This window comes from Streptomyces sp. NPDC005017 (assembly GCF_042873115.1).
Lineage (GTDB): Bacteria > Actinomycetota > Actinomycetes > Streptomycetales > Streptomycetaceae > Streptomyces.
In genome coordinates, this window is the sequence record NZ_JBIALD010000013.1 from 114,394 (window position 1) to 169,597 (window position 55,204).

The window sequence follows — 55,204 nt, forward strand, 5'->3', positions numbered from 1 at the left end:
CTCCTGCGCGACGTCGCCGAGAACCGCCAGCTCGGAGACGTCACCACCCTCACCGACTCCACCGTCATGGACCTCATCCAGGCCAAACTCCCCGCCGCACCCAGCGAGGACTGAGTCCCGGCTCCGAAGGGGCACCCGGCGCAGCCCGCGCCGGGTGCCCCTTTTGCGTTTAACGTAAGGATCATCGGACAGCCCTTCCGCACCTTGGGTAACCTCGGCACAACAGGTGCGCCGGGAAGTCTGGTCGGCATGCGTTCCGTCATGCCCACCGACCGGAGGTCCTCCACGTGGCCGCGCCCCGCACCACCGCAACCCGCAAGTTCCTCGGCCGGCTGTCCCTTCCCGAGCGGAACTACGTCGCGGACGCGCTGCGCACCGAGACCGTCGGCGGGGTGCTGCTGCTGCTCGCCGCGACAGCCGCCCTGATCTGGGCGAACGTCCCCGCGCTGCACAACAGCTACGAGAGCGTCGCGCACCACCACATCGGCCCCGAGGCCCTCGGCCTGGACCTCTCCGTCGCGCACTGGGCCGCCGACGGACTTCTCGCGATCTTCTTCTTCGTCGCCGGTATCGAGCTCAAGCGCGAGCTCGTCGCCGGAGATCTGCGCGATCCGCGGGCCGCCGCCCTGCCGGTCGTGGCGGCGCTGTGCGGAATGGCGGTGCCCGCGCTGGTCTACGTGCTGACCAACACCGTCGGCGGCGGCTCCCTCGACGGCTGGGCCGTGCCCACGGCCACCGACATCGCCTTCGCGCTCGCGGTGCTCGCGGTCATCGGCACCTCGCTGCCCAGCGCCCTGCGCGCCTTCCTGCTCACGCTCGCGGTGGTCGACGACCTGTTCGCCATCCTGATCATCGCGGTGTTCTTCACCGATCAGATCGACTTCCTCGCGCTCGGCGGCGCGTTCGTCGGCCTCGCCGTCTTCTGGCTGCTGCTGCGGGCGGGCGTGCACGGCTGGTACGTCTACGTGCCGCTCGCCCTGGTCGTCTGGGGGCTGATGTACAACAGCGGCGTCCACGCCACCATCGCCGGTGTCGCCATGGGCCTGATGCTGCGCTGCTCCACCCGCGAGGGCGAGGAGCACTCTCCCGGCGAACGGATCGAGCACCTCGTACGGCCGCTGTCGGCAGGTCTGGCCGTGCCGCTGTTCGCGCTGTTCAGCGCGGGGGTGCCGGTGTCGGCCGAGGCGCTGGCGGACGTGTTCACCACGCCGGAGCCGCTCGGCGTGGTCCTGGGCCTGGTGGTCGGCAAGACGCTCGGCGTCTTCGGCGGGACCTGGCTGACCGCGCGCTTCACGCGGGCGACCCTCAGCGAGGAGCTCCAGTGGGCGGACGTGTTCGCGGTCGCCTCGCTGGCCGGGATCGGGTTCACCGTCTCCCTGCTCATCGGCGAGCTGGCGTTCGAGGAGGACGCGGCCCTGATGAGCGAGATCAAGGCAGCCGTCCTGCTGGGCTCGCTGATCGCGGCGACCCTGGCCACGATCCTGCTGAAGATCCGCAACACCCAGTACCGGCGCCTGTGGGAGGCCGAGGAACGCGACGAGGACCAGGACGGCATCCCGGACATCTACGAGCAGGACGAACCGGACTACCACCTGCGGATGGCCGAGATCCACGAGCACAAGGCGGCCGAGCACCGCAGGCTCGCCGAGGAGAAGGCCGCCGCGCGGCTTGCCGAAGTGGCGGGCGGGGCAGGCGAGGAGAACCCCCGTCCGGCATGATCTGACGGGACGGTACAAAAGACACGGCACATACCCAGACGGAAGAGGGAGACCGCGATGAGCGCACCCGACGGCAGCCCGGTCGGCGCCGAACGCAGCATCGGCCAGTTGTTCGCCTCCGCGACCACCGAGCTGTCGGCGCTCGTACACGACGAGATCGCCCTGGCCAAGGCTCAGCTCAAGCAGGACGTCAAGCGCGGCGCGACGAGCGGCGGCGCCTTCACGGTGGCCGGCGCGGTCCTGGTGTTCTCCCTGCCGATGCTCAACTTCGCCCTCGCCTACGGCATCCGCACGTGGAGCGACTGGAACCTCGCAGTCTGCTTCCTGCTGTCCTTCGCGGCGAACGTGCTGGTCGCAGGCGTCCTCGCGCTGATCGGTGTGGTGTTCGCGAAGAAGGCCTCCAAGAGCAAGGGCCCGCAGAAGGTCGCCGCGTCCATGAAGGAGTCGGCGAGCGTGCTGCAGAACGCCAAGCCGCACCCGCGACCCGAGCTGCCGACGGACGTGGCGCCCAAGGCCATCGAGGCTGTGGCACGCTCGTCGTCATGACGGACCCCGCCACTCCCCCGGTCCCGCTCGCTTCGGTCATCCGGCCGGACGGGCCCTGGACGCACCGCGAGGTCGCCGCCAACGGCGCGCGATTCCACATCGCGGAGGCCGGCGACGGCCCGCTCGTGATGCTGCTGCACGGCTTCCCGCAGTTCTGGTGGGCCTGGCGGCACCAGCTGACCGCGCTGGCCGACGCCGGATTCCGGGCCGTCGCCATGGACCTGCGCGGGGTCGGCGGCAGCGACCGCACCCCGCGCGGCTACGACCCCGCGAACCTCGCGCTCGACGTCACCGGTGTGATCCGCTCCCTCGGCGAGCCCGACGCCGCGCTGGTCGGCCACGACCTGGGCGGCTATCTGGCCTGGACGGCGGCCGTGATGCGACCCAAGCTGATCCGCCGGCTGGCGGTGTCCTCGATGCCCCACCCGCGGCGCTGGCGCTCGGCGATGCTGGCCGACGTCCGGCAGAGCGCCGCGAACTCCTACATCTGGGGCTTCCAGCGGCCCTGGATCCCCGAGCGGCAGCTCGTCGCCGACGACGGCGCGCTGGTCGGGAAGCTGATCCGGGACTGGTCGGGCCCCCGGCCGCCGGAAGACGAGGCCGTGCGGACCTACCAGCGCGCCATGTGCATCCCCTCCACGGCCCACTGCTCCATCGAGCCGTACCGCTGGATGGTGCGCTCGCTGGCCCGGCCGGACGGCTTCCAGTTCAACCGGCGGATGAAGCGGCCCGTACGGGTGCCCACGCTGCACCTGCACGGCTCCCTCGACCCGGTGACCCGCACCCGCAGCGCGGCGGGCTCCGGCCAGTACGTCGAGGCGCCCTACCGCTGGCGGCTGTTCGACGGACTCGGGCACTTCCCTCACGAGGAGGACCCGGTGGCCTTCTCGAGCGAGCTGATCAACTGGCTGAAGGACCCCGAGCCTGACCGCTGATGGCACCGCGTCACCCGAACGGGCGTCCGGGCGGGAACGGTTTCCGGCTCCGTCCGTGACCGTTCCGGTGCGCCCGGTATCCGGAAGCGGAACACCTGTCCTACGAACGGCCAATTGCCCGGCGCATAGGCCAATTGGGGGCCACGGCGGCGGTTATGGACCTTGGGGCGAGGGCAGACGTCGGGGTATGGGCTGGACGCACGACTACAGTGACGCAGCACGCGACCGACGCTCGGGCAACTCCCTGAGCTCCCACCAGCGAGGAGGCCCGCCGCTGCCGGGCTCCGACCTCAGGGTGGGCATTCCACACATCCTGCGCCGCCGGGCCCGCTGGGTCTCGGCGCGCCTGCGCCACCCCCGCGGCTGACACCGGCGGCCGCGGACCGCCGTCCAGAGCCTGTCCGCCACGTTCCCGTCGTCCGCCCGCAAGGGCGGGCCGGCGCCTCGCGCTCACCCGCGCCAGGCCCCGCGCGCCGGGCGGGAATTCACCGGGCAGGCCCAGGGCCCTTCTGACGGATCTCCGTGGGAGAAGGAGCGGCGTTCCGTGCGTGCGATCGGCGTGCGGCGCGGAGGGTCGTGTGGCGGAGCCACCTGTCCCTCCGCGCCGTGTGGCTTGGGGGTACCTCCCACGCCCTTGAGGCAGTGGAGGAGTGCGTGCCGGGCGTCACGACGCCGCGCAGATCCGTCAGAAGGGTTCAAGAACCCTTCTGACGGGCCCTAGAGCGCGCAGCTGTCGCTGTCCACCTGCTGGGTCGCCGTGCGGCCCTTGGTGATGTCCTCCGCGATCTCGTCCGCGGTCAGGGCGTAGCCGGTGTCGGCGTCGTCCAGGGACTTCGCGAAGACCACGCCGTACACCTCGCCCTCCGGGGTGAGCAGCGGGCCGCCGGAGTTGCCCTGGCGGACGGTCGCGTACAGCGAGTAGACGTCACGGCGGACGGTGCCGCGGTGGTAGATGTCCGGTCCGTTGGCCGGGATACGCCCTCGCACGCGCGCGGCGCGTACGTCGTACGCCCCGTTCTCCGGGAAGCCGGCGACGATCGCTCCGTCGTCGCTCTCGGCGTCGGTGGTGGTGAACCGCAGGGCGGGCGCGTTCAGGTCGGGCACGTCCAGGACGGCGATGTCGCGCTTCCAGTCGTACAGGACGACGGTGGCGTCGTAGCGGCGGCCCTCGCCGCCTATCTGGACGGTGGGCTCGTCGACGCCGCCCACGACGTGCGCGTTGGTCATCACGCGGCGGTCGTCGAAGACGAAGCCGGTGCCCTCCAGGACCTTGCCGCAACTCTGGGCGGTGCCCACCACCTTGACGATGGAACGCTTGGCGCGGACGGCGACGGCACTGTTGGCCAGGGCGGGGTCCGGCGGCCGTACGTCGGTGATCGGCTCGTTGGCGAAGGGGCTGAAGACCTGCGGGAAGCCGTTCTGGGCGAGGACCGTGGAGAAGTCGGTGAACCAGGTGTCGGCCTGCGCGGGCAGCACTCTGGACACGCCGAGCAGCACCTTGGAGCTGCGGACCTCCTTGCCGAGTGTCGGCAGGGTGGTGCCGGCGAGGGCGGAGCCGATGAGCCAGGCGACGAGCAGCATGGCCACGACGTTGACCAGGGCGCCGCCGGTGGCGTCCAGCGCGCGGGCCGGGGACCAGGTGATGTACCGCCGCAGCTTGTTCCCCAGGTGGGTGGTCAGGGCCTGGCCGACCGACGCGCAGACGATCACCACGACGACCGCGACGACGGCGGCGGTCGTGCTGACCTCGGCGTTGTCGGTGGCCGCGTCCCAGATGACGGGCAGCGTGTACACGGCGACCAGGCCACCGCCGAGGAAGCCGATCACCGACAGGATGCCGACCACGAAGCCCTGGCGGTAGCCGACGATCGCGAACCACACGGCAGCGACCAGCAACAGGATGTCCAGCACGTTCACTGCTTCGGGCCTCGCCTCGTCATCTTCCGTCCACTCCACTCGGCCCGGGGGCCGGGTCGCCGCACAGCGGCAAACGAACCCAGTGTCCCCTGTGCGCACCGCACGCTGGCCACCCTGTCATGAGCGCCAGTCGAGCGGGACCTGCTTGCCCCGGTCCCAGGGGCGCTCCCAGCCGGAGAAATGCAGCAGGCGGTCGATCACACCGGCCGTGAAACCCCAGACCAGAGCCGATTCGACCAGGAATGCCGGGCCTCTGTGGCCACTGGGGTGGACGGTGGTCGCGCGGTTCTCGGGGTCCGTGAGATCCGCCACGGGGACGGTGAACACCCGTGCGGTCTCGTTCGGGTCGACGACGCCGACCGGGCTCGGTTCGCGCCACCAGCCGAGGACCGGGGTGACGACGAAGCCGCTGACCGGGATGTAGAGCTTGGGCAGGACACCGAAGAGCTGGACCCCGGACGGATCGAGCCCGGTCTCCTCCTCGGCCTCGCGCAGGGCCGCGCGCAGCGGGCCGTCGGCCTGCGGGTCGCCGTCCTCCGGGTCCAGGGCGCCGCCCGGGAAGGAGGGCTGCCCGGCGTGCGAGCGCAGGGAGCCGGCGCGCTCCATCAGCAGCAGCTCGGGGCCCTGCTCGCCCTCGCCGAACAGGATCAGGACGGCGGACTGGCGTCCCGCGCCGTTCTCCGGGGGCAGGAAGCGGCTAAGCTCCAGCGGCTTCACCGTCTCCACGGCGTGCACCACCGGGTCCAGCCAGTCCGGCAGGCCCTCCTTGCTCAGCGTCACCGGTCCGCCCCGCGTATGGCTCGCGCGCGTCATAGCCACCCCCGTTCCACCCGGTCCAACGCCCGGGCCCGCCGTGATCGTTCCCTTGTCGCGCCCGTCATCCGGCACCCAGCGGGGGCGCGGCCCTGCCGCCCGCGTCCAGATACGCCTGCGGGGGGTTCAGGCGCTGGCCGGGCAGGCCCGCCTTCTCGTACTTCAGCAGCTTCTTCGCCTTCTCCGGATCGGTCTCGCCCTCGCCGTACGCCGGGCAGAGCGGCGCGATGGGGCAGGCGCCGCAGGCCGGCTTGCGGGCGTGGCAGATACGGCGGCCGTGCCAGATGACGTGGTGCGACAGATCGGTCCAGTCGCTCCTGGGAAACAGGGCGCCGACGGTCGCCTCGATCTTGTCGGGGTCCGTCTCCTCGGTCCACTGCCAGCGCCGCACCAGCCGCTGGAAGTGCGTGTCCACGGTGATGCCGGGCCGCCCGTAGGCGTTGCCCAGCACCACGAACGCCGTCTTGCGGCCGACCCCGGGCAGCTTGACCAGGTCCTCCAGCCGGCCGGGCACCTCTCCGCCGAACTGCTCCACCAGTCCCCTGGACAGCCCTATGACCGACTTGGTCTTCGCCCGGAAGAACCCGGTCGGGCGCAGGATCTCCTCGACCTCCTCCGGGTTGGCGGCGGCCAGGTCCTCGGGGGTGGGGTACTTCGCGAACAGCGCCGGGGTCGTCTGATTGACCCTCAGGTCGGTCGTCTGGGCCGACAGCACGGTGGCGACCAGGAGTTGGAAGGGGTTGGCGAAGTCCAGCTCGGGGTGGGCGTACGGGAAGACCTCGGCGAGCTCCCGGTTGATACGGCGGGCGCGGCGGACCAGCGCGGTGCGGGACTCGCTCTTCCTCGGCGACGCGGCGGCGGCCGTCCGCGCGGACGCGGTCTTCACCGCGGAGGTGCCCTTCGCGCCGACGGCGGCGGGCTTCTTGACGGCGGTGGCCTTCTTCACGGGGGCGGACTTCTTGGCCGTCGCCTTCTTGGCCGACGTCGCCTTTTCAGCCGCTGTCTTCTTGGCCGCCGCCTTCTTCACTGCTGACGTCTTCGCGGGGGCGGCCTTCTCGGCGGAAGCCGACTTCTTCGCGGGAGCGGTGCTCTTCTCGGGAGTGGTGCTCTCCGCGGCAGCGGCCCGCTTCCGCGTCCCCGTGGCCTTCCTCCCGGCCGTCGCGCTTTTCGTGGCTTCTGCCGCTTTCCTGTCACCGTCAGGGGTCTGTTCGCCCACAGCGGAATCCCGCCGTACAACCATCCGCCCAGCCCCCTCGGCCTGCGCTCTCACCGGCGTTTTGGACACTCGGTCAGCCTACGGCCCGCCACCGACATCCGCCCCGGACCCTGAAGATCGGCGCCCAATTGGACCCCTGCCGCTTACCCCGGGACACCAGTGCGGCATCCTTGTGACAGATCACACTGTTTGGACCGTCCGGCAAAATGGGCACCGTGGTCCCCTGGTACACCGGGGAGCAAGATCCCCTGAGCAGGTCGACAAGGAGAGAACTCGTGGACGACGTTCTGCGGCGCAATCCGCTCTTCGCGGCTCTCGACGACGAGCAGGCCGCGGAGCTTCGCGCCTCCATGAGTGAGGTGACTCTGGCGCGGGGCGACTCCCTGTTCCACGAGGGCGACCCGGGCGACCGGCTCTACGTGGTGACGGAGGGCAAGGTCAAGCTGCACCGCACCTCCCCCGACGGCCGCGAGAACATGCTCGCCGTCGTCGGCCCCGGAGAGCTGATCGGCGAGCTGTCGCTGTTCGACCCGGGCCCGCGCACCGCCACCGCCACCGCGCTGACCGAGGTCAAGCTGCTGGGCCTCGGCCACGGCGACCTCCAGCCCTGGCTGAACGCCCGCCCGGAGGTGGCCGCGGCCCTGCTGCGCGCCGTCGCGCGCCGGCTGCGCAAGACCAACGACGCCATGTCGGACCTGGTCTTCTCCGACGTGCCCGGCCGTGTGGCGCGCGCCCTGCTGGACCTCTCGCGCCGCTTCGGTGTGCAGTCCGAGGAGGGCATCCACGTCGTCCACGACCTCACGCAGGAGGAGCTGGCCCAGCTGGTGGGCGCCTCGCGCGAGACGGTCAACAAGGCGCTCGCCGACTTCGCCCAGCGCGGCTGGCTGCGCCTGGAGGCGCGGGCCGTGATCCTGCTGGACGTCGAGCGTCTCGCCAAGCGCTCCCGGTGAGTTACGCCGGCCTGAACGGCCGGTGACGTTCACCCCCCACGCCGAAAATGCGCTGCCACTGTGCCCCGGTCGGGGGCACAGTGGCCCCATGACCGAGACGGTGCACCGCGCCGCCCGCGCCCCACGGCAGTCGCGGCCCGGCCTGGACGCCCAGGGCTGCATCGAGCGCGAGGGCTCACTGGGGCGGATTCCGCAGCCCTTCCGGCCCGTGGTCGTGGCGGCCCGTGACGGGCTCCTGGACCTCTTCGGCGACCGGCTGCACAGCGGCTACCTCTACGGGTCCGTCCCGCGCGGCACCGCGCGCGTGGGGCGCAGCGACCTGGACCTGCTGGTCGCGCTGCGCGAGGAACCGGCCGACGCCGACCGGGACGCCGTAAGGGCGCTGGACGAGGCGCTCGACAAACGGTTCGAGCAGGTCGACGGGGTCGGCACGCTGCTCCACGGCAGGGCGCGGCTGCTGAGCGACCTCGAGACGTACGACCTGGGCTGGTTCGTGGCGTGTCTGTGCACCCCGCTGCTGGGTGAGGACCTCGCCGAGTACCTCCCGCGCTACCGCCCCGACTCCCGGCTCGCCCGGGAGACCAACGGCGACCTCGCGCTGCTCCTGCCGCGATGGCGGGACCGTGTCGCCGAGGCCCGGACGCCCGAGGCGCGCCGCCGGCTGGTGCGGTACACCTCCCGGCACCTGGTCCGCACCGGCTTCACCCTGGTCATGCCGCGCTGGAACGGCTGGACCAGCGATCTGCACGAGATGGCCGAGGCCTTCGCGGGCCACTACCCGGAGCGCGCCGACCGGCTCCGCGCGGCGGCCGTCCTCGGCTACGAGCCGACCGACGACCCCGCCGTCCTCGCCTCCTACGTCGACGACCTCGGGCCGTGGCTGGAGGCGGAGTACACGCGCGTGCACGGCACGAAGGCGCCCCGGCCCGCGTGAGGCCGTGCCGCGGCCGGTGCGAGGCCGTGAGGGCCGTGAGGGCCGTGAGGGCCGTGAGGGCCGTGAGGGCCGTGAGGGGACGCTAGGGCCTGTCGCCCTGGATCAGGCCGTGTTCCTCCAGGTACTCCATCTGCGCGCGGACCGACAGCTCGGCCGCGGGCCACAGGGAGCGGTCCACGTCGGCGTAGACGTGCCGCACGACCTGTCCGGGCGTGCGGTAGCCGTCCTCGACGGCCGTCTCGACCTGGGCCAGCCGGTGGGCGCGGTGGGCGAGGTAGAACTCCACGGCTCCCTGGGCGTCCTCCAGGACCGGCCCGTGGCCCGGGAGCACGGTGTGCACGCCGTCGTCGACCGTGAGGGACCTCAGACGCCGCAGGGAGTCCAGATAGTCGCCGAGCCGCCCGTCGGGGTGCGCCACGACCGTCGTGCCGCGTCCCAGGATCGTGTCGCCGGTCAGCACCGCGCGGTCGGCCGGCAGATGGAAGCACAGGGAGTCGGCGGTGTGCCCGGGGGTGGGCACGACCCGCAGCTCCAGACCGCCGAGCTCGACGACGTCTCCGGCGGCCAGGCCCTCGTCGCCCAGCCGGAGAGCCGGGTCCAGGGCACGCACGCGCGTGCCGGTCAGCCCGGCGAAACGGGCGGCGCCCTCGGCGTGGTCCGGGTGGCCGTGGGTGAGCAGGGTGAGGGCGACACGCTTGCCCGCCTTCTCGGCGGTGTCGACGACGTTGCGCAGATGGCCCTCGTCCAGCGGGCCCGGGTCGACCACCACGGCCAGGTCGGAGTCCGGCTCGGCGAGGATCCAGGTGTTGGTGCCGTCCAGGGTCATCGCGGAGGCGTTCGGCGCCAGCACGTTCACCGCGCGCGCGGTGGCTCGGCCGGACAGGACCCCGCCGCGGGGCTGGCCGGGCAGGGCGCTCGCGTCGGTCATGATCGGGCTCCACCCATCGGGTTCCGCGGGGCCTGCGCCGGGGTCCCGGCGGTGCCCGTCGGGACGTGCTTGGTGAACTCGTCGTGTCCCGGCCACGTCAGCACGATCTCGCCGCCCTCCAGCCGCGCCTGGGCGAGCACCGGGGCCAGGTCCCGGCCGGGCGCGGCGGCGAGTGCCTCGGCGGCCGTGCCGTACGCGAGGAGCTGGCGCAGCGTGGCGATGGTGGGCGGCATCATCAGCAGCTCGCCCTTGTCGTACCCGGCGGCCGCCTCCTCGGGGCGGATCCACACCGTGCGGTCCGCCTCCGTGGAGACGTCACGGGTGCGCTGCCCGGCGGGCAGGGCCGCGACGAAGAACCAGGTGTCGTAACGGCGCTCCTCGAACTCCGGGGTGATCCAGCGGGTCCAGGCGCCCAGCAGGTCGGAGCGCAGCACCAGGCCGCGACGGTCGAGGAACTCGGCGAAGGACAGCTCACGTGCCACGAGTGCCGCGCGATCGGCCTCCCAGTCCTCTCCCGTGGTGTCGCCGACGACCTCGTCCGCGGCGGGCCCCGCGAGCAGGACCCCGGCCTCCTCGAACATCTCGCGCACGGCGGCGCACACGATCGCCTGGGCGCCGCGCTCGTCCACGCCGAGGCGTTCGGCCCACCACGCGCGCGTGGGGCCCGCCCAGCCGATCTGGTGGTCGTCGTCGCGCGGATCGACGCCCCCGCCCGGGTAGGCGTAGGCGCCCCCGGCGAAGGCCATCGAGGCGCGTCTGCGCAGCATGTGCACGGCTGGACCGCCGGCGCCGTCCTTCAGCAGCATGACGGTCGCGGCGCGCCGGGGCTGCACGGGTGTGAGGGTGCCGTCCGCGTGGGCGCGGATCCGGTCCGGCCACTGAGGGGGGTACCACTGACCGTTCGCCATGGCCGGAGGCTATCCCGTGGCGGGCGGATGTTCGAGAGGGGGTCGATCACCGGCCGCCGGGAGAGGGTGCGCGAGAGGGCTGGTCACCGGGCCTGACTCGCCCGGGAAGCCCCGCCGCCGGGGCCGGACGCCCGGCCCCAGACCGGCCCCGGCCCGGCCCCGGGGAGGAAGCGATCCACCCCGGAGCCACAATCGGACCGAGCCACGACCGGACGCAGCCGCGATCGGACGGCGCCACGATCAGACGGCGCTCACGCGCACATCGACCGGGCACACGGCGCGCACGCCGCTCACGCCTCCGTCAGCTCCACCTGGACCTCTACCTCGACCGGCGCGTCCAGCGGCAGCACCGCGACGCCCACCGCGCTGCGCGCGTGCACGCCCTTGTCGCCGAGGACCTCGCCCAGCAGCTCGCTGGCGCCGTTGAGGACGGCGGGCTGGCCGGTGAAGTCGGAGGCCGAGGCCACGAATCCGACGACCTTCACCACACGCGCGATGCGGTCCAGGTCACCGGCGACGGACTTCACGGCCGCGAGGGCGTTCAGCGCGCAGACGCGGGCCAGGTCCTTGGCCTCCTCCGGGGTGACCTCCGCGCCCACCTTGCCGGTGACCGGGAGCTTGCCCTCCACCATGGGCAGCTGGCCCGCGGTGTACACGTACACGCCGCTCCGCACGGCGGGCTGGTACGCGGCCAGCGGCGGCACGACCTGCGGCAGGGTCAGCCCCAGCTCGGCGAGCTTCGCCTCGACCGCGCTCATGCCGCCTGCCCCGGCTTCGGGCGCTTCAGGTAGGCCACGAGCTGCTCGGGGTTGTTGGGGCCGGGCACGACCTGGACGAGCTCCCAGCCGTCCTCGCCCCAGGTGTCCAGAATCTGCTTCGTGGCATGGACGAGCAGCGGCACGGTTGCGTATTCCCACTTGGTCATGGGGCCGACTGTAGCCGCTGCGACGGGTGGTGCCGCGTCGGGTGACGACCGGTCGGGGCGGCGGCGCCGGGGCGGCTTCGGCAACCGTTTCTCCACAGGCTCGGCGTGTGCTTGTCCACAGCCTTGATTGCCGCGCCGCCGGACTGGTTACGCTCGAAGACGTGAGCAGGCTCCAGGTCGTCAGCGGCAAGGGCGGGACCGGTAAGACGACGGTCGCCGCGGCCCTAGCGCTGGCCCTGGCCACGGAGGGGAAGCGGACGCTCCTCGTCGAGGTCGAGGGTCGGCAAGGCATCGCGCAGCTCTTCGAGACGGAGGCGCTGCCCTACGAGGAACGGAAGATCGCGGTCGCGCCAGGGGGCGGGGAGGTGCACGCCCTCGCCATCGACCCCGAACTGGCCCTTCTGGACTACCTCCAGATGTTCTACAAACTCGGCGGCGCCGGACGCGCCCTGAAGAAGCTCGGCGCGATCGACTTCGCCACCACGATCGCGCCGGGCCTGCGGGACGTCCTGCTGACCGGCAAGGCGTGCGAGGCGGTCCGCCGCAAGGACCGAAGCGGCCGGTTCGTCTACGACTACGTCGTGATGGACGCGCCCCCGACGGGCCGTGTCACCCGCTTCCTGAACGTCAACGACGAGGTCGCCGGCCTGGCCAGGATCGGCCCGATACACAATCAGGCGCAGGCCGTGATGAGGGTGCTGAAGTCGCCGGAGACGGCCGTGCACCTGGTGACGCTGCTGGAGGAGATGCCGGTCCAGGAGACCGCCGACGGCATCGCCGAGCTGCGCTCCGCCCGGCTCCCGGTGGGCCGCGTGATCGTCAACATGGTCCGGCCCGAGGTGCTGGACGCGGCCGGTGTGGATCTCGTACGCAAGCTGCCGCGCACGGCCGTCGCGCGGTCGCTGTCGGCCGCCGGGCTGGGCGGCGCGCGGCGCGGCGGGAACGCCGAGCGGCTGGTGGACCCGCTGCTGGAGCAGGCCGAGGAGTACGCCGAGCGGCACGCCCTGGAGCGGGAGCAGCGCGCGGTCCTCGGAGACCTGGACCTGCCGCTGCACGAACTGCCGCTGCTCGCCGAGGGCATGGACCTGGCGGGTCTGTACGAACTGGCAACCGAACTGCGGAAGCAGGGGATCGCATGACCCCGGAACCCGTCCAGGAGCGCCGTATCGCCCCCGCGCGCGTCCTCGACATCGACCCGCTGCTCGACGACCCGGAGACCCGGATCGTGGTGTGCTGCGGCTCGGGCGGGGTCGGCAAGACGACCACGGCGGCGGCGCTGGGCCTGCGCGCGGCCGAGCGTGGCCGCAGGGTCGTGGTGCTGACCATCGACCCGGCCCGTCGGCTCGCGCAGTCCATGGGCATCGACTCGCTGGACAACACCCCGCGCCGGGTCAAGGGCATCGACGAGGCGGCGGGCGGCGAACTGCACGCCATGATGCTCGACATGAAGCGCACCTTCGACGAGATCGTCGAGGCGCACGCGGACGCCGAGCGGGCGTCCGCGATCCTGAGCAACCCCTTCTACCAGTCGCTCTCGGCGGGCTTCGCGGGCACGCAGGAGTACATGGCGATGGAGAAGCTGGGACAGCTGCGCTCACGCGACGAGTGGGACCTGATCGTCGTCGACACACCGCCCTCGCGGTCCGCGCTGGACTTCCTGGACGCGCCCAAGCGCCTCGGTTCGTTCCTGGACGGCAAGCTGATCCGTGTGCTGCTGGCGCCCGCGAAGGTGGGCGGGCGCGCGGGGATGATGTTCCTGAACGTAGGCATGTCGATGATGACCGGCGCCCTCGGCAAGCTGCTCGGCGGGCAACTGCTCAAGGACGTGCAGACGTTCGTGGCCGCGATGGACTCGATGTTCGGCGGTTTCCGCACCCGCGCGGACGCGACGTACAAGCTGCTCCAGGCGCCCGGGACGGCCTTCCTGGTGGTCGCGGCCCCGGAGCGGGACGCGACGCGGGAGGCCGCGTACTTCGTGGAGCGGCTGGCCGCCGAGGACATGCCGCTCGCGGGTCTGGTGCTGAACCGGGTGCACGGCAGCGGCGCCGCCCGGCTGTCGGCCGAGCGGGCGCTCGCCGCCGCGGAAAATCTTGAGGAGCCCCGCATTGTCGATCAGCCGGACGGGAAGGCTGAGCTTCGTAACTCCCCCGAGAAAGACGGCAGTTCGAACTCCCCCGACCCGAACGCCGCCGCCGGCGCCGACCCCGGCACCGATTCCGGTGCCGAGCACGACCGGTCCGCGGACGAACTGACCGCGGGCCTGCTGAGGCTGCACGCGGACCGCATGCATCTGCTCTCCCGCGAGCAGCGCACACGTGACCGTTTCACCGCGCTCCACCCCGAGGTGGCGGTGGCCGAAGTGGCCGCCCTGCCCGGCGATGTGCACGACCTCGCGGGGCTGCGGGACATCGGGAACCGGCTCGCGGCCCACCGGCCGGAACTGCCCGAGTGACCCGCTGCCTCGGGTGACCACTGCCCGACGCCCCTGGGCCGAGCCGCGCGGGCTCCCGGCGGGGGCTGCTCACGGGCTCCTGGCCAGAGCTGCTTGTCGGCTGCCGGCCGGAGCCGCTCGTCGGCTCGTGACCGGAGCAGCCCGCGGGGCGGTGACCGGAGGCGCCCGGCGGTGGGTGACCGCGGGCGGCTGACGGTCGGTGACCGGACCGGTCCGCCGACCCGGCACGGCGGGTGGTCGAGTCCTGCCCAGGACCTCAGCCCACCGCCGCGTAGTTCTCGTACACCTGGTCGTCGTCGAGGGGTACCAGGCCGACCCCACGCTCGTACTCCGTACGAGCCGTCTCCAGCAGCCGGCGCCAGGAGGTCACGGTGGGCCGCCTGCGCAGCAGCGCGCGACGCTCCCGTTCCGTCATCCCTCCCCACACGCCGAACTCGACGCGGTTGTCGAGCGCGTCGGCCAGACATTCGGTGCGTACCGGGCATCCGGTGCACACCGCCTTGGCCCTGTTCTGCGCTGCTCCCTGAACGAACAGTTCATCCGGATCGGTAGTGCGGCAGGCCGCCTGCGCACTCCAGTCGGTTACCCAGCCCATACCGGCGCCGTCCTCTCCCGAATCGAGGCTCCCCCACGGCGGCAGCGGCATATTCACCGCCGCCAGTTGAGGACGTTACGGAAGGTGGGCACAGCGCAACACCCCCTTCGGGCCCAATCTTGAATGGCCCGAACGGACTATGCGTAAGCGGCAGATCACCCGCGGGAGTGAGCGGGCGACATGCGTGACAATTCCCACAGAACAGGACAGTTCAGTTGAGTCACAACGGGCGCCACGTGACACAGAAGGCGGATTCGGACACGCCCCCGACGGAGAGCCGGGCCCATCCGGAACGATTCGGGGTCGCCGGACGTATTGATACATGGCCGCACTGCTGTGACAGTTGAGAGCAGCTTAGGCCAAGGCATATACGCGTGTCCGGCGAATGAGAACGTAGGCTGCCCCCATGCCAAAGAAGCCCTCAGGCGGTGGCCTGTCGCCCGTGCAGCAGGCGGCCAAGTTCCTCGGTGTCAGTGTGCTGGCCGGCGCAGTCATGGCCGGTATCGCGCTGCCCGCCGTCGGCGCGCTGGGGCTCGCGGCCAAGGGGTCGGTGGAGAGCTTCGACGAGCTCCCGGCCAACCTGAAGACGCCGCCGCTCAGCCAGCGCACCACGATCCTCGACGCCCAGGGCGGCACGATCGCCACGGTGTACTCACGCGACCGCACGGTGGTCGAGCTCAAGGACATCTCGCCGTACATGCAGCAGGCGATCGTCGCGATCGAGGACGCGCGCTTCTACCAGCACGGCGCGGTCGACCTGAAGGGCGTCCTGCGCGCGCTGAACAAGAACGCGCAGAGCGGCGGGGTCGCCGAGGGCGCCTCCACGCTCACCCAGCAGTACGTGAAGAACGTCTTCGTCGAGGAGGCCGGCGACGACCCCACCAAGGTCGCGCAGGCCACCCAGCAGACCCTCGGCCGCAAGATCGCGGAGCTGAAGTACGCGATCCAGGTCGAGGAGGAGCTCGGCAAGAAGAAGATCCTCGAGAACTACCTGAACATCACGTTCTTCGGCCAGCAGGCCTACGGCGTCGAGGCGGCCGCCCAGCGCTACTTCTCCAAGCACGCCAAGAGCCTCAAGGTCCAGGAGGCCGCGCTCCTCGCCGGCATCGTCCAGTCGCCGAGCCGCTTCGACCCGGTCAACGACGAGACCGAGGCCACCAAGCGGCGCAACATCGTGCTCCAGCGCATGGCCGACGTCGGCGACATCTCCCAGGAGGAGGCCGACAAGGCCAAGGAGACCCCGCTCGGCCTCAAGGTCAAGCAGCCCAAAAACGGCTGCATCACCGCCGTGAAGGGCGCGGGCTTCTTCTGCGACTACGTGCGCAACGTGTTCCTGACCGACCCGGTCTTCGGCAAGACCAAGGAGGACCGGGCCAAGATCTGGAACCAGGGCGGTCTGACCATCCGGACGACGATGGACCCGCAGGCCCAGGACTCGGTCCAGCAGTCGGTCAAGGACCACGTCCGCAAGAACGACGAGGTGGCGACCGCGGCGAGCATCGTCGAGCCCGGCACCGGCAAGATCCTCGCCATGGGCCAGTCGCGGCCGTACGGCTTCGGCAAGAACGAGACGCAGATCAACCTCTCCGTCGACCAGTCCATGGGCGGCGGACTCGGCTTCCAGCCCGGTTCGACGTTCAAGCCGATCGTGGCCGCGGCCGCCATAGAGGGCGGCATGCCGGCGACGAAGATGTACCGCTCGCCGTACGAGATGGAGTACCCGAGCCCGGTACAGGCCTGCGACGGCAAGATCTGGGACGAGAAGGGCGTCAAGCTCACCAACGAGAACGAGGCCGAGGTCGGCCCGTACTCGATGAAGGAGGCGACGGCGAAGTCCGTCAACACCTACTACGTCGAGATGATCAGCGAGATCGGCATCTGCCCGGTGACCGAGATGTCGGCCAAGATGGGCGTCGCGCGTGCCGACGGCAACGAGATGCACCAGAACCCCTCGATCGCCCTCGGCAGCGAGGAGATGTCCCCACTGACCATGGCGAACGGCTACGCCACCTTCGCCTCGCGCGGCATGTACTGCACGCCGGTCGCCATCGAGGCGATCAGCCGGCGCACCGGCGGCCAGACGAAGTCCCTGGAGGTCCCGAAGTCGACCTGCTCGCGGGCGATGTCCGAGACCACGGCCGACACCATCAACACGCTGCTGCGCGGCGTGGTCGAGGACGGTACGGGTACGCAGGCCGGTCTCGGCAGCCGCCCGAGCGCCGGTAAGACCGGTACCACCGACGAGCGCTTCGCCGCCTGGTTCGTGGGCTACACCCCGAACATGGCCGGTGCCGTCTGGGTCGGCGACCCGGCGCACGAGCGCAAGATGGAGGGCATCAGCATCGGCGGCGTGTGGCACGACAAGGTCTTCGGTGGCCAGGTGCCCGGTCCGATCTGGCGCGACATGATGACCGGCGCCCTGGCGAACAAGGAGGTGCTCGACTTCAACCTGGTCGACATCCCGGACCCGCCGAAGCCGGAGGACAAGGACAAGGACAGGGACAGGGACAAGGGCCGCGACGACGGGGGCAACGGCGACGACGGTCTCATCGGCGGCCTGCTCGGCGGCGGCAACGGAAACGGCGGGGGCAACGTCGAGCCTGACCCCACGTTCTCCATCCCGGAGGGCTTCATCCAGGGTCCGGGCAACGGTCCCGGGGGACGTGACTGACCGCCCTGCCGGCAGCTATGGGTGATGCCCTGCGCACGCGAACTCCGTGCGCAGGGCCGCGGGTTGGAACGGCACCGGCATGATCCCGCTACCTTTGCGGCAGGTCCTCGCCCCGCCCCACGCCCTGGTACTGGGGGCCGGGCGGGAAGGGGCTGGGGCCCCCGGACATGACACAGCCGCCTCTCGGGCCTCGGCGGCCCGGGGCGGCTGGTCGGCGTACGACGCGCGCGTGGGTACGGGGGCACTCAGCCCGCGAGCAGCTTCTTCACCGTGGCGGCGACACGGCCGCCCTCGGCCAGACCGGCCACCTTCGGGTTCACGATCTTCATGACCGCGCCCATGGCCCGGGGCCCCTCGGCACCCGCGCCCGTGGCCTCCGCCACGGCCGCGGCGACGATCTGCTCCAGCTCGTCGTCGGAGAGCTGCTTGGGCAGGTACGCGGCGAGGATCTCGCCCTCCGCCTTCTCCCGCTCGGCCTGCTCGGCGCGGCCGCCCTGCGCGAAGGCGTCCGCGGCCTCCCGGCGCTTCTTCGCCTCGCGCGTGATCACCTTCTGCACCTCGTCGTCGGAGAGCTCGCGCTTCTCCTTGCCCGCGACCTCCTCCTTGGTGATCGCGGTGAGCGTGAGCCGGAGCGTCGAGGAGCGCAGCTCGTCGCGCTCCCTGATCGCGGCGTTGAGGTCTTCCTGAAGCTTCGACTTGAGCGTGGTCATGGCTTGATTGTCGCAGGTACCGGGGGACGGCCGCCCGTGCATTTCCCAGGAGACGGCGGCACGGGACGACGTACGGGGGCAGCGGCCCGGCTCCGCGTGCGGGACGGGCGTGAGGGACGGCCGTACGGAACGGACCGGCGGGTCTGACACGATGTCCGTATGCGCGCGCGATACGGAGTACCCCTCGGCATCACGGCGGTAGCGGCCGCCGGTCTTCTCTACTCGGCGGGTTTCGAGGCCCGCTCGTTCCGGCTCCGGCGGGTCACCGTCCCCGTACTGCCGCGGGGCATGCGCCCGATGCGCGTGCTGCACGTCTCCGACATCCACATGGTCGGCGGGCAGCGCAAGAAGCAGCGCTGGCTGCGCTCGCTGGCGGGTCTGCGCCCCGACTTCGTGATCAACACGGGCGACAACCTCTCCGACCCGGAGGCCGTGCCCGAGGTGCTGGACGCGCTGGGGCCGCTGATGGACTTCCCGGGGGCGTACGTCTTCGGCTCGAACGACTACTACGGGCCGACGCTGCGCAACCCCGCCCGGTACCTCTTCGAGAAGGCGCAGGGCAGGCACGGCCTCAACGGCAACCCGCCCGCCGTCGGCGTGGTCCACAACCCGTGGGAGAACCTGCGGGACGGCTTCGACGCCGCGGGCTGGCTGAACCTGACGAACACACGGGGCCTGCTCAAGGCGGACGGCGCGACGATCGAGCTGACCGGCGTGGACGACCCGCACATCAAGCGGGACCGGTACGCGGAGGTGGCCGGGGGGCCTTCGGGCACGGCGGACTTCTCGATGGGTGTCGTCCACGCGCCGTATCTGCGCAGCCTGGACGCGTTCACGGCGGACGGCTACCCGCTGATCCTGGCCGGCCACACCCACGGCGGCCAGGTCTGCCTGCCCTTCTACGGCGCCTTCGTCACCAACTGCGACCTGGACACGGACCGCGTCAAGGGCCTGTCCACGCACACGTCACAGGGCCGTACGGCGCATCTGCACGTGTCGGCGGGCTGCGGGGCGAGCCGCTACACGCCGGTGCGCTTCGCGTGCCCGCCGGAGGCGACGCTCCTGACGCTGGTGCCGCGGGAGGCGTGACGGGGGCGAGGTGACGGGTGGCCGGGGCGGACGGGCCCGGCCGCGCGGGTCAGGCGGGGGCGGCGAAACGGCTGCCCGCGCGGGTCAGACTGGGGCGGCGAAACGGCTGCCCCAGCCACTCCAGTCACCCCACGGTCCTCTCCCGCCACTCCCACCGCTCCCGTCTCGGGGGTAACCCACACAGCCGACCCACATCGCCCGTTATGCCGGTTATACCTAGCTTGAGGGTATGACCGCCCCGATACCCAGGGACATCCCGGACCTCCCCGCGATCCCGGGAATGCCCGCGCTGCTGCCCTCGCACGTACCCGCCGCGGCCGTGGTGGCGCCGGCGCGCAGGCCGCTGACGGCCGCCTTCCGCCTGCTGACCGCACTGCTGGCGGCCGCGGGCGTGACCATCGAGATGCTCCTGGGCAGCCCGCTGCGCGTCCTGAGCTTCTTCACCACCCAGGCGAGCATCCTGCTGGCCCTGGTCCTCGTCGCCTCGGCCCGCCGCGCCTGGAGCGCCCGACGTCCACTGCCGGGAGGCCTCACCGGGGCCGTACTGCTCTACGTCGTGATCACCGGCCTGGTGTACCACCTGCTGCTGGCGAACGCGGCGAGCCCGTTCGCGATGACGGGGACGACGGCCACCCCGACGGGCTGGCACGCGGTCTCCAACCACCTCCTGCACACGGTGGTCCCCGCCGCGGCCGTCCTGGACTGGCTGCTGCTCACTCCCCCGGGCCGCCTGCATCTGCGCCAGGCCGCGACCTGGCTCGTCTACCCGCTCGCCTATCTGGCCTTCTCCCTGACCCGCGGCGAACTCCTGCTCCCCGACACCCCGGGCGGCCGCTACCTCTACCCCTTCCTCGACGTGGACGCCCACGGCTACAAGTCCGTCCTCGGCAACGCCCTCCTCCTGGGCCTCGCCATCTACGCCCTGGCGGTGCTCCTGGTGGCCCTCGACCACACCCGCCCGAACCCGATCCGCCACCGTGCCAAAACCGGATTTCGTCTCCAGCCACCAGTGGGCTAAAGTAAACGTCGTCGCCGCGAGAGCAGCGACGATCGGGGTGTAGCGCAGCTTGGCAGCGCGCTTCGTTCGGGACGAAGAGGTCGTGGGTTCAAATCCCGCCACCCCGACAGGGAAGTACCAGGTCAGGGGCCTGATCCACTTAGTGGATCAGGCCCCTGAGCGGTTTCTGGAGATCGTTTGGGAGAAATCTGGGAGAAGATCTTGGTCGGCTTCTCCCAGGGGGTGACCGCTGGGCGGGTGTGCGGTTCGGCACGCGAGGACACCCGGACCTGCGCGTTCGCGAATCCAGCTCCGCACACGGCCAAGAACGACATGTCCGCCCACCTCAACCGCCGTTAGGATCACGGCACATGGCAGCCCCTCACTCAGCGCGTCCCCACGATCACGCCCGCGCCCTCGCTCGGCGAGTGCGAGCGCTGCGGGAGGCCCGCGGGTGGTCGCGGGAGCGGCTCGCCAAGGAGGCGGGGATCGCCGTCCGGACGCTGGCGCGGCTGGAGGGTGAGGGAGCGATCCAGTCAGGTTTCCTCACGGTTGGAGCGGTCGCCGAGGCGCTGGAAGTCTCCCTCGACGATCTTTTCCGGGCGACCAAGACCGCACCTGGGCTCTGGTCCGCAGGGTATGAGGGACGGGACATCGAGTCGTTCGTCGCCTCACTCCGCGACAGCCGGATCGATGTCGTGGCGGACGTACGGCTCACGCCGATCAGCCGTAAGAAGGGCTTCAGCAAGACGCGGCTCGGGGAGGCGCTGGCCGAGGCCGGCACCGAGTACACGCACCTGCGTGGCCTGGGCAATCCCAAGGACAACCGGGAGCCCTTCTGGGAAGGCCGCCTGGAGGTGGGCAGGGCGCGCTTCCGGAGCCTGCTCCGGTCCGAGGAGGCGCAGTCGGACCTCGACCGCCTCGCCGAGCACGCCCGGCAGTCGCGGGTCGCGGTGTTGTGCTTCGAGAAAGACGAGGCCCGCTGCCACCGGCAGGTCGTCCTGGAGACGGTCCGCAAGCGGGCCGCTGTACCCGTGATTCCCCTGGCCTGACTTCGTCCCTCCCTCCTGCACGCGCCCTTGCCAGAGGCGCATGCCTCTCCTCCAATCGGGATTGGGGAGATCAGTGGAGGGGGCGGCTATGCGATCGGGGAAACGTCAGCGCGCGAGAATCATGATCACGGTCAAGACGTATCCGGAGCTGTCCAACAAGTACCGCGAGATCAGCTGTGTGGCGGGCATACGCCTGGATGAGGGTGCGCCTCGGCACGTACGGCTGTTTCCCGTGCCCTTCCGGCTCTTACGGGAGGAGGACCAGTTCCGGAAGTACTCGATCATCGAGGTCGACGTGGAGCCACACGGCACACGTGACAAGCGGCCTGAAAGCCTGCGACCAGACCTCGACACTCTCCAGATCGTGGGCGACCGGTGGACCGGGCATCGCTGAGGGCCCGTCGCTGCTGCTCGCCGGGCCTGCCGGCACCGGCAAGACCCACCAGGCGTACGGCGCCGTCCGCGCCCTCCTGAGCCGAGGCGTCCGCCTGCGCTGGGAGGCGACCACCACCGCCGACCTGTACGCCCGCCTGCGCCCCCGCCAAGGCCACGACGCCGAACGCGACCTGCAGACCCTGGCCCGCTGCCCGCTGCTCCTCCTCGACGACCTCGGCGCGGCCAAAAGCAGCGAGTGGACGGAGGAGCTCACCTACCGGCTGATCAACCACCGGTACGAGCACATGCTCCCGACCCTCATCACCACCAACCTCCCCACCGCCGAACTCCGCGCCGCGCTCGGCGACCGGGTCGCCTCTCGCCTAGCCGAGATGACCGAGCGCGTCATCCTCACCGGTCCCGACCGACGCCGCGCCGCGCCCGCCGCCTGACCAGCCCGCGCGCTTCCCGCCCATCGACCGCAAGCTGCCTGCGGCCATCGCTCGCCAGCGCCCGGCCACCCGTCGGTCCCCGGCGTGATGACGCGCAGGGATCGCTCCATCTGGCCGGTCAGGCGCGGTCCCCAGCAACGGTCCCCACCGACAGCTCATCGGCCGGGGACCGAGGAGACCTCACCAGGGGACCGGCCTCCGGCCGGGGACCGTCCCCAGGCGAACGGCCCGAGCCCAGCCACCGGGACCGAGGAAGGCATCAAACGGTGACCGCGAGGACTGGCCCGAGGACCGCGAGACCCCGGTCCACGGTCCCCGGGACCGACGCTGCCGCAGGGGACGCGGCGGGACCATCCCACGAAACTGCTGGTCAGGGCGCTATGGGACCGGTCCCCTCCACGGTCCCCGACGGCGGAGACCAGCACACAGAATCCGATCCGGGGACCGCTCACGTCGGGACCGGCATCCCTCGGTCCCCGACGGCGGGGGCCACGGTCCCGCGGACACCAGCCACAGCGGGGACCGACCCCGCACGGTCCCCGCGAAGGGGAAGCCGCAGCCGACAGGCTCGAAGCCGGTCCCGAGGCGGATCAGCCGGGCCGGCCTGGCAGGTCCTTGAACGGCTGCGCAACCAGGCTGGCACCGCTACGACGACAAGGAAGAAGAGCCCATGAAGACCCCGCCTATAGACCCTGCCCCCACCCCAGATGAGCCGACTGCCAACTCGACCTCAGGGGGAGCAAGTTATCGGCGAAGACACTCTTCCCCGTCGGGGAAGGCGCCCTCGCCCCAGCCCGCCCCTGGGATGGCGGGAACGGACCAGCACCGGGGGGCGCAGGTCCACGAGACAGCATCCCGGAACGGATCCCAGCCGGACAGACTCCCGCCGCGCCGCGAGCGCCACGCCGCCAAGAACCGTCCGCGTAAGCGCTCGCCCAAGCCACCCGCTCACAAGCGCGTTCATGTGTGCAGCGTCCGCCTCAACGACGACGAGAAGACCCGGCTCACCGCCGCCGCGACCGCAGTCCGCACCACCTTGCCCGCCTTCCTCGCCCGCAGCGGCCTCGCTGCCGCCGATGACCTCGACTGCACCGCCGCCGCAGTCGCCGGACGACGGGAGCTGATCACAGAACTCTTCGCCGCCCGTCGGCACCTCGGCCACGTCGGCAACAACCTCAACCAGGTCGCCCGCACTCTCAATTCAGGCGGACAGCCACCCGAACTCGAGGCGGCCCTCCGCGCCACCGCACGTGCCGTCCAGCGCGTCCAACACGCCACCGACCAGCTCCTCGCCCACAACTAGGACCCACACCTCACGCGCCGGCCGTCAGGGCCGATAGATCATTTCGATCAGGCCGGCGGCGATCAAAGCCCATGCCCCGATGCCCAGCAGCCACAAAGAGTCGGTGAGGGCACCGGTGACGACCAGTGGCACGGCGGCCAGCAGCAGGGCGTACTCGATGCGCCGCACGTCTCGGTCGCGAGAGGGGTCAGGGGCCTTCATCCGGCCACCCGCCTGCCCGATCCGGGCAGGCGAAGTGAGCGCGGACGCGTGCCGCTCAGAGGGCGCATGGCGCCAAGCTTAGACACGGCTCAACCAAGGCATGGCCGCGACCAGTCCCCTGTTCAGGTCACGGCTCTGCAGGGTTGTAGCTCACGTCCTGCGCCTTCTCCCGCTACTTCGGGTCACGGGCGAACAGCGACTTGGACCAGAAGTAGCCGAGCATCGCCAGGCCCAGGCACCAGACCACGGCGAGCCAGCCGTTGTGGCCGATCTCGGTGCCCAGCAGCAGTCCGCGCAGGGTCTCGATGGCCGGGGTGAAGGGCTGGTATTCGGCGACCGGCCGGAACCAGCCCGGCATCGCGTCGACGGGCACGAAGGCGCTGGACAGGAGCGGCAGGATCATCAACGGCAGGGCGTTGTTGCTGGCCGCCTCGGGATTCGGGCTGGACAGGCCCATGCCGACCGCGATCCAGGTGAGCGCCAGGGAGACGAGCGTCAGCAGCCCGATCGCCAGCAGCCACTCCACGGCTGTGGCATCCGTGGCCCGGAAGCCGATCGCCACCGCGACCGCCCCGACGAGCAGCACGCTCATCATGCACTGCAGCACACTGCCCACGACGTGCCCGATGAGCACCGACCCGCGGTGGATCGCCAGCGTACGGAAGCGAGCGATGATGCCCTCCGTCATATCCATGGCGACGGACACGGCGCTGCCGATCGTGGTGCCGCCGATGGTCAGCAGCAGGACGCCCGGGACGAGATAGGCGACGTACTCGGAGCGGTCCGCGCCACCACCCCCGATACCGGCGCTCATCACGTCGCCGAAGATGTAGACGAAGAGCAGCAGAAGTATGACCGGCGAGAACAGCAGGTTCAGCGTCATCGACGGGTAGCGGCGGGCGTGCAGGAGGTTGCGCCGCAGCATCGTGGCCGAGTCGCGCACGGCGAGGGTGAGGGTACTCATCGGGTGGTCCCCTTGGGCTGGCGGGGCACGCCGTCTGTGCCGGTCAGGGCGAAGAACACGTCGTCCAGGTCTGGTGTGTGCACGGACAGTTCTTCGGCCTCGATGCCGGCCGCGTCGAGCCAGTCGATTAGGGAGCGCAGTTCGCGCTGGCTGCCGTCGCTGGGGATCTGAAGCGTGAGTGCCGTGTCGTCGCGCTGAGTCTCGCGGAGGGCGGACGCGGCGTTCTCGTATGCCACTGGATCGGTGAAGCGGAGGCGGACGTGACCTCCGGGGATCAGTCGTTTCAGCTCCTCCGCGGTGCCTTCGGCGGCGATCCTGCCGTCGTTCAGTACCGCGATGCGGTCGGCGAGTTCGTCGGCCTCCTCCAGGTACTGGGTGGTGAGGAAGACGGTGACGCCGTCGTCGACCAGCTCGCGGATGATCTGCCACATGTTGTGCCGGGAGCGCGGGTCGAGGCCGGTGGTCGGCTCGTCGAGGAAGATGATCCGCGGGCTGCCGACGAGGGTCATGGCAATGTCCAGGCGGCGCTTCATGCCGCCGGAGTAGGTGGAGGCGGGCTTCTTCGCCGCCTTTACCAGGTCGAAGCGCTCCAGCAGTTCGGCGGCGGTGCGGCGGCCCTCGCGCTTGGACAGGTGGTGCAGGTCCGCCATGAGGAGCATGTTCTCCTCGCCGGTGATCAGCCCGTCCACCGCCGAGAACTGGCCGGTGACGCCGATCGCGGCGCGTACCGCCTGCGCCTCGGTGGCGAGGTCGTGGCCCGCGACCTGGGCCTGCCCGCCGTCGGCCGTGATGAGCGTGGAGAGGATCTTCACTGCGGTCGTCTTGCCTGCGCCGTTGGGGCCGAGCAGCGCGAACACGGAACCGGCTGGAATGCGTAGATCGATACCGTTGAGGACGGTCTTGTCGCCGTACGACTTGCGCAGACCGATGGCGGAGATGGCGGCGGGCGACTGCGGGCCAGCCCCCCGCCTGGATGTGGGCATGACAGATGAAGGCATGGAGCCCTCCGTTCCGAAGGCTGATGCGGGTGGGGGAATGGAACCGTTCAGGCCCGGGCGCGGCGGACGTCGATGTTGCCGTACTTGGTGCGAGCGTGGATCTTGACGGTGTCCTCGGTCTCCTGCGGGGCGTCGGACTCGGTGAGCGTGTTGCGCACCTGGCCAGAGCCGGAGTTGACGTCGAGCCAGGCGGCCGTTCCTTCGCGGACGCCGACCTCGATGGCGCCGTAGTTCGTCTCCAGCCGGACGGTGCCGCGGGCCACCTCGGCCACGCGCACGGTGCCGTGGGCGGTGGTGGCGGTGACGGAGTCCTCGGCGCGGTCGATGCTGATGTCGCCGTGGGCGCCGCTCACCCGCGTCTCGCCGGTCACGGCGCCGACGGTGGTGGTGCCGTGGGAGTTCTTCAGGACGGCGGGGCCGTCGACGAGGCCGACGCGCAGGCTGCCGGAGCTGGTGGTGATCTCGGCCCCGCCCTCGACCCGGTCCACGGTGATCGAGCCGTGCGAGGCGGTCAGGTTCAGCGGCCCGGTCGTGTCGAGGCGGGCGTCGCCGGAGGAGGTCTTCACGCGGACCTCGCCGAGCCGGCCCTCGCCGAGCACCTGGGTCCAGGCGCCGGTCATGTCGATGCGCGAGCCCGCGGGCAGTTCGACCGTCACGTCGACGACGCCGGTGCGACCGAGTCCGAACAGGTTGGGCTTCGGCGTCATGACGGTCAGGACCCCGCCCGCGTACGTGACGTCGGTCTGGTCGGCCGTCCGCACGTCCAGGTCCTTCTTCGGGTTGCGGGGCCGCACCTCGACCACGGTGTCGAGGCGGTCGCTCGCGGCGAACTGGATGGAACCGGCCTCCACGCGGGCGGTGACCGAGATCGGTGCAGGGGTGTCGAAAGAAGGCATGGCTGTCCCGTCCTCTTGGGTCTACAGGGCGTCCCCGCTGGTGGGACGTGAAGTCGTGTGGGTGAAGTGGTGCGGGTGCGGCTAGCGCACCCACCCCGTGAAGCTCTGGCCGACGCTCTGGCTCTTCTCCGTCGTACGGGGGCGAGGGCCGCCCTCGACCGCAGCCGACACCGCGCGTACCAGCCACGCGTTGACCGACAGGCCCTCGCGGCTCGCAGCCTCCTCGGCGCGGGCCTTGAGGTGGGCCGGAAGACGCAGGTTGACCCGGGCAGTGCCGCCCTCGTCACCCTCGGCCGGGGCCCTGAGCGGTTCGACGGGCGCGGCCGGCTCCGCGGGGGCGGCACCGTAGGTGGGCGGCGGCGTCACCACGAAGTCGGGGTCCAGCCCGCGCAGCCGTACGTCGACCGAGCCGGGGGCGAGCTCACGGGTGATCTCGTCCATCGCGGCGGAGAGCACGTTGAGCATGGTCAGCCGGGTCGCCGACTCCAGGGGAGCGGTGAGCCGCTCGGCCAGCTCGCGTGCTTCTTCGCCGCCGGTTTCAGCGGCCACCGCGAGTTCGCGGCGGAGAGTTTCGACATACGGCGTGAGGTCCATGGCGCCATAATGGCACCACAATGGCGCCACATGCAAGCCCAGATGGGACCTCGCGGGTCGCCGAGCGCGCGAGATGCCACCTGACCTGGGAAAACGTGACACAAACGGCCTGAGTCGCCATGACGCCATGTACGGCCTGGCGAACCGACATGGCGCCACTTGGCGCTAAGTGGCGCCGCGTGGTGCCACGCACGCAACGCTGAACCCCGGACGCCCCCGAGCGCCCCTCCTCAAGACGTGGCCGCCGCCGGCACGTCCGGTTGCTGCGGCCGTCGTTCCGGCGCCGTCCGGACGGCGAGCACCATGGTGAGGCCGCCGCCGGGTGTGTCCTCGGCGTGCAGGCTGCCGCCGATGGCCTGGGCAAAGCCGCGGGCGACCGCGAGGCCGAGGCCGACGCCGTTGCCGCGCGGGACGTCGCCGTAGCGCTGGAAGGGTTCGAAGATGAGGGACTTGGCCTCGTCCGGGACGCCCGGACCGCGGTCCACGACCCGGACCTCCACGCGGTCGGCTATGGCGCTCGCCGAGACCAGGACCCGCTCCCCCGGCGGGCTGTACTTCACGGCGTTCTCGACGATGTTGGCGACGGAGCGTTCCAGCAGGCCGCGGTCGACGTCCACCATGGGCAGGGTCTCGGGGACGTCCAGCTCGACGCTGTCCTCGGGTACGCCGCCCAGTGCCATCGGGATGACCTCGTCCAGGTCGGTCTCGCGGATGAGGGGGTTGAGGGTGCCGGTCTGGAGGCGGGACATGTCGAGCAGGTTGCCGACGAGGTGATCGAGGCGGTCGGCGCCGTCCTCGATCGCTTCCAGGAGTTCCGCCTGATCCTCCTGCGACCACTCCACGTCATCCGAGCGCAGGGAGGTGACCGCCGCCTTGATGCCGGCGAGCGGGGTGCGCAGGTCGTGGCTGACGGCGGCGAGCAGGGCGGTACGGATGCGGTTGCCCTCGGCGAGTTCCTTGGCCTTGTCGGCCTCCTGCTGGAGGCGCTGTCGGTCCACGACGACGGCCGCCTGAGCGGCGAAGGCGGCCAGCACACGGCGGTCCTCGGCCGGCAGTACCCGCCCGGACAGGGCAAGGGCCATGTGGACGCCGACTGGGACGTCGACGTCCGCCTCGTCGGGCACGACGCAGGGCCGTGGGCCGACGCTGCCGACGCAGGTCCAGGGTGCGAGATCGCTCTCGCGTTCCAGCAGCGCCACCGACTCCATGCCGAAGGTCTCACGAACCCGCTCCAGGAGGGCGTCGAGGCTGGTCTCGCCGCGCAGGACGTTGCCGGCGAGGAAGGAGAGGATCTCCGACTCGGCGCGCAGCCGGGCCGCCTGGTGGGTGCGGCGGGCGGCGAGGTCCACCACGGACGCGACGGACACGGCGACGCCGAAGAACACCGCGATGGCCACGATGTTCTTCGGGTCGGCGATGGTCCAGGTGTGGACCGGTGGGGTGAAGTACCAGTTCAGGAGGGCGGATCCGACCACCGCGGAGGCCAGCGCCGGCCAGAGCCCGCCCAGCAGGGCCGCGGCGACCGTCAGGGTCAGGAACAGCAGCATGTCGTTGGCGAGCCCCACGTCGGGGAGGGCGGTGCTCAGGAGCCACGTCAGCAGCAATGGTCCGCCTACGCCGGTCAGCCAGCCCCACATGAGCCTGGTCCGACCGAGCCGCGCGCCCCTGGGGGCGACAGGTAGCCCGCGCCCCTTGCCCACCTCGTCGTGGGTGATGAGGTGGACGTCCAGGTCGGGGCCGGACTCGCGAGCCACCGTGGCGCCGACGCCGGGTCCGAAGACGTACTGCCAGCCCTTGCGGCGGGAGACGCCGAGGACGATCTGGGTGGCGTTGACGCCGCGCGCGAAGTCCAGCAGGGCAGCGGGTATGTCATCGCCGACGACGTGGTGGAAGGTGCCGCCCAGGTCCTCCACCAGGGTGCGCTGGTCGGCCAGTTCCTTCGGTGAGGCCGAGGTCAGGCCGTCGCTGCGGGATATGTAGACCGCCAGGACCTCACCTCCGGCGCCTTTCTCCGCCAGGCGCGCGGCGCGCCGGATGAGGGTGCGCCCTTCCGGGCCGCCGGTCAGGCCGACCACGATCCGCTCGCGCGAGCCCCAGATCTTGGACACACGGTGTTCGCTGCGGTACTCGTTCAAGTACGCGTCGACCCGGTCGGCCACCCACAGCAGCGCCAGCTCCCGCAGGGCGGTCAGATTGCCGGGGCGGAAGTAGTTGGACAGGGCCGCGTCGACCTTGTCGGGCTTGTAGATGTTGCCGTGGGCCATCCGCCGGCGCAGCGCCTGCGGTGACATGTCCACCAGCTCGATCTGGTCGGCACGCCGTACGACCTCGTCGGGGACGGTCTCACGTTGGCGTACGCCGGTGATCGACTCCACGACGTCCCCCAGCGACTCCAGATGCTGGATGTTGACGGTCGAGACCACGTCGATGCCGGCGGCGAGCAGTTCCTCGACGTCCTGCCAGCGCTTGGCGTTGCGGGAGCCGGGGATGTTCGTGTGCGCGAGCTCGTCGACGAGTGCCACCCGCGGGCGGCGGGCGAGGACCGTGTCGACGTCCATCTCGGTGAAGGTGCTGTCCCGGTAGGCCAGCTCCTTGCGCGGGATCTGCTCCAGGCCGTGCAGCATCACCTCGGTGCGCGGCCGGCCGTGATGCTCGACGAAGGCGACCACGCAGTCGGTGCCCCGCTCGACCCGTCGGTGGGCCTCGGAGAGCATGGCGTAGGTCTTGCCGACGCCGGGCGCCGCGCCGAGATAGATCCGAAGCTTGCCGCGTGCCATGTTCATTCCTCGAAGCGGTAGCCCATGCCGGGCTCGGTGATGAGATACCGGGGGTGGGACGGGTCTGCTTCCAGTTTGCGTCGCAGCTGGGCCATGTAGACGCGCAGGTAGTTGCTCTTGCTGGTCTGGGTGACGCCCCAGACCTCCTGGAGCAGGTGCTTCTGGGTGATCAGCCGTCCGGGGTTGGTGACCAGGATCTCCAGCAGATGCCACTCGGTCGGCGTGAGGCGGACATCCCGCCCGTGCCGTACGACCCTCTTCGCGACGAGGTCGATGGTGAACTCGTCCGTCTCCACCTCTGTTGTCTCAGGGCCCAGGGGCGCCGCCTCTGTGCGGCGGACCGCCGCCCGCAGCCGCGCGAGGAGCTCGTCCATGCTGAACGGCTTGGTGACGTAGTCGTCCGCCCCCGCGTCGAGGGCGGCGACCTTCTCGTCGGACGCCTGCCGCGCGGACAGCACCAGGATGGGCACGCGGGTCCAGCCGCGCAGGGCGCGGATGACGTCCACGCCGTCCATGTCGGGCAGGCCGAGGTCCAGCAGCACCACGTCGGGCTGACGGGCCGCCGCCAGGCGCAGCGCGGTGGTGCCGTCGGGCGCGGCGTCCACGCCGTACTGGCGCGCCTGAAGGTTGATCACGAGGGCCCGTACGAGTTGCGGGTCGTCCTCGACGACGAGCACCCGGGTCATGGCTGTGTGCCTCTCAAGTCGTACGCCGGGGCCCGATTCGCCGGGTACGGCCGGCCGGGCGACGGCATCACGGCGGGAGCCGACCGGCCCAGGGTTGTTTTGCGGCCGTCGGCTCCCGTGCATGTCATGTACTCCCATCACTGCTTCGCTGCGAGATCCCTGAGCGCGAGATTGAGCTCCAGGACGTTGACGTGCGGCTCGCCCATGAAGCCGAGCGTGCGGCCATCGGTGTGATTGTCGACCAGTTCGCGCACCTCGGCGACGGACAGACCGTTGGCCTCGGCGACCCGGCCGACCTGGATGTCCGCGTACTCCGGGGAGATGTGCGGGTCGATGGCGGAGGCCGAACCGGTGACCGCGTCGGCGGGGACCTTCGACTCCGGTACGCCGTTGAAGGCCGCGACTTGCTTCTTGACCGCCTTGACGTTCTTGACGAGCGTCGGGTCGCTGGCGCCGAGCTGGCTGGAGCCGGTCGCGAGCGGGTCGTAGCCGCTGTTGGACGGCCGTCCCTGGAAAAACTTCGGGTCGGGCTCGTCGGTGCCGGGCAGGTTCCAGCTCTGGCCGATCAGCTTGGAGCCGATCTCCTTGCCGTCGGCCTTGACGATCGAGCCGTTGGCCTTGTCGTGGAAGGCGGCCTGGCCGATGCCCGTCACCACGAGCGGGTAGACGATCCCGGTCACGACGGTGAGGACGAGCAGCATGCGCAGGGCGGCCCACGTCACGCGGCCCATGTTCACAAAGGAGGAGTTGTTCATGTCCTTCACCCGATCCCGGGGATGAGCGAGATGAGCAGGTCGATGAGCTTGATGCCGATGAACGGGGCGATCAGGCCGCCGAGACCGTAGATCCCGAGATTGCGCCGGAGCATCTTGTCCGCGCTCACGGGCCGGTACTGCACGCCCTTCAGCGCGAGCGGCACCAGCGCGATGATGATCAGCGCGTTGAAGACGACGGCGGAGAGGATCGCGGAGTCCGGCGAGGACAGGTGCATGATGTTGAGCTTGTCCAGGCCCGGATACACGGCCGCGAACAGCGCCGGGATGATCGCGAAGTACTTCGCCACGTCGTTGGCGATGGAGAACGTCGTCAGAGCGCCGCGCGTGATCAGGAGCTGCTTGCCGATCTCGACGATCTCGATGAGCTTGGTCGGGTTGGAGTCGAGGTCGACCATGTTGCCGGCCTCCTTGGCGGCCGACGTACCGGTGTTCATCGCCACACCGACGTCCGCCTGAGCCAGCGCGGGCGCGTCGTTCGTGCCGTCACCGGTCATCGCGACCAGCTTGCCGCCGGCCTGCTCCCGCTTGATCAGCGCCATCTTGTCCTCGGGAGTTGCCTCCGCGAGGAAGTCGTCGACACCGGCCTCCTCGGCGATCGCCTTGGCGGTGAGCGGGTTGTCGCCCGTGATCATGATCGTCTTGATGCCCATGCGGCGCAGTTCCTCGAACCGCTCGCGCATGCCGTCCTTGACGACGTCCTTGAGGTGGACGACACCGAGCACCCGAGCCCCGGCGGAGTCCTGGACGGCGACCAGCAGCGGGGTGCCGCCCGCCTCGGAGATGCGGTTCGCGATGCCGTCCGCGTCCTCGGCGACCGTGCCGCCCTGCTCCTCGACCCAGGCGATGACCGAGGCGGTGGCGCCCTTGCGGATCTTCCTGCCGTCCACGTCGACGCCGGACATGCGGGTCTGGGCGGTGAACTCGATCCACTCGGCGCCGACCAGCTCGCCCTGGTGGCGTTCGCGCAGTCCGTACTTCTCCTTCGCCAGTACGACGACGGAGCGGCCCTCGGGGGTCTCGTCGGACAGGGAGGAGAGCTGGGCGGCGTCGGCGACTTCGGCCTCCGTGGTGCCGCGCACCGGTACGAACTCGGCGGCCTGGCGGTTGCCGAGGGTGATGGTGCCGGTCTTGTCGAGCAGCAGCGTGGAGACGTCACCGGCGGCCTCGACCGCCCGCCCGGACATCGCCAGCACGTTGCGCTGCACCAGGCGGTCCATGCCCGCGATGCCGATCGCGGAGAGCAGGGCGCCGATGGTGGTCGGGATGAGGCAGACCAGCAGCGCGACCAGGACGACCATGCCGAGGTCGGAACCGGCGTAGTCGGCGAACGGCGGCAGGGTGGCCACCGCCAGCAGGAAGACGATGGTCAGCGAGGCCAGCAGGATGTTCAGCGCGATCTCGTTCGGCGTCTTCTGCCGGGCCGCGCCCTCCACCAGGTTGATCATCCGGTCGATGAAGGTCTCGCCGGGCTTCGTCGTGATCCTGACGACGATGCGGTCGGACAGGACCTTCGTGCCGCCGGTGACGGCCGAGCGGTCGCCTCCGGACTCCCGGATGACCGGCGCGGACTCGCCGGTGATCGCCGACTCGTCGACGGAGGCGACGCCCTCGACGACGTCACCGTCGCCGGGGATGACGTCACCGGCCTCGCAGACGACCAGGTCGCCGACCTTCAGCTCGGTGCCGGGGACCCGCTCCTCACGGTCGCCCATGAGACGACGCGCGACGGTGTCGGTCTTGGCCTTGCGCAGGGTGTCGGCCTGGGCCTTGCCCCGGCCCTCCGCCACCGCCTCCGCCAGGTTGGCGAAGATCACGGTCAGCCAGAGCCAGGCGCTGATCGTCCAGCCGAACCAGTCGCCCGGGTCCGTGAAGGAGAAGACCGTCGTCAGCACGGAGCCGACGAGGACCACGAACATCACGGGCGATTTCACCATCACTCGCGGGTCGAGCTTACGGAAGGCGTCCGGCAGCGACTTCACCAGCTGCTTGGGATCGAACAGCCCGCCGCCGACCCGCCCCTCGGACTTGTGCCCGGTGGGCGCGTCCGGGTGGGGCGCGAGGGTGGGAGTGGACATGGAGTCCTGCTTCTCTACGTCGGTCTTCTGAGTGTTGATGGTCATCACTCCAACCCTTCGGCCAGCGGGCCCAGCGCGAGGGACGGGAAGAACGTCAGGCCGGTGATGATCAGGATCGCGCCCACCAGAAGGCCGGTGAACAGCGGTTTCTCGGTGCGCAGGGTGCCTGCGGTGGCTGGGACCGGAGTCTGCTCGGCGAGCGAGCCTGCGAGCGCCAGCACGAACACCATGGGCAGGAAGCGGCCGAAGAGCATGCACAGGCCGAGCATGGTGTTGTGGTACTCGGTGTTGGCCGCGAAACCTGCGAACGCGGAGCCGTTGTTGTTGGACGCGGACGTGTAGGCGTAGAGCACCTCGGAGAAGCCGTGCGCGCCGATGTTCGTCATCGACGACTGTCCCTTGCCCAGCGCCATGGCGAGCGCGGTGCCGACCAGCACCAGGGCCGGGGTGATGAGGATGTAGCAGGCGGCCAGCTTGATCTCGCGGCTGCCGATCTTCTTGCCCAGGTACTCCGGGGTGCGGCCGACCATCAGGCCGGCGATGAACACCGCGATGATCGCCATGATCAGCATGCCGTAGAGGCCGGAGCCGACGCCGCCGGGTGCGATCTCGCCCAGCATCATGCCGAGCAGCAGCACACCGCCCGACAGGCCGCTGAAGGAGTCGTGGAAGGAGTTGACCGACCCGGTCGAGGTCATCGTCGTGGAGACGGCGAACAGGGCAGAGTTGCCCTCCCCGAACCGTGTCTCCTTGCCCTCCATCGCGCCGCCCGCGAGCTGCGAGGCGGTGCCGGGGTGGGCGTACTCGACCCAGGTCACGGCGATCACGGCGAGGAACCAGATGGTCGCCATCGCGCCGACGATCGCGTAGCCCTGGCGGACGTTGCCGACCATCTTGCCGAAGGTGCGGGGCAGTGAGAACGGGATCACCAGCAGCAGGAAGATCTCCAGCAGGTTCGAGAAGCCGTTGGGGCTCTCGAAGGGGTGCGCGGAGTTGGCGTTGAAGAAGCCGCCACCGTTGGTGCCCAGGTTCTTGATGGCTTCCTGGGAGGCCACGGCGCCCGGGCTGATGGCCTGCTTGTCACCCGTCAGCGTGGTGACGCTGTGGATGTCGCCGAAGTTCTGGATGGCGCCGCAGGCGATCAGGAGCACGGCCGCGACGACGGAGAGCGGGATCAGGATGCGGACGGTGCCGCGCACCAGGTCCGCCCAGAAGTTGCCCAGGTCGCCCGTGCGGGACCGGGCGAAGCCCCGGACCAGTGCCACGGCGACGGCGATGCCGACCGCGGCGGAGACGAAGTTCTGCACGGCCAGGCCCATCGTCTGGGTGACGTGGCCCATGGCCGCCTCACCCGAGTACGACTGCCAGTTCGTGTTGGACACGAAGGATGCGGCCGTGTTGAACGCCTGGTCCGCGGTGATCGGCTCGAAGCCGAGCGACAGCGGCAGCTTGTCCTGCACCCGCTGCATCACGTACAGGAACAGCACGCCCACCGCGGAGAAGGCGAGCACACCGCGCAGATAGGCGGGCCAGCGCATCTCGGCGTCCGGGTTCGCGCCGACCGCGCGGTATATCCAGCGCTCGACGCGCAGGTGCTTCTGGGACTGGAAGACGGCGGCCATGTAGTCGCCGAGGGGACGGTGCACGAGGGCGAGCGCGCCGATCAGCGCGATCACCACGAGCACATCAGCAAGGACGGAACTCATGGCGGCGGCTCAGAACCTCTCCGGAAAGATGAGGGCGAGGACGAGATAGCCCAGCAGGGCGACGGCCACGACCAGGCCGACGACGTTCTCGGCGGTCACAGCCTGCCCACCCCTTTGGCGATGAGAGCCACCAGCGCGAACACCGCGACTGTGGCGACGACGAAGGCCACATCGGCCATCGCAAGCTCCTGGATGAGGTTCGGTGAAACAGGGACGGATAGAGGAAACCTCTTCTCCGGCCGGATGCGACCGCCCCTTGACGGCTCTCATACGCCTTGCCGCCCGGTCTTGACGGAACTCATACGGACAGGTGTCAGTAACGGCCGGTAACGGGGGGCTGCGTCACACCAGCCGGAAGCGGAGCCGGCAGATCACCGCGTCCGTCTCCCGCCGCACGGCGTGCGCGACGACCGCGCCCCGTTGGTTCTGCAGCAGCCGCTCCCACAGCCGCTCCGGCTCCGTCTCCGGGATCAGCACGGTGACCCGCGCGCCGGGCTCGGCGGCGACCACGTCACGGACGTAGGCGGCGATGGGACGGCCCAGCGAGCGCCGCTCGCAGTCCAGCCGGACCAGCGGCACCCCCGGGTTCCACTGCGCCCAGGCCAGCTCCAGCGCGTACAGGGCGGCCCGGTCCTCGGGGTCGGGGTAGCAGACGGTCACCGCGCGGACCTCCTCGCCGAGGGAGGAGGCGGCGGTGAGCGCCTCGGAGGTCAGCCGGGAGATCGAGGCGACGGGCACGATGACGACCGAACGGTCACGGTGCGGGACGTCGGGGATCCGGCCCAGGCCGAGACGCTCGCCGATACGGGCATAGGCGCGGTGCACGGTCCGGAAGGCCACGACCAGCAGCGGGAGGGCGACGACGATCAGCCAGGCCCCCTCCTCGAACTTGGTCGCGGTGACCACGACGGCCGAGACTGCGGTGAGCAGCCCGCCGAAGCCGTTGAGGAACGCCTTGCCCCGCCACCCCGGGCCTCGCTGGAGGCGCCAGTGCCGGACCATGCCGGTCTGGGCGATGGTGAAGCCGACGAACACACCGATGGCGAACAGCGGCACGAGGGTGTTGGTGTCGCCGCCGGAGAAGACCAGCAGCGCGCAGGAGACCAGGGACAGCGCCAGCACGCCGTGCCGGTGCACCTGGCGGTCCGCCTTCAGGGCGAAGACGTGCGGCAGGTAGTTGTCACGGGCCAGCAGCTTCAGCAGGACCGGAAGGCCGCCGAAGGAGGTGTTCGCGGACAGGGCCAGCAGGATCATCGTCGCGAACTGGATCACATAGAACGCCCAGTTGTGGCCGAGCGAGGCATCCGCGAGCTGGGCCAGGACGGTGACGCCCTCGACCGGCTGGAGGTGGAACCGGGAGATCAGCACCGACAGCCCGATCAGCATCACGCCGAGGACCGCGCCCAGGGCGACCTCCGCACGCTGGGCGCGCTTGACGCGGGGGACGCGGAAGGAGGGGACGGCGTTGGCGATGGCCTCGACACCGGTGAGAGCGGAGCAGCCCGAGGCGAACGCCTTCAGCAGGAGCAGGGCCCCCACGGTGGTGGCGTTGTCGGCGACCACGGAGGCATGGCCCGCCGCGGTGGCCGTGCTCACCGGCTCGGACCGGAACAGGCCGACGGCGATCAGCACGAGGATCGAGCCGACGAAGACGACGGTCGGCACGATGAACGCCTTCGCCGACTCCACGATGCCGCGCAGGTTCACCGCCGTGATCAGCGCCAGCACGGCCAGGCACAGCACCAGCCGGTCGTCGTAGAGGGCGGGGAAGGCCGAGGTCAGGGCGGCGACGCCGGCGGTGACGGCGACGGCGACGTTCAGGACGTAGTCCAGCACCAGGGAGGCCGCCGCCACCAGGCTCGTACGCGCGCCCAGATGCGCTTTGGCGACGGCGTAGGAGCCACCGCCGTCCGGGAAGGCGGCGATCACCTGCCGGTAGGAGGCGACCAGGACCGCCAGCAGCGCGGCGATGGCCAGCGTGACCGGCAGGGTGAAGCCCAGGCCGTGCGCGCCGGCGGCGGCCAGCACCAGGACGATCGCCTCGGGCCCGTAGGCCACCGACGCCATGGCGTCCAGGGACAGCGCGGCCAGGCCGGTCAGGGAGGTCAGCCGGTGGCGCTCACCGGTATCCGGCGGTTCCTCGCCAGCGGGGCCGGCTTCCGGCTTGGTGGTCAGGACGGACATGGGCGCGTGCTCCTTCGTACGGTGTTTCGGGTGCACCCCAGGTTGTGCCCAGTTCCCGTCGTGCCCGGCCGTTCCTTGCGGCATCCTTGCGCCCGGGCGGGTTTCCTTGACGGAACCTTGTCGGCCGTCCCCGTCAGAACCCCGTCAAGGGCCGCCCACACCGTCCCGGCAGCTGGCTACCGTCTGCGCCATGGAACACCTCAAGGGGGCCGCGCACGACCACCGCTGGGCCCGAGACGTGAGGGAGGCCGCATGGAGCGGAGGGGGTCTGCACGCCGCGCTCCTGCTCATCGACTGCGGCTCGGGCCGGTTCACCCTCTGGCGCGGCATGCTGTGGGCGGCGCTCGCCCTGCTGCTGTTCCTTGTGCTGTTTCCCGCGCATGTCACGGCCGGAGAGAACTGGCTGGCCTCGCGACGGCTGCTGGGCGAACGGCGGGTCCGCACCGACCTGCTGGTGTCCGTGCGCTGCCTCGACGGCGTCTCCCAACGGCTCCTGCTGCGGGATGCGTTGGGTGCGCAGGTGCTGATCGATCTCCGGCCTCTGCTGAACAATCCCGACTTGTGGCACCGCCTCGAGGAAGGTGCGCGGAAGGCGGATGCCGACGGTCTGCTGCTGTGCGGCCGGACCGCGCTGCAGCGCCTGTCGGTCCGCGCCGATCGCGAGACCGCGCTGGCCGTCTTCAAGGTGTCCGGACTGGAGTGACCGCGGAGCGGCCTGCCGCGCCTCTGGATCAGCCCCGAACCCGGCCCGGCCGTCGGTGACCCCCTCGGTGCCGTGTCCGGGGCTGTCCAGTGCACCGCTCTTCGACGTCACATGCTCTCCGACGTCACATCGCGAGCGGTCATCAATCCCCCTCGCCGATCAGTCTGCGATCGGATTCGGTTACGGAGAACCCTCTTTGACGCGCCGCTGACGGCAACAGGACGTTTTTGTCGGCACTTTGACGGAGCAGACCACGTCGCCGTATGGGTCCCGCAAACGGCCTGCGCATCAGGCAAGTTCGGGCAGCTCCGACGGCTACATTCCTGTCCGCCGCCCGAAAGGCCGCAGGCGTCAGCGGCCAAGTGGCCGGAGTCCTCCGGCTGACGGTTCGCGGCGGCCGGTCCCGTCCCGAAGGACCGGCTCCGGCGCACGGAACGTCCCGTCGTCGTCCCACAGCCGACGACCGTGCGCCCGCCGTGCTGTGCCGGAGCCCCGGCACAGCACGGCCTTCCGGCGGCCGTCGTCCCTGTCCGCTCACGAAGGTCGCCATGTTTCCCGCTGCCCCCGAGCAGGCCCCGCCGCCGTCCCGTCCACGGATCCGAGCGCGCGACGCCACACCACACCGTGCGCCGAGCGGCCTGTTCGAACCGGCCCAGCTCGTCCGCTCGTTCCCCGAGGCGCTGCGCAAGCTCCATCCGCGTGTCCTGGCGAAGAACCCGGTGCTGTTCGTCGTCTCCGTCGGCGCGGTCCTCACCACGCTGTCTGCGCTGCTGCACCCGAGTGTCTTCACCTGGGTCATCAGCCTGTGGCTGTGGCTGACGGTCATCTTCGCCAACCTGGCCGAGGCCGTCGCCGAGGGCCGCGGCAAGGCACAGGCAGAGTCGCTGCGCAGGGCCCGTACGGACACGGTCGCGCTGCGGCTCCTGGACTGGCGCTACGGCACGAGCCTGCACACCGCCCGCACGGAGGCCGTCGCCGCCACTGAGCTGAAGCCGCTGGACGTCGTCCTGATCGAGGCCGGGGAGATGATCCCGGCCGACGGCGACGTCATCGACGGGGCATCCGCCGTGGACGAGTCCGCGGTGACCGGCGAGTCCGCGCCCGTGATCCGGGAGGCGGGCGGTGACCGCAGCGGTGTCACGGGCGGTACGACGGTCCTGTCAGACCGGATCGTCGTCCGGGTCAGCGCCCGCCCCGGCCACAGCTTCCTGGACCGGATGATCGCCCTGGTGGAGGGCGCCTCACGGCAGAAGACGCCGAACGAGATCGCTCTGAACATCCTGCTGGCCTCGCTGACCATCGTCTTCACCCTGGTCGTGGTCACGCTCCAGCCGATGGCCGCCTATGCGGACGCGTCCCAGTCCACCACCGTGCTGGTCGCCCTCCTCGTCACACTCATCCCGACCACCATCGGTGCCCTGCTGTCCGCCATCGGCATCGCCGGCATGGACCGCCTCGTGCAGCGCAACGTGCTCGCCATGTCGGGCCGCGCGGTCGAGGCCGCGGGCGACGTGAACACCCTGCTCCTCGACAAGACCGGCACCATCACCCTCGGCAACCGCCAGGCCGCCGCCTTCGTCCCCCTGCCCGGCATCGACGAACGGCAGCTCGCGGACGCCGCCCAGCTGTCCTCCCTAGCCGACGAGACACCCGAGGGCCGCTCCGTGGTGATCCTGGCCAAGGAACGGTACGGACTGCGCCAGCCCGCCGAGGGCGAGCTGGCGAACGCCCGCTGGGTGCCCTTCAGCGCCCAGACCCGCATGAGCGGCGTCGACCTGCGCTGGGCGGGCGGGGCGCTGTGCGCCATCCGCAAGGGTGCCACACAGCAGGTTGTCGACTGGGTACGGATGTACGGCGGTCACGTCCCGCCCGAGGCAAGGATCTACGCCGATGCCGTGGCCGCCGGCGGCGGCACACCCCTGCTCGTTGCCGTGCACGACTGGAACGGACCTCGGGTGCTCGGCCTGATCCACCTCAAGGACGTCGTCAAGGACGGCATCCGCGAACGCTTCGCCGAACTGCGTCGCATGGGTATCCGCACGGTGATGGTCACCGGCGACAACCCGCTCACCGCCAAGGCGATCGCCGACGAGGCGGGCGTCGACGACTACCTGGCCGAGGCGACACCGGAGGACAAACTCGCACTGATCAGGCGCGAGCAGGAGGGAGGGAAGCTGGTCGCGATGACCGGTGACGGCACGAACGACGCCCCCGCCCTCGCACAGGCCGACGTGGGCGTGGCGATGAACACGGGCACCTCGGCCGCCAAGGAGGCCGGCAACATGGTCGACCTCGACTCCAACCCGACCAAGCTGATCGAGATCGTCGAGATCGGCAAGCAGCTCCTCATCACGCGGGGCGCCTTGACCACGTTCTCCATCACCAACGACGTGGCGAAGTACTTCGCGATCATCCCAGCGATGTTCGCGGGCTCCTACCCGGGCCTGGAGACCCTGAACGTGATGGGCCTGCACAGCCCGACCTCCGCGATCGCCTCCGCGATCGTCTTCAACGCCCTGATCATCGTGGCGCTGATCCCGCTGGCCCTGCGCGGTGTCCGCTACACGCCCGCCTCCGCGCACGACCTGCTGCGCCGCAACCTGCTGCTGTACGGCCTCGGCGGACTTGTCCTGCCCTTCGTGGGCATCAAACTGATCGACCTGCTGATCTCCGGGATACCCGGCCTTGGCTGAGCCCCGCCCCGTGTGGTGGGTCAACCGTCAAGACGCCGTATCGGCACGTCAGAGGTCCATCAGAGAAAGGGACTTCGGCTTGCCCCGCCGGTGCGGCACGACTTCCATGGACATCGTGAACAGCGCATGGCTCCTCTTCGACCGGCCGCCGAGTCCCGCCCGGCCGTCGCGTCGTCTGCCGCGCTGAACCGGAAGCGCCGCCTGCCTCCCCGCTGACGCCGCTGTCCGTGACCCGAGGGGCGCCGTGATCGGCTCCGGCGCCCCTCCTTCTCTCCTTCCTCACCGCACGCCCACCGCCCCTCAGGGGCCTGTGCCGGCGTGCCCGCAACCCCGGATGGGATCATGTCCGACCTTTCGTCCCGTACCGTCCTGATCACCGGTGCCACCTCCGGCATCGGCCACGAGACCGCCCGGCAGCTCGCCGAGCGCGGCGCCACCGTGCTGCTGCACGGCCGCAACGCCGAGCAGGCGCGGGCGGCTGCCGACCGCCTGATCGCCACGGCCGGCATCCCGGCCACCCGACTGCACGCGTACGCCGCCGACTTCTCCCACCTCGACGAGGTCGAATCGCTGGCCACCCATGTCGTCGCCGAACACCCGCACCTCGACGTGCTGGTCAACAACGCCGGCATGGCGGCACCCGAGCGGCACACCGTCACCGCCGACGGCAACGAGATCGCCTTCCAGGTCAACTTCCTCGCCCACTACCTGCTCACGTGCCTGCTGGAGCCGGCGCTCACCAGCGACCCGGGCGGCCGCGTGGTCAACGTCTCCTCCTCCCTCCACCGCACGGCATCAATCCAATGGGCCGACCCCAACCGCGCCCGCCGCTACTCGCGGCTGGCCGCGTACGCACAGTCGCAGCTGGCCCTCACGGTCTTCGCCGCCGACCCGAGGGTCACCGCCGTATCGGTGCACCCCGGCGTCTGTGACACCGCGCTGCTGCCGCTGTACGCGCACGCGGGCATCACGCCCGCCGAGGGCGCGGCCCACGTCGTCCGGCTGTGCGACCCGGCCGTCGAAATCGTCAACGGCACCTATTACGACCGTGCTGAACGAGTCGACCCGGCCCCGGCGGCCACCGAAGACCGCACGGTCCGGCGCCTGAACAAGCTGGCGGACCTGCTGGTCGGTCGCGCCGCTTGAAGAAACCTCACCCCACGCCCTCAGCCGCGAAGGAGCCGACGTACGTGTCGAAGCGCGCCCGCAAGAAGAAGGACCGTCGCAAGAAGAAGGCGAACCACGGCCGCAAGGCCGGCCAGCGCTGAGCCGAAGCCATGGCCCTGGGCGGGTGACGGACGGGCCGCGAGCCCCCGGTCACCCGCCCGATCCGTATCCCCCTCTCCCTCTGTGAGGCACTGATGTTCGAGGTATCCCCACCGGATCGACGAGCGCTCGCGCGCTGGTTTCCGACCGGGAGCCCCGGCCCCGCCACGGTCGCCGAGCACGTCCTGACGACGGGCGTGGGCCGCTGGTGGGCCGACAGGCCCGTCCAGCCGCGCACGGTGGCCGTTTCCTGCGCCGGCCACGTCGTGCTGCGCGGCAGTCCGGAGGACCTCACTCCAGAGCTCCTCGCCCCGCTCGCCGGCAACCGTGTCGAGGCTCCGGCCCGCTTCCTGCCCGCCCTCGGGGCCGCCTTCGACCGGCTCACGCCCTGGGAGCGCATGATCTGGACGCTCCAGGCCACACCGCAGCCCGTCACCGTCCCGCACACGGTGACCATCCGACGCCTGAAACCGGGGGACGCCCAGGCCGTGCACGCCCTCGGCCCGGACGCGTCCTGGCTCTCGGCGAGCTGGGGCGGGCCGCGCGGTCTCGCCGCGTCGGGGCACACCTGGGCCGCGGTGAGCCGCACCGGCCGCATCCTGGCGATGGCCTGCACCTACTTCCGCGGAACGGGCCACGAGGACGTGGCGGCCTACACCGTCCCCGACCGCAGACGCCACCACCTCGCTCTGGCCTGTGTCACCGCCCTCTGCCGGGACATCACGTCCCGTGGGCACACCCCCGGCTGGAACTGCTCGGTCCACAACCGCGCCAGCCGCCTTCTCGCCTGGACCGCGGGATTCCGCCTGATCCGGGAGTACGTCCACTACGCGGCCGGGAGCCCGGTGTCACACGATCGGCTCAGCGCCTGAGGTCAACCTCACAGGACCGGCCTCTCTGCACTTCTCAGGCCGTTCACGCAGCAACTCTTAACGGGATCTTGACGCGTTTACGCATGCAGCCGTGGGCCCAGGCATAACTCTCTGCTTAGGCTGGTGCGGCCGTCCGCGTGATGGCCGGAACCTCACGCCGAGCAGCGCACCAGGAGCACGCCGATGGCCACGACCGAACGCCCACCGCACCGGCTGCGTGCCTGGATGCTGGAGGGCCTGTCCGATATGGGCAAGGACCAGGGCCAGGTGGGGCCTCGGCCTGAGTCCAAGCTGGAGCACAAAGGCCAGCCCTGGTACCGGGTGATGTGCCTCACTGGCGTGGACTACTTCTCCACCCTCGGCTACCAGCCGGGCATCGCCGCACTCGCGGCCGGCCTGCTGTCACCGATCGCGACGATCGTGCTGGTGATCGTCACCCTGGCCGGCGCCCTGCCGGTCTACCGCAGGGTCGCGGAGGAGAGCCCCCACGGCGAGGGCTCGATCGCGATGCTCGAGCGGCTGCTGTCCTTCTGGAAGGGCAAGCTGTTCGTCCTGACCCTGCTGGGCTTCGCCGCCACCGACTTCCTGATCACCATCACCCTGTCGGCCGCGGACGCCTCGACGCACCTCGTCGAGAACCCGCACCTCGAAGAAGCCCTGCATGACAAGCAGGTGCTGATCACCATGATCCTGATCGCCCTGCTCGGCGCGGTGTTCCTCAAGGGCTTCCTGGAGGCGATCGGCGTCGCCGTCGCCCTGGTGGCGAGTTACCTCGCGCTCAACGCGGTCGTGGTCGCCGTCGGCCTGTACCACGTCGTCACCGAGGGCCATGTCATCACCGACTGGTCGAACGCCCTGACGGCAGACCACGGCAACGTCTTCGTCATGATCGGCGTGGCCCTGATCGTCTTCCCCAAGCTCGCGCTCGGCATGTCCGGCTTCGAGACCGGTGTCGCGGTGATGCCGCACGTCAAGGGCGACCCCGGCGACACCGAGGAGCAGCCCAAGGGCCGTATCCGCGGCACAAAGAAGCTGCTCACCACCGCCGCGCTGATCATGAGCTGCTTCCTGATCTCCACCAGCTTCATCACCACGCTGCTGATCCCGGAGAAGGAATTCGAGGAGGGCGGCAAGGCCAACGGCCGCGCGCTCGCCTACCTGGCGCACGACTATCTCGGCAACGCCTTCGGCACGCTCTACGACGTCTCGACCATCCTCATCCTGTGGTTCGCGGGCGCCTCCGCGATGGCCGGCCTGCTCAACCTGATGCCGCGCTACCTGCCCCGCTACGGCATGGCCCCGCACTGGGCCCGGGCCGTCCGCCCGATGGTCATCGTCTTCACCCTGGTGGGCTTCCTGGTCACCTGGATCTTCGACGCCGACGTCGACGCCCAGGGCGGCGCCTACGCCACCGGCGTACTGGTCCTGATCAGCTCCGCCGCCATCGCGGTGACCATCGCCGCCCGCAAGGACGGGCAACGCAACTGGACCATCGCCTTCGGCGTCATCTCGGTCGTCTTCCTCTACACGACCGTCGTGAACGTCATCGAGCGCCCCGACGGCGTGAAGATCGGCGCCTGCTTCATCGCCGGCATCATCCTCATCTCCCTGCTGTCCCGCTTGGCCCGGGCCTTCGAGCTCCGCGTGACGGACGTGAGCCTCGACAACATGGCGGAACGATTCGTCCGGGACATCGCCAGCCGCAAGATCCGGTTCATCGCCAACGAGCCCGACGCCCGCGACAAGGCCGAGTACCGCGACAAGATCGAGCAGATCCGCAACGACAACGACCTGTCCGAACAGGAGGACTTCGTCTTCGTCGAGGTGACCGTCACCGACCCGTCCGAGTTCGAGGCCGGCCTGGTCGTGCGCGGCGAGGTCATGCACGACCGCTACCGGGTACTCACCGTGGAGTCGTCCTCGATCCCCAACGCCCTGGCCGCCCTCCTCCTGCATGTCCGCGACTCGACCGGCCGCATCCCGCACATCTACTTCGAGTGGACAGAAGGCAACCCCTTCGCCAACTTCCTGCGCTTCTTCCTCTTCGGCCAGGGCGAGGTCGCCCCCGTCACCCGCGAGGTGCTGCGCGAGGCGGAACCGGACCGCGCACGCCGCCCGCGCGTGCACACCGGCTGAAGGCTGCCGGAGGCCGCGTCAGGACCGCGTCAGGATCCACCCCGCAAGGCGCTAGAACCTCGTCAGGAAGGATCGCGCATTCGCCCTACAAGTGCCTAGCGTCAATGGTATGCGGCGGAGTGAACTGGCGGGCATGGCAGGCGACCGCCACTGGCGTGGCAGCGCCCGGTTCGCGCTCGGCTGTGCCCTGCTCGTCTGTGCCATGAGCTTCCTGATCGACTGGGAGGCGGGCACCCTGACACCCCCGCGCGCCCTTCTCTGGGGCGCCTTGTCCATCGCGGTCTGCGTGATCCTGCTGCCGCCCCGGGTACGCGCGGGCCACGGCTGGCTGACAGTTCGCACTCCCTGCCGCCGGCGCGTGGTCCGCACGGACGCCCTGATCGCCGTTCGGCAGTACGAGGGCGTCTCCGCCCACTTGGTCCTCCAGGACATCGACGGCCGCTATGTGGAACTCGACCCACGGACGCTTGAGGCCAACCCCTTGCTCTGGCACGAACTCGAAAGGGGAGTCCACCGCTCCCTGGAGCGCGGCACGCTGCGTCACAGTGCCGACATCCTCGAGCAGCTGGGCCACCGCATCGACGACGAGAACCTGCGCGCCGTTCTGAAGGCGTCGGGATTCACTGTCTGAGAGCTGCCCGGTGAGCAGCGGCGGAGACATCGGTCAGGTCGGAGCGCTGAGGCTTGCCGCCAGTCTCCCAGGCACCACTGACAACGAGGGGGGTCAAGGGATAGCCGAGGGGAGCGTCGGGCGTTGGCCACCGCGCGCTGACTCGATCGACTGGCGAACTTGCCTCCGCAAAGGACAGGCCACTCATGGACATGCGGCTGCGCACTGCCCGCCTGGGAGAAATCTGGGAGAAGATCTTCTCCCAGAGCACCTTTGAAACCACCCCGCGCCAACCGATACCAACGCCCTGATCTGCACAAACGTCAGAGTCGGCAGCTAAGCCGCGTGCGTGCCCTTCGTTCGGGACGAAGAGGTCGTGGGTTCAAATCCCGCCACCCCGACAGCCGTAACACCAGGTGAGGCGCCTACCGGATCCGGTAGGCGCCTCACCTGTTTCTGCGTGCGTGTGTATCTGCGTGACTACCGCTCTGGACCTCGCGTGAAGATGCCGTCCATGACCACCGCGCCAGTCTGGATCACCGGTCGGATCTGCTTCCGGTAGACCTCCTCGGTGACCGCCGTCCCGGAGTGCCCGACGAGCCGGGAGATCTCTTCCAACGGGACGCCCGGTCGGAGAGCAGCGACACGAAGCTGTGCCGGAGCTCCCGGGGAGTCCACTCAGCCGCGTCAACCCCGTCGACATCCTTGAGGGCCTGACGGAAGGCGCGGCGCACGTTGGCAGCGTCCAGCGGCTTGCCGACGGCCGACGAGAAGACCAGGCCGTGTTCCTCCCATGCCTCGTCGGCGGCGAGCCGATCCCAGCCCTGGTCTTCGAACTGTTGCCACAGAGCATCGACGCAGCGCGTCGGCAGAGCGAGTGTGCGCCGTGACTTCCGGGTCTTGGTGTCCCCGCTTCGCCGAACCGAGCGCCACACGGCGATGTGCGGAGGCTGCGGCGGGTCGTATGTGGGACGCCCCTTCAGGAAGACGTGATCCCAAGTGAGGGCACGCAGTTCCTCGGTACGGGCCCTGCCCCTTCGGGCGTACCCCTGTGGCAAGTTGGTCTGCATGCGAACCGGATTGAAGGTTCCCCGGGGCCTGATAGGTACCACGGTGGACCGCACCGCCTTTGACCATCAGGTCCATCTGACTCTGAACTCCAAGGGCGACGGTGGGCATGGCGTCGAAGCCGAGTTGATCCTGGAAACCCGGTTTCTGTTGCGCGAGGCGTCCGGCATCTGGCACGAACTGGAGCCGGGTACGGGCGTCGCCCTCGCACCGGTCCTCGGCCTCTTCGGGCAATCCGTCGCGGCCGTCGAAGTCCAAGGCCTTGGCACCTTGACCATCGACTTCCAGGGTGGCGCCGGCCTGTGCATCAATCCCGACCCGCAGTTCGAGTCATGGCACTTGGTCGGAACCGGCGTCCATGCAGTCACGGTCGGTCCCGGTGGTGAAGAGGCCTGGGAGGCCTGATCGCAGGATCACGCCCTCAGCTTGGGAAGCTGCGAGCACTTGGCGCCTGTCCTGGCAATGACCTGGGGAACGCCCCGGTTGCCGCCTCCTCGGGCTGGACCGCTTTCACCGTGATTCCCCGCTGTTCCCTGTTTCATCTGGTGGCTTGTGGTGCTGCCCGCCCGGCGCGCGACTCCGACGGACTGACCGTACGCCCAGACACGTTGGCGGGCGTATCAGAGATGGCGCTTGGATGCTCTGACCAGTCGACTGATGTCGTCGCGGGTCTTCACCCTGCGCTTGTCCAGTTCGGTTCTGCTGTTCGACTTGGGCAGGGCTGTGACGTCCGCGAGTACAGCTTCTGCCGCCTCGCTCAAGACCTCGTCATCGGTGAGCATCTGCACCCGGAAGAGAGCTTCTTGGGCGCTGGAGCGCAGGTCGTATGCGCGGACTCGCACCACGCCGGGGTCCTCGTGTGGCGGCTGTTCGTGTTCGCAGAACCAGAGATGTACCAGGCAGCGGCGGTAGTTGATAAGGGCGCCGGCGTAGGCGGAGTAAGCATCGAGTCGCTCCTGGCGGAGCCTCTCATGGCGGGTGAACTGATGCCCCTTGTCGGTGGTGCGCTGCTGAAACGCCAGGGTGAGCCCTGAGCCGAGCAGCGTCCCCAGAACGGCTATAGCACTGGCGATGATGGTCTCCACACCCCAAGCTGATCACGTATCGCTGACCGGGCGCAGTACCCGATCTGCTCCCACACCAACACGATTTCCAACTGTGGTGGTGGTCTTAAGCGACTCGGACGGGGCCGTTCACCTGCGTTCATGGGCGGCCAATCGTCTGGGCGGTTACCGCTTCCGTCCCGTCTGAACGGTCGCGAACGGCACTGAATGAGACGGAAACTGAGACGGACGGTGGGCTCGGGCTCGCTAGCATCTTTGCTGTTGGAGGAGATGTCATGGCTTTGGTCGGCAAGGGATCACGACGGATCGTTGTCGACGGTACGGCCTACCGCTGGCGGCTGCGTAGCAGGCCAACGTACTTCCAGGGCTTGGCCTGGTCGCCATGCACGTTCGCGGTCGAGCATGCGGACACGCCAGGCATGACGCTCGTGGTCACCACCGACCAGCCGCATCTGAGCAACTGGATCGGTCGCGAGGCTGAGCCTGTGCGGCCGTCCAGCGTTGCTGCGGCTGTTCAGCTTGCCCTGCGCAGGGGGTGGACTCCGACGGCTCCGGGCTCCGCGTTCCACCTCGACCGGTCCGCCGGCTTCACGCCCTCCCACTAAATCGCCGGTGCCTGGACCTGAGCCGACGACAGTCAGCCACCGCGGTGGGTACGTCGACCGATCAGGCGCGTGTGTCTCGCTGCCCCCCACCGGCCTCGGCCACGCAGTCCGAGTGTCCGTCAGCCAGAGCAAGCGCAATGGCCGGTCCATTACGACGGCGCGGAGACTGGGCCTTGTCCCCGGAGGGTGGACACCTGTTCGTTCACGCCGTGGCGCCGGTGCTTGTGGGAGTAATCGGCGCGTCCGTCGCCCAGGCGGTCGCACTCGCTGAGGGTGCCGTCCAGGAGCACGTAGTCCGGGTCGTGCTCGCGCAGGGTCTTGAGCAGGCCCGGCGCCCGGTCGGCGAGGAGCCGTACGACGGCGGTGGTGTAGGCGTGTGCGGTGCCGACGGATATGCCGAACCAGGCGGCGATCTGCGCGAGAGTGTCGTGCTTGCGCAGGTAGGCGAGAGCGACGAGGGCGCGCTGGTGCGGCGGGAGCTTGCAGCGGCGGTCACCCTCACGGGTGACGATAAGCATCGTGACCCACTCGACCAGCGCATAGGGCAGGTCGAGTGCGGCAGGATAGAGAACCAACAGGGCTCCTGGACCGGCAGGTTGAGACTTCGAACACCTCACCCAACGGCACGGGGGCCCTGTCCGTTGCGGGCACCAAGGTCATCACCCAATCGGTGACCACGCTGAAAAAGGCTCATTGATTCCTTTCGGAACAGCCACCGATCGGGTGAATCCGCGACGGCGGCCCGATGCGTCCTGGACGGCGGCTGCCCTGCCTGGCGGCCTCGTCAACGCACTCGGCGGCCTCGCCCGCCGGAGGGGCAGCCGACTTCGAGTAGGACCGATGCCCGTTGCTCCCACGGTCACATAGCCGAACATCCCACGCCTGCCGTCGTCCCGGTCGTCTAAGGAGGCTCGACGGTTGATGGCTCGTAGCTCTGCCTCGTCGGGCGACGGGATCAGCTTCCGGGGCGGCGCGTGTCATGCCGCCCCGGGGCCGGGTATGTGTGTCGGCGCAAGGTCACTTATCGAGCGGTCGGAGTGGTCAGGGCCGGTAGAACGTCTCGCAGTCGAGTGGGGACGCGGTGGCGTCGTCAAGGCAGACGACGACGTACGCGGCCCCGCCGGGCACGTCTGCGGGGACTGCCGGGAACTCGTTGAGCGAATACGTCACGTCGCACTTGGTACTGGTGCTCTTGGCGCCGAGGCGGATACCCGAGGCGTCGTACGCGCCGACCCACGCCCTGCGGCAGCCGACGGCCCGGAGTGCTCCGTCGACCCCGACCGAACGGTTGTACCAGGTCAGAGTGCCGCTGATGTAACTGGCACCATACGAGACGCCTGTGATGGGCGTGGTCGGGTACGCCGCAGTCTGCGCGCCCGCGGCCGGCGCTCCCAGTACGGTGGCCGCGGTCAGAACGGCGGAGCCGACAGCGGCGGCGAGTTGGGGCTTCAAGTGGTCCTCCAGACGGGACGAGTCGGTTGTCGCCTCACATCCTGGGCAGGTCGACCATCCGTTGCCCATCCTTTAAGTCACCGCTTAAAGGGGCTGCCAGGGCGGTGGGTACGCAGTACTTCACACACCTCGGTGCGCTTGTTCGGTGGTGTGTGACAGGGGTGGCGACGTTCGTTCGCGGCGTCCTCGCGCCGTCACGGTTGCATCAGGGCGCCCGTCCGCAGCAGGGCCAGCCCGAGCGGGGTGATGAGGTGGAGTACGGAGCCGCCGCGGCGGCTGGTGGTGATGAGGCCCGTGTCGCGCAGCACGGTCGCGTGCTGGCTGGCCGCGGCGGCCGTGACGTTGAGGCGGCGGGCCAGTTCGCTCGTCGTGCAGCCTTCCGCCGTCACTCGCAGGGCGGCGGCCCGGGTGCGGCCGAGCAGGGACTCCAGGTTCCGGACGGTCGCGCCGTCCGACTCCGCCGCTCCGGTGCCGGTCAGTGGCCGGCGGAGGGCCGGTACGGTCAGGCGGGGTGGCTGAGCGGTGTCGAGCGGGTCCCACAGGAAACTCACCGGGTGCTTCGAGAAGACCGTGGGCGTGATGATGAGTCCCCGCCCCTGGAGGTGCACATCGACTCGGCGCGGGTAGGGGGCGTCGAGCACCGGCGGACGCCAGCGGACCAGTGGTGCACAGATCGAGCGCAGCAGGAGATCGACGCCTCCCTCCAGCATCAGGTTCGCGCTACGGGTGGACAGCGCGACCAGTTCGGACCGTCCTCTGTCCCAGTAGGGCTCGACGGTCAGTCGGTGGCAGGCGCGCAGGGCCTTCGCCAGCTCCCGCAGCGCGTCACGGTCGCCCTCCGCCACCCGTCTGGCCCACGGCAGTTGTCCGGGACGGAAGTCGAGACACTCGATCTCGCGGCGCAGCTGGGACACCGGGGCGTGCAGCAGATTGTCCACGGCGTGGTCCAGAGAGGGCACATCGCCCGTCAGGCCCAGCAGATCAAGCCCGGGACCGCGCGCCGGGACCAGGGATGTCAAGGGGAGTGTGTCGGCCCCCGTCCTGCCCGCGACCGCCGAGCGCCAGGTGTGGAGGTGCGTGGGCACCCGGTTGCCTCTCAGTAGCTCCAGGCTGTAGTAGACCTCGGCCGCGACGCCGATGGTCGCGGCCACCCGGGTCCTGGCGAGGTCTTCCGCCGTGAAGTGAACACGTAACACCTGCCGGTCTCCTGCCGCCGAAGGGTAGTGCGTGAACGCCCCTCAGCCTGCCCCACCTCGTACCGCCCAATCGGGCGTCGAGGCGCAGGACCCGTTCGTCGGCCACGCGTTCGAGCCGGTGAACGCCAGTGGCCGTACCGGCTGATGGGATCGCCGCATCACCCGATCAGGGGCCACGCTGAAAAGGCTCAGTCGGCCGTTGAGGGCTGTTGTCGGTCGGGTGCGGTCACCGTGGTTGCTGTACTTCGCTGCTGTACAGCTTGAGCGGCCCGGCATTGGACCTGTCCGCATGCCACGGGCCCAGCTGAGCTGCCCCGAGTTTCGTAGAGTCCGGTGATCTTGTTTCAGGCGGACAGCGGGGTTTGCTCCCGGCTCTGCCAGAAGGCTTCCTCGTACTCGGCGGGCGGTACGTAGTCGAGCGCGGAGTGCAGGCGTTCTTCGTCGTACCACGTGACCCACCGGAAGATGGCCCGCTCGACCTGGTCGGCGTCCTTCCAGGGGCCCTGCATCTCGATCAGCTCGGCCTTGAATGTGCCGTTCAGGGCCTCGGCCATCGCGTTGATCCGGTGCGAAAAGACTGACAGTCATAGCCCGGGTTCCGCAGTTGATGTAGCGGGATAGTCCGTGAATTCGGGGGTTGACGTGCGGAAACACGCCGTCGGCTGGTGTGACGGCGTGTATCTAGGGCTGGTGGTTCGTGCTGGTCAGCGGCTCGCGGGGGTGAGCTGGTAGATCCGTGGCGGTGGGTCGAGCTTGAGGGCGTGGAGCAGGTCGCGTTGCGGTTTGGTGATCTCGGTGCGCTGCTGGAAGGTGCCGGCGGGGCCGGTGAAGGTGCCGAGCTTGATGCGGTCGAGTTCGTGACGCAGGGTCGGCCAGGTCTGCCCGGTGTGGGTTTCGGCGATGCGGGCCAGGAGCAGGGCGAGCCAGCAGAGCAGAACGTGAGCGCGTATGCGTTCCTCCTTGCGGTGGAACACCGGCCGCAGGTCGATGACCTGCTTCATGTCCCGCCAGCCGCGTTCGACTTCGAGGAGTTGCTTGTAGCCGAGCGCGATGTCCTCGGTGGTCATCTTGGGGTCGGAGGTGCGCAGCAGGTACTTGCCGTCCAGGTTCTCCTCGGCCTTGATCTTCGCGGCGTCGATGCGCAGCAGCCCGCCGGGCGTGACACGCAGGTATCGGTTGAGTCCGGGCTTGGTGGAGATCACCCCGCGCAACTCGGCACGCTTGGTCGGCGTGAGCTTGTCGGTGTTGTCGATCAGTTCGGTGAGGTGGGCGACGAGGCGGTCTCTGACCTTCGCGTCGCGGTCGGCGGCCTCGGGGTTGAAGCAGATGACGAACCGTTCGTCCTCACGGATGCGGACCTCCTTGACCCTCAGGTTGTCGCGGACGTCCTGGTAACGGCCCTGGCGGGCCAGCGCCTCGGTGGCCTCGGCCGACCCGGAGCGAAGCTTCTCGCCGATGATGTAGTGATGGTCGCCCGTGCGCAGGTGGTGGCGGTTGCGTTCGGAGGCGAAGCCGCGGTCTGCGACCCACACGATCCTGGAGAGGGTCCAGTCGCGCATGTCGTCCTTGACCTGCCTGATCAGCGCCGAGTCGCCGGTGCAGCCGGGCCAGGACCAGACCCTGACCGGGATGCCGGTGCGCGTGACGGCCATCCCGATCACGACCTGCGGCAGGTCGTCGCGGTGGTCCTTGGACTTGCCGAACGACCGGAAACCCCGCACCTGGTGCTCGTCACCCGCCTCGTCCCCGGCGACGGGCCTGCCGCGCTCGTCCCGGGGGACGGCCTCGTCGGCGTCCTCGGTCTCGAAGTAGGTGGAGGTGGTGTCGAAGAACAGCAGGTCGACCTCCAGGTTGAGGAGGTTGGCGACCTGGTGGAACACCTCTTCCTCGAGCGTGGCGGAGATCTCTGTCAGCCAGTCCATCGCCCGGTAGCAGGCGTCGTCGCTGGTGGCGGGCAGTTGGTCGATCGCAACGTCGTCGTTGACCCACCGGCTGGCCGCGAGCTTCGACGACGGCGCCAGGGCGCGGTTGGCGACCAGCGCGAACAGCACCCGCTCCGCGCTGGCGTCGAGGCGGCGCTTCTTGAGCAGCCGTTTCATCGCCTTGCCGATCTCCAGCTGCTGCCAGAGCCCGTCCAGCACCCAGGTGCCGCCCAGCGGCCGGGATTCCACGAAAGTCAGTCCGTCGGCCGCCGCGGTCAGGGCGGCGTCGGGGTCCAGGAACCGGGTCACTGAGGCCACGAGCCGCTGCAGTGCCTCCCGGTTGGAGGCGTCCTCCCGACCGAAGTTGTAGATGACCTGCACCTTGGAGCGTTTCGCCGCCGGGTCCCACACGTTGTGCGCCAGCTGCAGGTAGCGGATCACTGTGCCGTCCTTGTTCCGCCGTGGAGTCGACCGCAGATACATGGACTAGAACCTAGCGCCCTATCCCCAGGCAGGTCAGGGAAATCACCTACAAGCGTGTATCTAGGCCGAACCTGGATTCTCACCAGCCGCCACACCGCTGACCAGCAAGTTCGACCTCATCCGCGGCCCAGAACCCCGATTAACTGCGGAACCCGGGCATAGCTGTCCGCGACGGATCCGACCGACACCGAGGCGCCGATGTCGGCGAGCCGGTCTGCGTACCGAATCGATACGTATTGGGTGAGTTCAACCGGTCGCTGTGGTGAATGAGGCCGGAGTCCTTCGTGATCCTCCGTCTCCACAGGGCCATCTCCAGTGCGTCCAGCGGGAGTCCGGTCCGCCTGCGGTTCGCAACCTGCCGGCCGACGATCATCCGCGAGTACACGTCCAGGACGAACGCCACGTACGCCCAGCCCGACCAGGTGCGGACATACGTCATGTCCGCCACCCACAACTGGTCCGGGCGCGAGGCGGTGAAATCGCGGTCGACCAGGTCCGGCGGGCGGGGCGCCGACGGCTCGGGCACCGTGGTGCGGCGCCGCTGACCGCGGATGACACCCTTGATGCCCAGCTCACGCATCAGCCGCTCGATGGTGCACCGGGCCACGTCGATGCCCTTGCGCCGCAGGACGCGGGTGACCCGCCGGGCCCCATGGGTGGCCCCGGACTCCGCGTGGATCTCCCCGATCAGCGGCATGAGCTGCTCGTCGCGGAGCCGGCGGGCCGACTTCGGACGCTTCTTGCGGGCGAAGTACGTCGACGGCGACAGGTCCAGCACCCGGCGGACGGGATCGACCCCGAGGCCGCGTTCGCGCAGGTGGTCGATCACTTGCTCGGCCTCGTCCGGGGACGGTCGATCTCCTGGGCGAAAAACACGCTGGCGGCTTTCAGGATCTCGTTCGCCCGCTTCAACTCCGCGTTTTCTTTGCCGAGTTGCTTCAGCTCGTCGCGTTCGGCGGTGGTCAGCCGGTCGTCGCGTTCGCCGGTGTCAGCCTCGGCTTGGCGCACCCACTGCCGCAGGGCTTCTTTGTGGATGCCGAGGTCCCGGGCGACATGCGCGACCGGGCGGCCGGTGGTGCGCACCTCTCGGACGGCCCGCTCGCGGAGCTCGTCCGGGTACTTACGTGGTGCTGGCACAGCTCGTGGTTCTCCTTCGGACCAGGATCATAAGCCTGGCTTCAGGGACTCCACGAAACGGGGTGCAGCTCAGTTCAGAGGGCCCTCACCGAGTCGGTGAGGGCCCTCTGGCGTTGGGCCGGAGGTGGGGGCCGGGGTGCGGCGTACACCCTTCGGCCTGCCGGAACTCCAGAGATGATCAACCGGCGCAAGAGGTGCGCGGCCTTTACTGGATCTTGAGACGCCGGGCCCGGTACTCGCGGACAGAGACGTTCCGTCAGGAACGACACCCTCTTCACAAGGAGCACCTCATGCACGGCATCGCCACGCGCCGACTCGCCCTGACCGCCGTCGCCACCTCGGGTGCGCTCGCGGCGTCCCTGGCCCTGGCCGGCGCGGCGAACGCTGTCGCCCCGGCGTCGGCCACGGCCACGTACGACTGCGGGGCCGCGGGCAGCGGAACCGTCACGCTCACCGCGGACGACGACGGCACCAAGACCGTCCGGATCGACTCGACGGAGATCCTCACGCAGTTCCCGCTCGGCGCCGACTCCGTGACCACCACGCTGAAGCTGAACAAGACCTCCGGTGGCGCGGCCGGCGAGGTGGAGTTCTCCGGGGCCGTGCACCCGGCCGCAACCACCGGCGACCCGATCTCCTTCGGTCCGCTCCCGC

General features: G+C 70.0%; 52 protein-coding genes, 1 tRNA gene and 4 pseudogenes (2 of these 57 running past the window's edge). 27 read left to right on the forward strand and 30 right to left on the reverse strand.

What is annotated here, in order from left to right; genetic code table 11:
- From acs to ACFYR0_RS21205, 5 genes are all read left to right on the forward strand, one after another.
- Positions 1–114 carry the final stretch of an acetate--CoA ligase gene (gene acs, locus ACFYR0_RS21185; RefSeq protein ID WP_389330040.1) on the forward strand. The gene continues 1,845 nt to the left of window position 1, outside the view, so 114 of the gene's 1,959 nt are visible here — the last part of the coding sequence; its start codon lies beyond the left edge, outside the window; its stop codon occupies positions 112–114.
- A 173-nt stretch (positions 115–287) separates the two neighbouring features.
- Positions 288–1,718 carry a Na+/H+ antiporter NhaA gene (gene nhaA, locus ACFYR0_RS21190; RefSeq protein WP_389330043.1) on the forward strand — a complete coding sequence of 477 codons (1,431 nt, stop codon included), beginning with the start codon at positions 288–290 and terminating at the stop codon, positions 1,716–1,718.
- 57 nt (positions 1,719–1,775) lie between these two features.
- Positions 1,776–2,264, forward strand: a complete 489-nt coding sequence (locus ACFYR0_RS21195) for a phage holin family protein (protein WP_389330046.1) — start codon at positions 1,776–1,778, stop codon at positions 2,262–2,264.
- Positions 2,261–3,199: an alpha/beta fold hydrolase gene (locus tag ACFYR0_RS21200; protein WP_389330049.1), complete on the forward strand. Its 939-nt coding sequence runs from the start codon at positions 2,261–2,263 to the stop codon at positions 3,197–3,199. Before ACFYR0_RS21195 ends, ACFYR0_RS21200 begins: the two co-directional genes overlap by 4 nt.
- Positions 3,200–3,386: 187 nt before the next feature.
- The gene (locus ACFYR0_RS21205) at positions 3,387–3,566 is read left to right on the forward strand and encodes a hypothetical protein (protein ID WP_389330052.1); all 180 of its coding nucleotides are present in this window, start codon (positions 3,387–3,389) and stop codon (positions 3,564–3,566) included.
- A gap of 350 nt (positions 3,567–3,916) precedes the next feature.
- On the opposite strand, the gene ACFYR0_RS21210 is transcribed toward ACFYR0_RS21205, so the two are convergent.
- From ACFYR0_RS21210 to nth, 3 genes are all read right to left on the reverse strand, one after another.
- On the reverse strand, positions 3,917–5,116 hold the full coding sequence (locus tag ACFYR0_RS21210) for a MarP family serine protease (protein ID WP_389330055.1): 1,200 nt from the start codon (positions 5,114–5,116) through the stop codon (positions 3,917–3,919).
- A gap of 117 nt (positions 5,117–5,233) precedes the next feature.
- Positions 5,234–5,929, reverse strand: coding sequence for an NUDIX hydrolase (locus ACFYR0_RS21215; RefSeq protein ID WP_389330058.1), 696 nt, complete (start codon positions 5,927–5,929; stop codon positions 5,234–5,236).
- 64 nt (positions 5,930–5,993) lie between these two features.
- Positions 5,994–7,145, reverse strand: coding sequence for an endonuclease III (nth, locus tag ACFYR0_RS21220; protein WP_389330061.1), 1,152 nt, complete (start codon positions 7,143–7,145; stop codon positions 5,994–5,996).
- A 275-nt stretch (positions 7,146–7,420) separates the two neighbouring features.
- Here nth and ACFYR0_RS21225 point away from each other — a divergent pair, with 275 nt between their 5' ends.
- Complete coding sequence (locus ACFYR0_RS21225; RefSeq protein ID WP_029382547.1) at positions 7,421–8,095, forward strand: Crp/Fnr family transcriptional regulator; 675 nt, start codon at positions 7,421–7,423, stop codon at positions 8,093–8,095.
- Between the two features lie 88 nt (positions 8,096–8,183).
- Positions 8,184–9,029: a nucleotidyltransferase gene (locus ACFYR0_RS21230; protein ID WP_389330065.1), complete on the forward strand. Its 846-nt coding sequence runs from the start codon at positions 8,184–8,186 to the stop codon at positions 9,027–9,029.
- 82 nt (positions 9,030–9,111) lie between these two features.
- Here ACFYR0_RS21230 and ACFYR0_RS21235 read toward each other — a convergent pair whose 3' ends face one another.
- The 4 genes from ACFYR0_RS21235 to ACFYR0_RS21250 all read right to left on the reverse strand — a co-directional run bounded on the left by ACFYR0_RS21235 (position 9,112) and on the right by ACFYR0_RS21250 (position 11,790).
- Positions 9,112–9,957 (reverse strand): MBL fold metallo-hydrolase, encoded by an 846-nt coding sequence (locus tag ACFYR0_RS21235; RefSeq protein ID WP_389330067.1) that lies wholly within the window; start codon positions 9,955–9,957, stop codon positions 9,112–9,114.
- The gene (locus ACFYR0_RS21240) at positions 9,954–10,865 is read right to left on the reverse strand and encodes an NUDIX hydrolase (protein ID WP_389330070.1); all 912 of its coding nucleotides are present in this window, start codon (positions 10,863–10,865) and stop codon (positions 9,954–9,956) included. The genes ACFYR0_RS21235 and ACFYR0_RS21240 overlap by 4 nt, the downstream gene beginning before the upstream one ends.
- A gap of 290 nt (positions 10,866–11,155) precedes the next feature.
- Entirely contained in the window at positions 11,156–11,623 is a 468-nt protein-coding gene (locus ACFYR0_RS21245; protein ID WP_389330073.1) for a RidA family protein, read from the reverse strand.
- Complete coding sequence (locus tag ACFYR0_RS21250) at positions 11,620–11,790, reverse strand: DUF4177 domain-containing protein (protein ID WP_386386419.1); 171 nt, start codon at positions 11,788–11,790, stop codon at positions 11,620–11,622. Before ACFYR0_RS21250 ends, ACFYR0_RS21245 begins: the two co-directional genes overlap by 4 nt.
- Before the next feature lie 161 nt (positions 11,791–11,951).
- Here ACFYR0_RS21250 and ACFYR0_RS21255 point away from each other — a divergent pair, with 161 nt between their 5' ends.
- Together ACFYR0_RS21255 and ACFYR0_RS21260 are read left to right on the forward strand one after the other, a co-directional pair.
- On the forward strand, positions 11,952–12,929 hold the full coding sequence (locus ACFYR0_RS21255) for an ArsA family ATPase (RefSeq protein ID WP_389330076.1): 978 nt from the start codon (positions 11,952–11,954) through the stop codon (positions 12,927–12,929).
- Positions 12,926–14,242, forward strand: coding sequence for an ArsA family ATPase (locus tag ACFYR0_RS21260; RefSeq protein WP_389330079.1), 1,317 nt, complete (start codon positions 12,926–12,928; stop codon positions 14,240–14,242). Before ACFYR0_RS21255 ends, ACFYR0_RS21260 begins: the two co-directional genes overlap by 4 nt.
- Positions 14,243–14,498: 256 nt before the next feature.
- On the opposite strand, the gene wblA is transcribed toward ACFYR0_RS21260, so the two are convergent.
- Positions 14,499–14,837 (reverse strand): transcriptional regulator WblA, encoded by a 339-nt coding sequence (gene wblA, locus ACFYR0_RS21265; protein WP_386386414.1) that lies wholly within the window; start codon positions 14,835–14,837, stop codon positions 14,499–14,501.
- A 406-nt stretch (positions 14,838–15,243) separates the two neighbouring features.
- Between wblA and ACFYR0_RS21270 the strand changes: the two genes are divergently transcribed.
- Positions 15,244–17,508 (forward strand): transglycosylase domain-containing protein, encoded by a 2,265-nt coding sequence (locus tag ACFYR0_RS21270; protein ID WP_389330082.1) that lies wholly within the window; start codon positions 15,244–15,246, stop codon positions 17,506–17,508.
- Between the two features lie 245 nt (positions 17,509–17,753).
- On the opposite strand, the gene ACFYR0_RS21275 is transcribed toward ACFYR0_RS21270, so the two are convergent.
- Positions 17,754–18,218 (reverse strand): GatB/YqeY domain-containing protein, encoded by a 465-nt coding sequence (locus ACFYR0_RS21275; RefSeq protein ID WP_389330085.1) that lies wholly within the window; start codon positions 18,216–18,218, stop codon positions 17,754–17,756.
- 159 nt (positions 18,219–18,377) lie between these two features.
- Here ACFYR0_RS21275 and ACFYR0_RS21280 point away from each other — a divergent pair, with 159 nt between their 5' ends.
- The 7 genes and pseudogenes from ACFYR0_RS21280 (at position 18,378) to mobC (ending at position 23,486) form a co-directional block, all read left to right on the forward strand.
- Entirely contained in the window at positions 18,378–19,307 is a 930-nt protein-coding gene (locus ACFYR0_RS21280) for a metallophosphoesterase (RefSeq protein WP_389330088.1), read from the forward strand.
- Positions 19,308–19,536: 229 nt separating this feature from the next.
- Positions 19,537–20,325, forward strand: coding sequence for a Pr6Pr family membrane protein (locus ACFYR0_RS21285; protein WP_389330091.1), 789 nt, complete (start codon positions 19,537–19,539; stop codon positions 20,323–20,325).
- A 33-nt stretch (positions 20,326–20,358) separates the two neighbouring features.
- Positions 20,359–20,432, forward strand: a tRNA-Pro gene (locus ACFYR0_RS21290).
- Positions 20,433–20,675: 243 nt separating this feature from the next.
- Positions 20,676–21,356 carry a DUF488 family protein gene (locus ACFYR0_RS21295; RefSeq protein WP_389330094.1) on the forward strand — a complete coding sequence of 227 codons (681 nt, stop codon included), beginning with the start codon at positions 20,676–20,678 and terminating at the stop codon, positions 21,354–21,356.
- Positions 21,357–21,477: 121 nt separating this feature from the next.
- A pseudogene (locus ACFYR0_RS21300) lies at positions 21,478–21,726 on the forward strand (hypothetical protein); the annotation flags it as partial.
- 4 nt (positions 21,727–21,730) lie between these two features.
- A pseudogene (locus ACFYR0_RS21305) lies at positions 21,731–22,183 on the forward strand (ATP-binding protein); the annotation flags it as partial.
- Positions 22,184–23,147: 964 nt separating this feature from the next.
- Positions 23,148–23,486 carry a plasmid mobilization relaxosome protein MobC gene (gene mobC, locus ACFYR0_RS21310; protein WP_389330097.1) on the forward strand — a complete coding sequence of 113 codons (339 nt, stop codon included), beginning with the start codon at positions 23,148–23,150 and terminating at the stop codon, positions 23,484–23,486.
- Between the two features lie 24 nt (positions 23,487–23,510).
- Here mobC and ACFYR0_RS21315 read toward each other — a convergent pair whose 3' ends face one another.
- From ACFYR0_RS21315 to ACFYR0_RS21370, 12 genes are all read right to left on the reverse strand, one after another.
- On the reverse strand, positions 23,511–23,654 hold the full coding sequence (locus ACFYR0_RS21315) for a hypothetical protein (protein WP_389330100.1): 144 nt from the start codon (positions 23,652–23,654) through the stop codon (positions 23,511–23,513).
- Positions 23,655–23,859: 205 nt separating this feature from the next.
- Complete coding sequence (locus tag ACFYR0_RS21320; RefSeq protein ID WP_389330103.1) at positions 23,860–24,651, reverse strand: ABC transporter permease; 792 nt, start codon at positions 24,649–24,651, stop codon at positions 23,860–23,862.
- Positions 24,648–25,634: an ATP-binding cassette domain-containing protein gene (locus ACFYR0_RS21325; RefSeq protein ID WP_389330106.1), complete on the reverse strand. Its 987-nt coding sequence runs from the start codon at positions 25,632–25,634 to the stop codon at positions 24,648–24,650. Before ACFYR0_RS21325 ends, ACFYR0_RS21320 begins: the two co-directional genes overlap by 4 nt.
- Before the next feature lie 62 nt (positions 25,635–25,696).
- Positions 25,697–26,545, reverse strand: a complete 849-nt coding sequence (locus tag ACFYR0_RS21330) for a DUF4097 domain-containing protein (protein ID WP_389330110.1) — start codon at positions 26,543–26,545, stop codon at positions 25,697–25,699.
- An 81-nt stretch (positions 26,546–26,626) separates the two neighbouring features.
- On the reverse strand, positions 26,627–27,139 hold the full coding sequence (locus tag ACFYR0_RS21335) for a hypothetical protein (RefSeq protein ID WP_389330113.1): 513 nt from the start codon (positions 27,137–27,139) through the stop codon (positions 26,627–26,629).
- A 230-nt stretch (positions 27,140–27,369) separates the two neighbouring features.
- Positions 27,370–29,916 (reverse strand): DUF4118 domain-containing protein, encoded by a 2,547-nt coding sequence (locus tag ACFYR0_RS21340; protein WP_389330116.1) that lies wholly within the window; start codon positions 29,914–29,916, stop codon positions 27,370–27,372.
- 2 nt (positions 29,917–29,918) lie between these two features.
- On the reverse strand, positions 29,919–30,602 hold the full coding sequence (locus tag ACFYR0_RS21345) for a response regulator (protein ID WP_389330119.1): 684 nt from the start codon (positions 30,600–30,602) through the stop codon (positions 29,919–29,921).
- Between the two features lie 137 nt (positions 30,603–30,739).
- Positions 30,740–31,357, reverse strand: coding sequence for a potassium-transporting ATPase subunit KdpC (gene kdpC, locus ACFYR0_RS21350; protein WP_389330122.1), 618 nt, complete (start codon positions 31,355–31,357; stop codon positions 30,740–30,742).
- A 5-nt stretch (positions 31,358–31,362) separates the two neighbouring features.
- Positions 31,363–33,498, reverse strand: a complete 2,136-nt coding sequence (gene kdpB, locus ACFYR0_RS21355) for a potassium-transporting ATPase subunit KdpB (RefSeq protein ID WP_389330125.1) — start codon at positions 33,496–33,498, stop codon at positions 31,363–31,365.
- A complete protein-coding gene (gene kdpA, locus ACFYR0_RS21360; RefSeq protein ID WP_389330128.1) occupies positions 33,498–35,159 on the reverse strand; it encodes a potassium-transporting ATPase subunit KdpA in 1,662 nt (553 codons plus the stop codon). Before kdpA ends, kdpB (ACFYR0_RS21355) begins: the two co-directional genes overlap by 1 nt.
- A 9-nt stretch (positions 35,160–35,168) precedes the next feature.
- Positions 35,169–35,258, reverse strand: a complete 90-nt coding sequence (gene kdpF / locus ACFYR0_RS21365) for a K(+)-transporting ATPase subunit F (RefSeq protein WP_009326374.1) — start codon at positions 35,256–35,258, stop codon at positions 35,169–35,171.
- A 243-nt stretch (positions 35,259–35,501) separates the two neighbouring features.
- Positions 35,502–37,343: an APC family permease gene (locus ACFYR0_RS21370; protein WP_389330130.1), complete on the reverse strand. Its 1,842-nt coding sequence runs from the start codon at positions 37,341–37,343 to the stop codon at positions 35,502–35,504.
- 190 nt (positions 37,344–37,533) lie between these two features.
- Here ACFYR0_RS21370 and ACFYR0_RS21375 point away from each other — a divergent pair, with 190 nt between their 5' ends.
- From ACFYR0_RS21375 to ACFYR0_RS21405, 7 genes are all read left to right on the forward strand, one after another.
- Positions 37,534–38,046 carry a hypothetical protein gene (locus tag ACFYR0_RS21375; RefSeq protein ID WP_389330133.1) on the forward strand — a complete coding sequence of 171 codons (513 nt, stop codon included), beginning with the start codon at positions 37,534–37,536 and terminating at the stop codon, positions 38,044–38,046.
- Between the two features lie 548 nt (positions 38,047–38,594).
- Positions 38,595–40,739: a potassium-transporting ATPase subunit KdpB gene (kdpB, locus tag ACFYR0_RS21380; protein ID WP_389330136.1), complete on the forward strand. Its 2,145-nt coding sequence runs from the start codon at positions 38,595–38,597 to the stop codon at positions 40,737–40,739.
- A gap of 342 nt (positions 40,740–41,081) precedes the next feature.
- The gene (locus ACFYR0_RS21385) at positions 41,082–41,885 is read left to right on the forward strand and encodes an SDR family NAD(P)-dependent oxidoreductase (RefSeq protein WP_389330139.1); all 804 of its coding nucleotides are present in this window, start codon (positions 41,082–41,084) and stop codon (positions 41,883–41,885) included.
- Between the two features lie 44 nt (positions 41,886–41,929).
- Complete coding sequence (locus tag ACFYR0_RS21390; protein ID WP_375138118.1) at positions 41,930–42,007, forward strand: 50S ribosomal protein bL37; 78 nt, start codon at positions 41,930–41,932, stop codon at positions 42,005–42,007.
- 93 nt (positions 42,008–42,100) lie between these two features.
- Positions 42,101–42,877 carry a GNAT family N-acetyltransferase gene (locus tag ACFYR0_RS21395; protein ID WP_389330142.1) on the forward strand — a complete coding sequence of 259 codons (777 nt, stop codon included), beginning with the start codon at positions 42,101–42,103 and terminating at the stop codon, positions 42,875–42,877.
- Between the two features lie 183 nt (positions 42,878–43,060).
- Positions 43,061–45,013, forward strand: a complete 1,953-nt coding sequence (locus ACFYR0_RS21400; RefSeq protein ID WP_389330145.1) for an amino acid transporter — start codon at positions 43,061–43,063, stop codon at positions 45,011–45,013.
- Positions 45,014–45,122: 109 nt separating this feature from the next.
- Positions 45,123–45,644, forward strand: a complete 522-nt coding sequence (locus ACFYR0_RS21405) for a hypothetical protein (protein ID WP_389330148.1) — start codon at positions 45,123–45,125, stop codon at positions 45,642–45,644.
- 459 nt (positions 45,645–46,103) lie between these two features.
- Here the strand turns inward: ACFYR0_RS21405 and ACFYR0_RS21410 are convergent.
- Positions 46,104–46,651, reverse strand: a pseudogene (locus ACFYR0_RS21410) (tyrosine-type recombinase/integrase); the annotation flags it as partial.
- Positions 46,652–46,691: 40 nt separating this feature from the next.
- On the opposite strand from ACFYR0_RS21410, the gene ACFYR0_RS21415 reads away from it, so the two are divergent.
- Complete coding sequence (locus ACFYR0_RS21415) at positions 46,692–47,096, forward strand: DUF6188 family protein (protein WP_389330151.1); 405 nt, start codon at positions 46,692–46,694, stop codon at positions 47,094–47,096.
- Positions 47,097–47,311: 215 nt separating this feature from the next.
- Here the strand turns inward: ACFYR0_RS21415 and ACFYR0_RS21420 are convergent, their stop codons facing one another.
- Entirely contained in the window at positions 47,312–47,776 is a 465-nt protein-coding gene (locus tag ACFYR0_RS21420; protein ID WP_389330154.1) for a hypothetical protein, read from the reverse strand.
- Between the two features lie 254 nt (positions 47,777–48,030).
- On the opposite strand from ACFYR0_RS21420, the gene ACFYR0_RS21425 reads away from it, so the two are divergent.
- Positions 48,031–48,360 (forward strand): hypothetical protein, encoded by a 330-nt coding sequence (locus ACFYR0_RS21425; RefSeq protein WP_389330157.1) that lies wholly within the window; start codon positions 48,031–48,033, stop codon positions 48,358–48,360.
- A gap of 185 nt (positions 48,361–48,545) precedes the next feature.
- Here ACFYR0_RS21425 and ACFYR0_RS21430 read toward each other — a convergent pair.
- The 7 genes and pseudogenes from ACFYR0_RS21430 to ACFYR0_RS21460 form a co-directional block, all read right to left on the reverse strand.
- Positions 48,546–48,935, reverse strand: a pseudogene (locus tag ACFYR0_RS21430) (transposase family protein); the annotation flags it as partial.
- A 466-nt stretch (positions 48,936–49,401) separates the two neighbouring features.
- Positions 49,402–49,812, reverse strand: a complete 411-nt coding sequence (locus ACFYR0_RS21435) for a hypothetical protein (protein ID WP_389330160.1) — start codon at positions 49,810–49,812, stop codon at positions 49,402–49,404.
- Positions 49,813–50,006: 194 nt separating this feature from the next.
- A complete protein-coding gene (locus tag ACFYR0_RS21440; protein ID WP_389330163.1) occupies positions 50,007–51,008 on the reverse strand; it encodes an ArsR/SmtB family transcription factor in 1,002 nt (333 codons plus the stop codon).
- A gap of 344 nt (positions 51,009–51,352) precedes the next feature.
- On the reverse strand, positions 51,353–51,562 hold the full coding sequence (locus ACFYR0_RS21445) for an integrase core domain-containing protein (RefSeq protein ID WP_389330166.1): 210 nt from the start codon (positions 51,560–51,562) through the stop codon (positions 51,353–51,355).
- 150 nt (positions 51,563–51,712) lie between these two features.
- On the reverse strand, positions 51,713–53,371 hold the full coding sequence (locus ACFYR0_RS21450) for an IS1634 family transposase (protein ID WP_389330169.1): 1,659 nt from the start codon (positions 53,369–53,371) through the stop codon (positions 51,713–51,715).
- 181 nt (positions 53,372–53,552) lie between these two features.
- A complete protein-coding gene (locus ACFYR0_RS21455; protein ID WP_389330172.1) occupies positions 53,553–54,242 on the reverse strand; it encodes an IS3 family transposase in 690 nt (229 codons plus the stop codon).
- Positions 54,239–54,550 (reverse strand): transposase, encoded by a 312-nt coding sequence (locus ACFYR0_RS21460; RefSeq protein WP_389330175.1) that lies wholly within the window; start codon positions 54,548–54,550, stop codon positions 54,239–54,241. The genes ACFYR0_RS21455 and ACFYR0_RS21460 overlap by 4 nt, the downstream gene beginning before the upstream one ends.
- A gap of 290 nt (positions 54,551–54,840) precedes the next feature.
- Here ACFYR0_RS21460 and ACFYR0_RS21465 point away from each other — a divergent pair, with 290 nt between their 5' ends.
- Positions 54,841–55,204 carry the 5' portion of a hypothetical protein gene (locus ACFYR0_RS21465; protein WP_389330178.1) on the forward strand. It continues 167 nt past the right edge of the window, so the window shows 364 of its 531 coding nt (coding positions 1–364); it begins with the start codon at positions 54,841–54,843; the stop codon falls past the right edge of the window.

What these genes read in the sequence shown, in the direction of transcription:
- kdpB (WP_389330136.1), top strand. Translation starts at nt 38,595, where the DNA reads ATGTTTCCCGCTGCCCCCGAGCAGGCCCCGCCGCCGTCCCGTCCACGG.
- ACFYR0_RS21200 (WP_389330049.1), top strand. Translation starts at nt 2,261, where the DNA reads ATGACGGACCCCGCCACTCCCCCGGTCCCGCTCGCTTCGGTCATCCGG.
- ACFYR0_RS21260 (WP_389330079.1), top strand. Translation starts at nt 12,926, where the DNA reads ATGACCCCGGAACCCGTCCAGGAGCGCCGTATCGCCCCCGCGCGCGTC.
- kdpA (WP_389330128.1), bottom strand. Translation starts at nt 35,159, where the DNA reads ATGAGTTCCGTCCTTGCTGATGTGCTCGTGGTGATCGCGCTGATCGGC.
- ACFYR0_RS21385 (WP_389330139.1), top strand. Translation starts at nt 41,082, where the DNA reads ATGTCCGACCTTTCGTCCCGTACCGTCCTGATCACCGGTGCCACCTCC.
- kdpB (WP_389330125.1), bottom strand. Translation starts at nt 33,498, where the DNA reads ATGACCATCAACACTCAGAAGACCGACGTAGAGAAGCAGGACTCCATG.
- ACFYR0_RS21275 (WP_389330085.1), bottom strand. Translation starts at nt 18,218, where the DNA reads ATGACCACGCTCAAGTCGAAGCTTCAGGAAGACCTCAACGCCGCGATC.
- ACFYR0_RS21320 (WP_389330103.1), bottom strand. Translation starts at nt 24,651, where the DNA reads ATGAGTACCCTCACCCTCGCCGTGCGCGACTCGGCCACGATGCTGCGG.
- ACFYR0_RS21400 (WP_389330145.1), top strand. Translation starts at nt 43,061, where the DNA reads ATGGCCACGACCGAACGCCCACCGCACCGGCTGCGTGCCTGGATGCTG.
- ACFYR0_RS21335 (WP_389330113.1), bottom strand. Translation starts at nt 27,139, where the DNA reads ATGGACCTCACGCCGTATGTCGAAACTCTCCGCCGCGAACTCGCGGTG.
- ACFYR0_RS21415 (WP_389330151.1), top strand. Translation starts at nt 46,692, where the DNA reads ATGCGAACCGGATTGAAGGTTCCCCGGGGCCTGATAGGTACCACGGTG.
- ACFYR0_RS21270 (WP_389330082.1), top strand. Translation starts at nt 15,244, where the DNA reads ATGCCAAAGAAGCCCTCAGGCGGTGGCCTGTCGCCCGTGCAGCAGGCG.
- ACFYR0_RS21295 (WP_389330094.1), top strand. Translation starts at nt 20,676, where the DNA reads ATGGCAGCCCCTCACTCAGCGCGTCCCCACGATCACGCCCGCGCCCTC.
- ACFYR0_RS21325 (WP_389330106.1), bottom strand. Translation starts at nt 25,634, where the DNA reads ATGCCCACATCCAGGCGGGGGGCTGGCCCGCAGTCGCCCGCCGCCATC.
- ACFYR0_RS21240 (WP_389330070.1), bottom strand. Translation starts at nt 10,865, where the DNA reads ATGGCGAACGGTCAGTGGTACCCCCCTCAGTGGCCGGACCGGATCCGC.
- kdpC (WP_389330122.1), bottom strand. Translation starts at nt 31,357, where the DNA reads ATGAACAACTCCTCCTTTGTGAACATGGGCCGCGTGACGTGGGCCGCC.
- ACFYR0_RS21340 (WP_389330116.1), bottom strand. Translation starts at nt 29,916, where the DNA reads ATGGCACGCGGCAAGCTTCGGATCTATCTCGGCGCGGCGCCCGGCGTC.
- ACFYR0_RS21445 (WP_389330166.1), bottom strand. Translation starts at nt 51,562, where the DNA reads ATGGCCGAGGCCCTGAACGGCACATTCAAGGCCGAGCTGATCGAGATG.
- ACFYR0_RS21285 (WP_389330091.1), top strand. Translation starts at nt 19,537, where the DNA reads ATGACCGCCCCGATACCCAGGGACATCCCGGACCTCCCCGCGATCCCG.
- ACFYR0_RS21195 (WP_389330046.1), top strand. Translation starts at nt 1,776, where the DNA reads ATGAGCGCACCCGACGGCAGCCCGGTCGGCGCCGAACGCAGCATCGGC.
- ACFYR0_RS21395 (WP_389330142.1), top strand. Translation starts at nt 42,101, where the DNA reads ATGTTCGAGGTATCCCCACCGGATCGACGAGCGCTCGCGCGCTGGTTT.
- ACFYR0_RS21280 (WP_389330088.1), top strand. Translation starts at nt 18,378, where the DNA reads ATGCGCGCGCGATACGGAGTACCCCTCGGCATCACGGCGGTAGCGGCC.
- ACFYR0_RS21370 (WP_389330130.1), bottom strand. Translation starts at nt 37,343, where the DNA reads ATGTCCGTCCTGACCACCAAGCCGGAAGCCGGCCCCGCTGGCGAGGAA.
- ACFYR0_RS21250 (WP_386386419.1), bottom strand. Translation starts at nt 11,790, where the DNA reads ATGACCAAGTGGGAATACGCAACCGTGCCGCTGCTCGTCCATGCCACG.
- ACFYR0_RS21245 (WP_389330073.1), bottom strand. Translation starts at nt 11,623, where the DNA reads ATGAGCGCGGTCGAGGCGAAGCTCGCCGAGCTGGGGCTGACCCTGCCG.
- ACFYR0_RS21425 (WP_389330157.1), top strand. Translation starts at nt 48,031, where the DNA reads ATGGCTTTGGTCGGCAAGGGATCACGACGGATCGTTGTCGACGGTACG.
- ACFYR0_RS21235 (WP_389330067.1), bottom strand. Translation starts at nt 9,957, where the DNA reads ATGACCGACGCGAGCGCCCTGCCCGGCCAGCCCCGCGGCGGGGTCCTG.
- ACFYR0_RS21215 (WP_389330058.1), bottom strand. Translation starts at nt 5,929, where the DNA reads ATGACGCGCGCGAGCCATACGCGGGGCGGACCGGTGACGCTGAGCAAG.
- ACFYR0_RS21345 (WP_389330119.1), bottom strand. Translation starts at nt 30,602, where the DNA reads ATGACCCGGGTGCTCGTCGTCGAGGACGACCCGCAACTCGTACGGGCC.
- ACFYR0_RS21375 (WP_389330133.1), top strand. Translation starts at nt 37,534, where the DNA reads ATGGAACACCTCAAGGGGGCCGCGCACGACCACCGCTGGGCCCGAGAC.
- wblA (WP_386386414.1), bottom strand. Translation starts at nt 14,837, where the DNA reads ATGGGCTGGGTAACCGACTGGAGTGCGCAGGCGGCCTGCCGCACTACC.
- ACFYR0_RS21230 (WP_389330065.1), top strand. Translation starts at nt 8,184, where the DNA reads ATGACCGAGACGGTGCACCGCGCCGCCCGCGCCCCACGGCAGTCGCGG.
- ACFYR0_RS21205 (WP_389330052.1), top strand. Translation starts at nt 3,387, where the DNA reads ATGGGCTGGACGCACGACTACAGTGACGCAGCACGCGACCGACGCTCG.
- ACFYR0_RS21405 (WP_389330148.1), top strand. Translation starts at nt 45,123, where the DNA reads ATGCGGCGGAGTGAACTGGCGGGCATGGCAGGCGACCGCCACTGGCGT.
- ACFYR0_RS21330 (WP_389330110.1), bottom strand. Translation starts at nt 26,545, where the DNA reads ATGCCTTCTTTCGACACCCCTGCACCGATCTCGGTCACCGCCCGCGTG.